This window comes from Bacillus infantis (genome assembly GCF_050107595.1).
Lineage (GTDB): Bacteria > Bacillota > Bacilli > Bacillales > Cytobacillaceae > Bacillus_AB > Bacillus_AB infantis_C.
The window spans coordinates 226,609-281,637 of record NZ_JBNILH010000006.1; the positions used below are offsets into that span (position 1 = coordinate 226,609).

The 55,029-nt window shown below is 46.6% G+C and carries 63 protein-coding genes (2 of these 63 cut by a window edge); 19 read left to right on the forward strand and 44 right to left on the reverse strand.

Annotated elements, in window-relative coordinates:
• Both ACQCVH_RS14575 and ACQCVH_RS14580 read left to right on the forward strand, forming a co-directional pair.
• Nucleotides 1-243: the 3' end of an MFS transporter gene (locus ACQCVH_RS14575; RefSeq protein ID WP_426836375.1), read on the forward strand. 957 nt of this gene lie to the left of the window's left edge; only the last 243 of its 1,200 coding nucleotides appear in the window; its start codon lies off the left edge, out of view; its stop codon occupies nt 241-243.
• Between the two features lie 191 nt (nt 244-434).
• A complete protein-coding gene (locus ACQCVH_RS14580) occupies nt 435-1,643 on the forward strand; it encodes an MFS transporter (RefSeq protein WP_426836376.1) in 1,209 nt (402 codons plus the stop codon).
• Between the two features lie 48 nt (nt 1,644-1,691).
• On the opposite strand, the gene ACQCVH_RS14585 is transcribed toward ACQCVH_RS14580, so the two are convergent.
• The 4 genes from ACQCVH_RS14585 to guaC all read right to left on the reverse strand — a co-directional run bounded on the left by ACQCVH_RS14585 (nt 1,692) and on the right by guaC (nt 5,415).
• A complete protein-coding gene (locus tag ACQCVH_RS14585) occupies nt 1,692-2,516 on the reverse strand; it encodes a hypothetical protein (protein ID WP_426836377.1) in 825 nt (274 codons plus the stop codon).
• A gap of 111 nt (nt 2,517-2,627) precedes the next feature.
• A complete protein-coding gene (locus tag ACQCVH_RS14590) occupies nt 2,628-3,785 on the reverse strand; it encodes a hypothetical protein (RefSeq protein WP_426836378.1) in 1,158 nt (385 codons plus the stop codon).
• Complete coding sequence (locus ACQCVH_RS14595) at nt 3,769-4,302, reverse strand: sigma-70 family RNA polymerase sigma factor (RefSeq protein ID WP_426836379.1); 534 nt, start codon at nt 4,300-4,302, stop codon at nt 3,769-3,771. Before ACQCVH_RS14595 ends, ACQCVH_RS14590 begins: the two co-directional genes overlap by 17 nt.
• Nucleotides 4,303-4,431: 129 nt before the next feature.
• The gene (guaC, locus tag ACQCVH_RS14600; protein ID WP_426836380.1) at nt 4,432-5,415 is read right to left on the reverse strand and encodes a GMP reductase; all 984 of its coding nucleotides are present in this window, start codon (nt 5,413-5,415) and stop codon (nt 4,432-4,434) included.
• A gap of 322 nt (nt 5,416-5,737) precedes the next feature.
• Here guaC and ACQCVH_RS14605 point away from each other — a divergent pair, with 322 nt between their 5' ends.
• Together ACQCVH_RS14605 and ACQCVH_RS14610 are read left to right on the forward strand one after the other, a co-directional pair.
• A complete protein-coding gene (locus ACQCVH_RS14605) occupies nt 5,738-6,232 on the forward strand; it encodes a PH domain-containing protein (RefSeq protein WP_426836381.1) in 495 nt (164 codons plus the stop codon).
• Nucleotides 6,229-7,758 (forward strand): PH domain-containing protein, encoded by a 1,530-nt coding sequence (locus ACQCVH_RS14610; RefSeq protein ID WP_426836382.1) that lies wholly within the window; start codon nt 6,229-6,231, stop codon nt 7,756-7,758. Before ACQCVH_RS14605 ends, ACQCVH_RS14610 begins: the two co-directional genes overlap by 4 nt.
• Before the next feature lie 42 nt (nt 7,759-7,800).
• Here ACQCVH_RS14610 and ACQCVH_RS14615 read toward each other — a convergent pair whose 3' ends face one another.
• The 4 genes from ACQCVH_RS14615 to ACQCVH_RS14630 form a co-directional block, all read right to left on the reverse strand.
• On the reverse strand, nt 7,801-8,850 hold the full coding sequence (locus ACQCVH_RS14615) for an NAD(P)/FAD-dependent oxidoreductase (RefSeq protein ID WP_426836383.1): 1,050 nt from the start codon (nt 8,848-8,850) through the stop codon (nt 7,801-7,803).
• A gap of 1,353 nt (nt 8,851-10,203) precedes the next feature.
• Nucleotides 10,204-10,434 (reverse strand): excisionase family DNA-binding protein, encoded by a 231-nt coding sequence (locus tag ACQCVH_RS14620; protein WP_426836384.1) that lies wholly within the window; start codon nt 10,432-10,434, stop codon nt 10,204-10,206.
• A gap of 66 nt (nt 10,435-10,500) precedes the next feature.
• Complete coding sequence (locus ACQCVH_RS14625) at nt 10,501-11,124, reverse strand: LysE family translocator (RefSeq protein WP_426836385.1); 624 nt, start codon at nt 11,122-11,124, stop codon at nt 10,501-10,503.
• Between the two features lie 120 nt (nt 11,125-11,244).
• Nucleotides 11,245-12,282 (reverse strand): YsnF/AvaK domain-containing protein, encoded by a 1,038-nt coding sequence (locus ACQCVH_RS14630; RefSeq protein WP_426836386.1) that lies wholly within the window; start codon nt 12,280-12,282, stop codon nt 11,245-11,247.
• A gap of 282 nt (nt 12,283-12,564) precedes the next feature.
• On the opposite strand from ACQCVH_RS14630, the gene ACQCVH_RS14635 reads away from it, so the two are divergent.
• The gene (locus tag ACQCVH_RS14635) at nt 12,565-13,239 is read left to right on the forward strand and encodes an NAD(P)H-dependent oxidoreductase (protein ID WP_426836387.1); all 675 of its coding nucleotides are present in this window, start codon (nt 12,565-12,567) and stop codon (nt 13,237-13,239) included.
• 81 nt (nt 13,240-13,320) lie between these two features.
• Here the strand turns inward: ACQCVH_RS14635 and ACQCVH_RS14640 are convergent, their stop codons facing one another.
• A complete protein-coding gene (locus ACQCVH_RS14640) occupies nt 13,321-14,865 on the reverse strand; it encodes a DHA2 family efflux MFS transporter permease subunit (RefSeq protein ID WP_224905562.1) in 1,545 nt (514 codons plus the stop codon).
• Between the two features lie 182 nt (nt 14,866-15,047).
• Here ACQCVH_RS14640 and ACQCVH_RS14645 point away from each other — a divergent pair, with 182 nt between their 5' ends.
• The gene (locus ACQCVH_RS14645) at nt 15,048-15,938 is read left to right on the forward strand and encodes a TetR/AcrR family transcriptional regulator (RefSeq protein ID WP_426836388.1); all 891 of its coding nucleotides are present in this window, start codon (nt 15,048-15,050) and stop codon (nt 15,936-15,938) included.
• Between the two features lie 40 nt (nt 15,939-15,978).
• Here the strand turns inward: ACQCVH_RS14645 and glsA are convergent, their stop codons facing one another.
• Together glsA and rlmD are read right to left on the reverse strand one after the other, a co-directional pair.
• Nucleotides 15,979-16,908 (reverse strand): glutaminase A, encoded by a 930-nt coding sequence (gene glsA / locus ACQCVH_RS14650; protein WP_426836389.1) that lies wholly within the window; start codon nt 16,906-16,908, stop codon nt 15,979-15,981.
• Nucleotides 16,909-16,992: 84 nt separating this feature from the next.
• Nucleotides 16,993-18,369 carry a 23S rRNA (uracil(1939)-C(5))-methyltransferase RlmD gene (gene rlmD / locus ACQCVH_RS14655; RefSeq protein ID WP_426836390.1) on the reverse strand — a complete coding sequence of 459 codons (1,377 nt, stop codon included), beginning with the start codon at nt 18,367-18,369 and terminating at the stop codon, nt 16,993-16,995.
• 628 nt (nt 18,370-18,997) lie between these two features.
• On the opposite strand from rlmD, the gene ACQCVH_RS14660 reads away from it, so the two are divergent.
• Entirely contained in the window at nt 18,998-19,327 is a 330-nt protein-coding gene (locus tag ACQCVH_RS14660) for a hypothetical protein (protein WP_426836391.1), read from the forward strand.
• 226 nt (nt 19,328-19,553) lie between these two features.
• Here ACQCVH_RS14660 and ACQCVH_RS14665 read toward each other — a convergent pair whose 3' ends face one another.
• From ACQCVH_RS14665 to ACQCVH_RS14680, 4 genes are all read right to left on the reverse strand, one after another.
• Nucleotides 19,554-20,483 carry a diacylglycerol kinase gene (locus ACQCVH_RS14665; RefSeq protein ID WP_426836392.1) on the reverse strand — a complete coding sequence of 310 codons (930 nt, stop codon included), beginning with the start codon at nt 20,481-20,483 and terminating at the stop codon, nt 19,554-19,556.
• A 262-nt stretch (nt 20,484-20,745) separates the two neighbouring features.
• On the reverse strand, nt 20,746-21,360 hold the full coding sequence (locus ACQCVH_RS14670) for a TetR/AcrR family transcriptional regulator (RefSeq protein WP_426836393.1): 615 nt from the start codon (nt 21,358-21,360) through the stop codon (nt 20,746-20,748).
• Nucleotides 21,361-21,918, reverse strand: a complete 558-nt coding sequence (locus ACQCVH_RS14675; RefSeq protein WP_426836394.1) for a GNAT family N-acetyltransferase — start codon at nt 21,916-21,918, stop codon at nt 21,361-21,363. It lies immediately after the preceding gene.
• A gap of 15 nt (nt 21,919-21,933) precedes the next feature.
• Nucleotides 21,934-22,182 (reverse strand): hypothetical protein, encoded by a 249-nt coding sequence (locus tag ACQCVH_RS14680; RefSeq protein ID WP_426836395.1) that lies wholly within the window; start codon nt 22,180-22,182, stop codon nt 21,934-21,936.
• Between the two features lie 257 nt (nt 22,183-22,439).
• On the opposite strand from ACQCVH_RS14680, the gene ACQCVH_RS14685 reads away from it, so the two are divergent.
• Nucleotides 22,440-23,024, forward strand: a complete 585-nt coding sequence (locus ACQCVH_RS14685) for a hypothetical protein (RefSeq protein WP_426836396.1) — start codon at nt 22,440-22,442, stop codon at nt 23,022-23,024.
• A 6-nt stretch (nt 23,025-23,030) separates the two neighbouring features.
• Here the strand turns inward: ACQCVH_RS14685 and ACQCVH_RS14690 are convergent, their stop codons facing one another.
• The gene (locus tag ACQCVH_RS14690; protein ID WP_426836397.1) at nt 23,031-23,549 is read right to left on the reverse strand and encodes a spore coat protein; all 519 of its coding nucleotides are present in this window, start codon (nt 23,547-23,549) and stop codon (nt 23,031-23,033) included.
• Nucleotides 23,550-23,646: 97 nt separating this feature from the next.
• Nucleotides 23,647-25,002 carry a TrkH family potassium uptake protein gene (locus ACQCVH_RS14695; RefSeq protein ID WP_426836398.1) on the reverse strand — a complete coding sequence of 452 codons (1,356 nt, stop codon included), beginning with the start codon at nt 25,000-25,002 and terminating at the stop codon, nt 23,647-23,649.
• Between the two features lie 158 nt (nt 25,003-25,160).
• On the opposite strand from ACQCVH_RS14695, the gene ACQCVH_RS14700 reads away from it, so the two are divergent.
• On the forward strand, nt 25,161-25,340 hold the full coding sequence (locus ACQCVH_RS14700) for a hypothetical protein (protein WP_426836399.1): 180 nt from the start codon (nt 25,161-25,163) through the stop codon (nt 25,338-25,340).
• Between the two features lie 38 nt (nt 25,341-25,378).
• Here the strand turns inward: ACQCVH_RS14700 and ACQCVH_RS14705 are convergent, their stop codons facing one another.
• The 6 genes from ACQCVH_RS14705 to ACQCVH_RS14730 form a co-directional block, all read right to left on the reverse strand.
• Nucleotides 25,379-26,356 (reverse strand): LiaI-LiaF-like domain-containing protein, encoded by a 978-nt coding sequence (locus ACQCVH_RS14705; RefSeq protein WP_426836474.1) that lies wholly within the window; start codon nt 26,354-26,356, stop codon nt 25,379-25,381.
• Between the two features lie 7 nt (nt 26,357-26,363).
• A complete protein-coding gene (locus ACQCVH_RS14710) occupies nt 26,364-27,464 on the reverse strand; it encodes a hypothetical protein (protein WP_426836400.1) in 1,101 nt (366 codons plus the stop codon).
• A complete protein-coding gene (locus tag ACQCVH_RS14715) occupies nt 27,464-27,934 on the reverse strand; it encodes a hypothetical protein (RefSeq protein WP_426836401.1) in 471 nt (156 codons plus the stop codon). The genes ACQCVH_RS14710 and ACQCVH_RS14715 overlap by 1 nt, the downstream gene beginning before the upstream one ends.
• Nucleotides 27,931-28,521 carry an RNA polymerase sigma factor gene (locus ACQCVH_RS14720; protein WP_426836402.1) on the reverse strand — a complete coding sequence of 197 codons (591 nt, stop codon included), beginning with the start codon at nt 28,519-28,521 and terminating at the stop codon, nt 27,931-27,933. The genes ACQCVH_RS14715 and ACQCVH_RS14720 overlap by 4 nt, the downstream gene beginning before the upstream one ends.
• A 106-nt stretch (nt 28,522-28,627) precedes the next feature.
• The gene (locus ACQCVH_RS14725) at nt 28,628-29,176 is read right to left on the reverse strand and encodes a cysteine hydrolase family protein (protein WP_426836403.1); all 549 of its coding nucleotides are present in this window, start codon (nt 29,174-29,176) and stop codon (nt 28,628-28,630) included.
• Nucleotides 29,176-29,661: a carboxymuconolactone decarboxylase family protein gene (locus ACQCVH_RS14730; protein ID WP_426836404.1), complete on the reverse strand. Its 486-nt coding sequence runs from the start codon at nt 29,659-29,661 to the stop codon at nt 29,176-29,178. Before ACQCVH_RS14730 ends, ACQCVH_RS14725 begins: the two co-directional genes overlap by 1 nt.
• Before the next feature lie 122 nt (nt 29,662-29,783).
• Here ACQCVH_RS14730 and ACQCVH_RS14735 point away from each other — a divergent pair, with 122 nt between their 5' ends.
• The gene (locus ACQCVH_RS14735) at nt 29,784-30,221 is read left to right on the forward strand and encodes an Lrp/AsnC family transcriptional regulator (protein WP_426836405.1); all 438 of its coding nucleotides are present in this window, start codon (nt 29,784-29,786) and stop codon (nt 30,219-30,221) included.
• 52 nt (nt 30,222-30,273) lie between these two features.
• Nucleotides 30,274-30,435, forward strand: a complete 162-nt coding sequence (locus tag ACQCVH_RS14740) for a hypothetical protein (RefSeq protein WP_426836406.1) — start codon at nt 30,274-30,276, stop codon at nt 30,433-30,435.
• Nucleotides 30,436-30,490: 55 nt separating this feature from the next.
• On the opposite strand, the gene ACQCVH_RS14745 is transcribed toward ACQCVH_RS14740, so the two are convergent.
• Nucleotides 30,491-30,655, reverse strand: coding sequence for a DUF3934 domain-containing protein (locus tag ACQCVH_RS14745; RefSeq protein ID WP_426836407.1), 165 nt, complete (start codon nt 30,653-30,655; stop codon nt 30,491-30,493).
• A gap of 114 nt (nt 30,656-30,769) precedes the next feature.
• Complete coding sequence (locus tag ACQCVH_RS14750; protein ID WP_426836408.1) at nt 30,770-31,315, reverse strand: putative periplasmic lipoprotein; 546 nt, start codon at nt 31,313-31,315, stop codon at nt 30,770-30,772.
• Between the two features lie 154 nt (nt 31,316-31,469).
• On the opposite strand from ACQCVH_RS14750, the gene ACQCVH_RS14755 reads away from it, so the two are divergent.
• On the forward strand, nt 31,470-32,603 hold the full coding sequence (locus ACQCVH_RS14755) for an NAD(P)/FAD-dependent oxidoreductase (protein WP_426836409.1): 1,134 nt from the start codon (nt 31,470-31,472) through the stop codon (nt 32,601-32,603).
• Nucleotides 32,604-32,652: 49 nt separating this feature from the next.
• On the opposite strand, the gene lepB is transcribed toward ACQCVH_RS14755, so the two are convergent.
• Together lepB and ACQCVH_RS14765 are read right to left on the reverse strand one after the other, a co-directional pair.
• Nucleotides 32,653-33,204, reverse strand: a complete 552-nt coding sequence (gene lepB, locus ACQCVH_RS14760) for a signal peptidase I (RefSeq protein ID WP_366161859.1) — start codon at nt 33,202-33,204, stop codon at nt 32,653-32,655.
• Nucleotides 33,205-33,323: 119 nt separating this feature from the next.
• Nucleotides 33,324-34,118 carry a class I SAM-dependent methyltransferase gene (locus ACQCVH_RS14765; RefSeq protein ID WP_426836410.1) on the reverse strand — a complete coding sequence of 265 codons (795 nt, stop codon included), beginning with the start codon at nt 34,116-34,118 and terminating at the stop codon, nt 33,324-33,326.
• A gap of 128 nt (nt 34,119-34,246) precedes the next feature.
• Here ACQCVH_RS14765 and plsY point away from each other — a divergent pair, with 128 nt between their 5' ends.
• The 3 genes from plsY (at nt 34,247) to ACQCVH_RS14780 (ending at nt 35,857) form a co-directional block, all read left to right on the forward strand.
• Complete coding sequence (plsY, locus tag ACQCVH_RS14770) at nt 34,247-34,873, forward strand: glycerol-3-phosphate 1-O-acyltransferase PlsY (protein ID WP_426836411.1); 627 nt, start codon at nt 34,247-34,249, stop codon at nt 34,871-34,873.
• Nucleotides 34,874-35,010: 137 nt separating this feature from the next.
• Nucleotides 35,011-35,403, forward strand: coding sequence for an NUDIX hydrolase (locus ACQCVH_RS14775; protein ID WP_426836412.1), 393 nt, complete (start codon nt 35,011-35,013; stop codon nt 35,401-35,403).
• A gap of 130 nt (nt 35,404-35,533) precedes the next feature.
• Complete coding sequence (locus ACQCVH_RS14780) at nt 35,534-35,857, forward strand: hypothetical protein (protein ID WP_426836413.1); 324 nt, start codon at nt 35,534-35,536, stop codon at nt 35,855-35,857.
• Between the two features lie 40 nt (nt 35,858-35,897).
• On the opposite strand, the gene ACQCVH_RS14785 is transcribed toward ACQCVH_RS14780, so the two are convergent.
• From ACQCVH_RS14785 to ACQCVH_RS14815, 7 genes are all read right to left on the reverse strand, one after another.
• The gene (locus ACQCVH_RS14785; RefSeq protein WP_426836414.1) at nt 35,898-36,968 is read right to left on the reverse strand and encodes an NAD(P)H-dependent flavin oxidoreductase; all 1,071 of its coding nucleotides are present in this window, start codon (nt 36,966-36,968) and stop codon (nt 35,898-35,900) included.
• 13 nt (nt 36,969-36,981) lie between these two features.
• The gene (locus ACQCVH_RS14790; RefSeq protein WP_426836415.1) at nt 36,982-37,533 is read right to left on the reverse strand and encodes a thioredoxin family protein; all 552 of its coding nucleotides are present in this window, start codon (nt 37,531-37,533) and stop codon (nt 36,982-36,984) included.
• 203 nt (nt 37,534-37,736) lie between these two features.
• Nucleotides 37,737-39,164 carry an Asp-tRNA(Asn)/Glu-tRNA(Gln) amidotransferase subunit GatB gene (gene gatB, locus ACQCVH_RS14795; protein WP_426836416.1) on the reverse strand — a complete coding sequence of 476 codons (1,428 nt, stop codon included), beginning with the start codon at nt 39,162-39,164 and terminating at the stop codon, nt 37,737-37,739.
• A gap of 13 nt (nt 39,165-39,177) precedes the next feature.
• Nucleotides 39,178-40,635: an Asp-tRNA(Asn)/Glu-tRNA(Gln) amidotransferase subunit GatA gene (gene gatA, locus ACQCVH_RS14800; protein WP_426836417.1), complete on the reverse strand. Its 1,458-nt coding sequence runs from the start codon at nt 40,633-40,635 to the stop codon at nt 39,178-39,180.
• Nucleotides 40,636-40,646: 11 nt separating this feature from the next.
• The gene (gene gatC / locus ACQCVH_RS14805; RefSeq protein ID WP_426836418.1) at nt 40,647-40,937 is read right to left on the reverse strand and encodes an Asp-tRNA(Asn)/Glu-tRNA(Gln) amidotransferase subunit GatC; all 291 of its coding nucleotides are present in this window, start codon (nt 40,935-40,937) and stop codon (nt 40,647-40,649) included.
• Nucleotides 40,938-41,110: 173 nt separating this feature from the next.
• On the reverse strand, nt 41,111-41,335 hold the full coding sequence (locus ACQCVH_RS14810; RefSeq protein WP_426836419.1) for a hypothetical protein: 225 nt from the start codon (nt 41,333-41,335) through the stop codon (nt 41,111-41,113).
• A 9-nt stretch (nt 41,336-41,344) separates the two neighbouring features.
• Nucleotides 41,345-42,358 carry an MFS transporter gene (locus tag ACQCVH_RS14815; protein ID WP_426836420.1) on the reverse strand — a complete coding sequence of 338 codons (1,014 nt, stop codon included), beginning with the start codon at nt 42,356-42,358 and terminating at the stop codon, nt 41,345-41,347.
• A gap of 259 nt (nt 42,359-42,617) precedes the next feature.
• Between ACQCVH_RS14815 and ACQCVH_RS14820 the strand changes: the two genes are divergently transcribed.
• Nucleotides 42,618-42,968, forward strand: coding sequence for a cupin domain-containing protein (locus ACQCVH_RS14820; RefSeq protein ID WP_426836421.1), 351 nt, complete (start codon nt 42,618-42,620; stop codon nt 42,966-42,968).
• 17 nt (nt 42,969-42,985) lie between these two features.
• Here ACQCVH_RS14820 and ACQCVH_RS14825 read toward each other — a convergent pair whose 3' ends face one another.
• Entirely contained in the window at nt 42,986-43,813 is an 828-nt protein-coding gene (locus ACQCVH_RS14825) for a VanW family protein (RefSeq protein ID WP_426836422.1), read from the reverse strand.
• Nucleotides 43,814-44,121: 308 nt separating this feature from the next.
• On the opposite strand from ACQCVH_RS14825, the gene ACQCVH_RS14830 reads away from it, so the two are divergent.
• Nucleotides 44,122-44,580 (forward strand): NUDIX domain-containing protein, encoded by a 459-nt coding sequence (locus ACQCVH_RS14830; RefSeq protein ID WP_426836423.1) that lies wholly within the window; start codon nt 44,122-44,124, stop codon nt 44,578-44,580.
• 469 nt (nt 44,581-45,049) lie between these two features.
• Here the strand turns inward: ACQCVH_RS14830 and ACQCVH_RS14835 are convergent, their stop codons facing one another.
• The 3 genes from ACQCVH_RS14835 to ACQCVH_RS14845 all read right to left on the reverse strand — a co-directional run bounded on the left by ACQCVH_RS14835 (nt 45,050) and on the right by ACQCVH_RS14845 (nt 47,613).
• On the reverse strand, nt 45,050-45,493 hold the full coding sequence (locus ACQCVH_RS14835; RefSeq protein WP_426836424.1) for a YueI family protein: 444 nt from the start codon (nt 45,491-45,493) through the stop codon (nt 45,050-45,052).
• Between the two features lie 132 nt (nt 45,494-45,625).
• On the reverse strand, nt 45,626-46,909 hold the full coding sequence (gene aceA / locus ACQCVH_RS14840; RefSeq protein WP_426836425.1) for an isocitrate lyase: 1,284 nt from the start codon (nt 46,907-46,909) through the stop codon (nt 45,626-45,628).
• 119 nt (nt 46,910-47,028) lie between these two features.
• Nucleotides 47,029-47,613, reverse strand: coding sequence for an SCO family protein (locus tag ACQCVH_RS14845; protein WP_426836426.1), 585 nt, complete (start codon nt 47,611-47,613; stop codon nt 47,029-47,031).
• Nucleotides 47,614-48,387: 774 nt separating this feature from the next.
• Between ACQCVH_RS14845 and ACQCVH_RS14850 the strand changes: the two genes are divergently transcribed.
• Nucleotides 48,388-48,597, forward strand: a complete 210-nt coding sequence (locus ACQCVH_RS14850; protein WP_426836427.1) for a hypothetical protein — start codon at nt 48,388-48,390, stop codon at nt 48,595-48,597.
• A 62-nt stretch (nt 48,598-48,659) separates the two neighbouring features.
• Nucleotides 48,660-48,875: a hypothetical protein gene (locus tag ACQCVH_RS14855; RefSeq protein ID WP_426836428.1), complete on the forward strand. Its 216-nt coding sequence runs from the start codon at nt 48,660-48,662 to the stop codon at nt 48,873-48,875.
• Between the two features lie 53 nt (nt 48,876-48,928).
• On the opposite strand, the gene ACQCVH_RS14860 is transcribed toward ACQCVH_RS14855, so the two are convergent.
• From ACQCVH_RS14860 to ACQCVH_RS14885, 6 genes are all read right to left on the reverse strand, one after another.
• Entirely contained in the window at nt 48,929-49,663 is a 735-nt protein-coding gene (locus ACQCVH_RS14860) for a hypothetical protein (RefSeq protein ID WP_426836429.1), read from the reverse strand.
• Nucleotides 49,664-49,699: 36 nt separating this feature from the next.
• Complete coding sequence (locus ACQCVH_RS14865) at nt 49,700-53,353, reverse strand: multicopper oxidase domain-containing protein (RefSeq protein WP_426836430.1); 3,654 nt, start codon at nt 53,351-53,353, stop codon at nt 49,700-49,702.
• Between the two features lie 9 nt (nt 53,354-53,362).
• Nucleotides 53,363-53,668, reverse strand: coding sequence for a hypothetical protein (locus tag ACQCVH_RS14870; RefSeq protein ID WP_426836431.1), 306 nt, complete (start codon nt 53,666-53,668; stop codon nt 53,363-53,365).
• Between the two features lie 13 nt (nt 53,669-53,681).
• Complete coding sequence (locus ACQCVH_RS14875) at nt 53,682-53,987, reverse strand: hypothetical protein (protein ID WP_426836432.1); 306 nt, start codon at nt 53,985-53,987, stop codon at nt 53,682-53,684.
• Between the two features lie 98 nt (nt 53,988-54,085).
• Nucleotides 54,086-54,841 (reverse strand): hypothetical protein, encoded by a 756-nt coding sequence (locus tag ACQCVH_RS14880; protein WP_426836433.1) that lies wholly within the window; start codon nt 54,839-54,841, stop codon nt 54,086-54,088.
• Nucleotides 54,842-54,880: 39 nt separating this feature from the next.
• On the reverse strand, nt 54,881-55,029 hold the final stretch of the coding sequence (locus tag ACQCVH_RS14885) for a hypothetical protein (protein WP_426836434.1). It continues 310 nt past the right edge of the window; the window shows 149 of its 459 coding nt (coding positions 311-459); its start codon lies off the right edge, out of view; the stop codon is at nt 54,881-54,883.

A 55,029-nucleotide genomic window follows, 5' to 3' on the forward strand; every position in this document is an offset into this window, starting at 1 on the left:
CAGGCGATCGCCGTCAAGCTGACGGCTCCGCACAGGCTGGGGCTTGCCACATCGACTTTCTTTATTTTCCTTGATGCCGGCCTTGGATTCGGCCCATACCTGCTTGGCCTCGTCATTCCCATAACAGGCTACAGCTCCCTGTATATCATGATGGGTGCACTGATCCTTTTGTCTGCTGTGCTGTATTATTTCCTGCATGGCAGGAAAGATCATGCTTTACGGTCAGCTGCTGATGCAGTGTAATTAAAAAAGGGGTATCCTTCAGATGCGAGGATACCCCTTTTTTATTTCTAGATGTTTGACAGGCCAGACTCACAAAAAAAACTTTCATTATTTTTGCTTAAAGCAAGAAGTTTTTGTAAACCCATTCATTAAATTTAAATTCTGTAGTATCTTTAGAGAAACGAAATAATTAGAAACGTGAGGCTGCAGATATGTGGAAAAATAAGAATGTGTGGATTTTACTGACAGGGGAGTTTGTTGCAGGACTCGGCCTGTGGCTTGGAATTATCGGCAACCTTGAATTTATGCAGGAAAAGGTAGCCTCGGATTTCCTGAAGTCTCTTATTCTGGCAGCAGGCCTGCTTGCCGGCCTCGCCGTCGGTCCGGCAGCCGGCAGAATTACGGACCAGGCAAGCAAGAAAACCGTCATGCTTGTTTCCGGCTTCGCCCGCTCTGTGAGTGTTGTCTTTATGCTTATCGCCATTCATACCGGCTCAGTCTGGTGGATGGTCGTCTTCCTCGTCTGCCTGCAGATTTCGGCTGCCTTCTATTTCCCCGCCCTCCAGGCAGCCATCCCGATGGTGGTCGGCGAGAAAGATCTTTTGCAGCTGAATGGAGTGTACATGAATGTATCAACCCTTTCACGGGTGCTCGGGACTGCCGTTGCAGGAGTATTACTGGTCATCATGTCTTTATCCATGCTCTATCTCTTGTCCCTCGCTGCCTATATGGGTTTATTCCTTCTCACATGCTTCCTGAGCTTTGAGGAGAAAAAGGAGCCGGAGAAGCAGGAAGATGCCAAACAGAAGCCTGCAGGATTTTCAGAGGTCTTCCCTGTCATCAAGGGACTTCCGATTGTGTTTATGACACTCGTACTTACGCTTGTCCCGCTATTATTTCTTGGCGGATTCAACCTGATGGTCATCAATATCAGCGAGCTTCAGGACAGCTCGGCCATTAAAGGGTGGATTTATACTGCAGAGGGAGTCGCCTTCATGCTCGGCGCCTTTGCGGTAAAAAAAATCAGCGGCAAAAGCTCGCCATACAGCATCCTGTTTTTCTTTTCCTTTATCATCGGCGTATCGCAGCTGATCCTTTATTTTGCTGATATACCTGTTCTGTCTGTCCTGGCATTCCTGATCTTCGGTTTTGCGGTCGGCTGCTTCTTCCCGACTGCAGCCACCATCTTTCAGACAAGAGTGCCAAAAGATTTCCATGGCCGCTTTTTCTCTTTCCGGAACATGCTCGACCGCCTGGTCTTCCAGATTGTCCTCCTGATGACCGGTTTCCTGCTTGACGCGGTCGGCCTGCAGTATATGAGCGTCATCTTTGGAGCCTTGTCCCTGGTCATGACATGCGCCTTTTACCTGAGGTTCAAGAGCCTGAAAAACGGGATGGGGCTGGCTGAGAAAGCCGGATAATAGAAGACGGCACCTGGATTGGTGCCGTTTTTTTGTTTCTTCTTATAATTATGCAATACTCCCGCCATGCATGGAAAACAGATAGAAATCTTCCTCGTCAGCCAAGGTCCATCCGTCGAAAAAAGAACTTGCATGGAATAAGTCCAGGAACAGGTCCCCGCACTGTACTATGAGAAACGGACACTGCTCCAGCAGCCTGACATCCTCAATTCTTTTGCCTGCCAATAGTTCTATCACAGACTTCCATTCTCTTGCATTCGAGCGTATATCTGTTTCTCCCAGCAGGATCCCCTCTGCCTTTCGTATCCTCCAGGGACACTCAATACTGAGATATCCCTTTTCAAATTCAATTATAAATTGACCATCCGTCTCAACTTTTGTAATTTCCTGCCCGATGAATTCCCCGAAAGATATTTTGCTGAGTTTAGTATGCCAGAGCCTCCTGGCGTTTGTAATGATCAGTCCATGGATTTTATCCATGGTATAGCCAGGGAGATTTTCACCGTACTCGTAATCATCAATGGCGTCACTGACCTCCTGCCAATCCATCTGTTCCCCGGATAAGCCGTTTTGCGCTGCACTGATATAAATCTCTTTAGCCATTTCAATAGCATTGTCTGCAGGCATCAATAACTTTGCATGCAGCTGCTTTATATAGTATTCAAGGCATTCTTCTTCAGAAGGAGCATCATACCCAACGCTTTTCATTGCTTCCGCAAACATGCTTTCCACCTCAAATAAATTGAATGGCGCCCTCATCCCGGCGAGCTTCTTGATCTCTCGTGTATCCAGCGCGAGACATTCGCTGGCCCACTCAACATAATCCTCCGCCTGCACCGTTTCATTGTATTTTTTATAGTACAATTCAAACAAATCGATTGAAACCGCCCCTCTCCTCTTTTATCTCCCGTTAAGTATAGCGCAAGCGACTAGAGATTTTCTCTGGCCAGCACAAACTGAAATAAGGATAAGAGTACCTTTCCTTCAATTTTTAATTTTTTCTGTATCCAGGAGATACATAGAGAAATTCTCGCCTTCCCCGTTTACCACAAGCTTCCCATCATCTGTGAACCTCGGTTTGACCAGCCGTTCTTCTACATGCTCAAAGGCAGGCAGGGCCACTGCACTGTCATCAATGAACCTGTACAGTTTGACCGTGTTCGAATCTTCTTTTTCCGGTATACTCAAAGCCAGGTAATCTTCGTATACAGCATAAGCATCGAAGGTAGGAGCCTTTACCTTGTGGAACTTTCCGTCATCCAGGCTGATATACGCCAAAACCGGAGCTTCCCCGTCATTTGACAGCTCTGCATAGATTTTGTCATCCGTCAGTGTAACATTTACAGCCCGATCATAAGGAACTGTGAATTCCCTTTCCTCTTCCCTTCCATTCAAGTCATAGAGGGTAAAAAGAATATTCTTTGCACCATCTTCCACAATGGTTTCTGGTATAACAATATGTCCGCCATTTAAGGATGTCTGGCTGTTTGTGCCTTCTCCTGTGAGCTCATGTAAATGAGATTCATCCATTGTAAGCAGATCCAGCAGTTTATATCCCCATGATTGGCCATCAGCAGACTGATACGTCAGGGTATTTTCTTCAACCTGAAAATCTCCTGCGGCAACACTGCCAGGTACCTCTTTAACTTCTTTCGTCTTAAGGTTCATTGTGTATACTTTGCTCCGGCTGTCCCACACAAGCCAATTGGCATCCACAGCAAATTCATACAATCCCGCCCCCTCTTCCGGCTTAACCAGCGTCTCTGTCGTTTTCTTCCCCTTATTAAAGGAATAGAACCCTTTTCCATCTGTGTAGACCAGTTCTTTCGTTTCCTCAATATATTGAGAGTTGATTAAAGAAGAATAGCTTGCGTCTGGAACCGTCACTTTTTCTAAAGAGGCGTTAAGCTGCTGACGGACTTCACTCTCTTTCAGCTCCTCCTGGACATAGGGGGCGGCGAGGATGCCCGACAGCCCGAGGATTGCGGCAGCACTGACAAGGGGCAAAATGAGCCTGCTTCGGCGGGGCCTGCGCTCAAGGCGTTTGGCTGCCTCTGTTAAAATTTTCTGCTTCTGCCTGCCTGACATGGTGATATGATTCGGGATGCTGTCCTCAAGCTCCTGTTTAATATTCTTTGGCATCTTCAATCTCCTCCTCTCCCATTGTCAGCCGTGCCATTTTCCTTCCCCTTGCCAGCCGGGTTTTCACCGTATTGGCCGGGCATTTCAAAATAGCCCCGATTTCCATTACAGAAAGCTCAGCATAATAATGAAGCCACAGAACCTCCTTATATTTGACCGGCAGCCTGTCAATCAGCCGGAAGGTCCAGTTCTCGCCCTCCCGCCTCAGAACCTCCTCTTCAGGGGTCCGGTTTGATGCAGGCACCGCATTTTTTCGGGTAAAAAAATCTATTTTTCGGAAAGACCAGCTTTTCAGATAGTTTTTGCATTCATTCACGGTCATTCTGTATAAATAAGTTTTAACGCTGGAACGGCCTTCAAATTGTTCCAGCTTCAGATAATAACGGATATATACCTCCTGGATGATATCCTCAGCTTTCGCTTCGTCTTTTACAAAGGCATAGGCGAGCCGGGTCAGGTAATGCCCATATTCATCCATGGCTTCTGTAAGCAATTGGTCTCTTTCTTGTTTCTCCAATTCCTTCCCCCCTTCTTCCTGGCAGTTAGACAATTCCAAAGAAGTTCTGGTTTCAAAAAAAGTCCTTCTTTTTGTTTAATTCTGTAAATACAGCAAAAAACCGCCTATCCAGGACAGGCGGCTTGCTGATTAATATACTTTGTCTCCATTAAAGATGGAGTTCTTGACAATCACATAGTCCACATTCTTGATGGCGGACAGCTTGTTTCCTCCCGCATAGGAGATGGAGGACTGAAGATCCTGCTCCATTTCGATCAGCGTATCTTCTAAAGCACCTTTGTATTCTACGTGCATCTTCTTGCCTTCCACATTCTTCTTTTCGCCTTTTTGGAACTCGGAAGCAGATCCGAAATATTCTTTGTACAGCTTCCCGTTGACTTCGACCGTTTCCCCAGGGGACTCTTCATGTCCCGCAAAAAGGGAACCTATCATGACCATGGATGCTCCGAAACGGACTGATTTGGCAATATCGCCATGTGTGCGAATGCCCCCATCTGCAATGATCGGCTTGCTTGCTGCCTTGGCGCACCATCTTAATGCCGCCAATTGCCAGCCGCCGGTTCCGAAGCCGGTTTTGATTTTCGTAATGCAGACCTTCCCGGGCCCGATTCCAACCTTCGTTGCATCAGCACCCGCATTCTCAAGCTCACGGACTGCTTCAGGCGTGCCGACATTGCCTGCGATGACAAAGCTTTCCGGCAGGAGCTGCTTGATATGCTGGATCATTTTGATCACGGCATTGGAATGGCCATGGGCGATGTCGATTGTAATATATTCAGGAACAAGGTTCTCCTCCGCCAATTGCTGGACGAAAGTGTATTCCTCTTCTTTAACCCCGACGCTGATTGATGCATATAAGCCGCGGGATTTCATATCTCTCACAAATGCCAGGCGCTTTTCAGGCTGAAAGCGGTGCATGATGTAAAAATAATTTTTTTCTGCTAATTGGATGGAGATGCTTTCATCAATAATGGTCTGCATGTTCGCAGGCACAACCGGCAGCTTAAAGGTGCGTCCTCCAAACTCAACCGTTGTATCACACTCAGTCCTGCTGTTCACAATTGATTTTGCCGGAATTAATTGAATATCCTCGTAATCAAATACATTATCCATGTGTAACACTCCTTATATGTGTATAAAATCAAGTCCTGCTTCCTCGGAAGCATCCAGAGTCACTATTATTATTATTATTCGGCGGGCATTTTCTGCCCCAGCCCATTAAAGAGTTTAATATACGAACGATAAAAAGTCAACTTAAAATAATGTTCGTATTTTACTAGGAAAATATCTCTTGAAAACAGATACATGCCACTTTTCATCTGAATCTGGAATAAGTATATTAAAGTTCCCTACCAAAAAATTAATTGAATCTTTTCCGGATCCTTCGACGTAAAACAACATATAACCTAATTTTATTGTCTCAGGAGTGGTATTTTTGGAGATGCGGATTGCACCGCCTCAGAACAGATTGTCAAAAGATGCGGTAAAAGTTTGGATTACGGCCGATATGATTGGTGATCTTATTGCCTTCGCTGTTCTTGGCGCACTATTGTATCTGGATCATTATTTTGCATGGAAAGAGTGGATCGGCTGGATTCTGATCGGGTTATTGGTGATTACAATACTCTCAATTCCCTGGTCTATCATCAGGCCGGTGCTTCTTTATAAAAATTGGCGGTATGGAGTAGATGAGGAATTCCTGAAGCTTAAATTCGGGGCGATCACCGAGAAGCACCAGCTGGTCCCGATGACAAAAATCCAATCGGTATCTGCCAGCCAGGGACCCTTGATGAGGAGATATGGCCTCTATTCCATCTCGATTGAAACGATGGGCTCGTCCCACAGTATTCCTGCTTTGCCTGAGGAAGTGGCTATGCAGCTGCGGGATACGATTGCCCGCTTTGCTAAAATAAAGGAAGTGGAACAATGATCGAGGAAAAACGCCATCACCCGCTCATCATGCTGATGAATCTCTATCAGCTGGTGAAGGGTTCCATTTTCATCGTTTTCTTTCTGTTTGTCATCAAATTTGGCTCTGATGCTGCGTATGTTAAATACGGAAGGCTGGTATTCTTCCTTTTTATGGCGGTTTCAGCTGTTTCAATTGTCCTGAAGTGGCTGACAAGCACTTATAAGCTTGATGGCAGTTCCTTTCACTTGAAAGAAGGGATTTTTACCAAATTGAATCAGACCATCCCTTTCTCAAAGGTACAAAATGTGAATTACCGCACCTCCCTTTTTCACCGGATATTCGGATTAACTTCGATCCGGTTTGAAACAGGAATGACAGGCGCAGATTCAGCAATTGAGTTCAAGGTGATCCGAAAAGAAGAAGCGGAAAAGCTGGAAAAACATGTTTCCCGTCCCCAGGAGGAAGGCATTTCACTGGCAGATTTGGCGGATGCTCCTCCAGCTGGCCAAGAGGCCGGAAGTGAGCAAACTGCACAATCTGTGCTTCCTGCCGGGAGGACCGTCCATTTTACCCCTGGAAAAAAGGACATCCTCAAAGCATCATTCACATCCTTCAGCTTTCTTGTCCTGTTTTCCGCCATTTTTTCCATTTACTTTAAAATCGATGAAGTATTTGATCTGGATGAGCAGGCCCAGGGGATTTTTGCCGCATTGATGGGTTCAAGTTTTCTTCTTGCAGGCATCCTGATCCTTTTGCTGCTCGTTTCGACCGGTATCGGGGTGGCAAGGACTTATCTTAAATACGGGAAATATGAAATTTCCTCAGACCAGGATCGGATCTATATCGTCCAGGGAGTGCTTGATGAATCCAGATTCTCCATTTTAAAAGAGAGGGTACAGGCTATTGAGGTGAAACAGCCGCCTATCAAGAGGCTGCTGGGACTTGCAGAAGTAAAGCTGACAAGTGCCGGCGGTGTAAGCCTCGGTGAGGATTCGCCTGAAATCAGCACTTTGTATCCGTTCCTCCCTGTTAAAAGGGCCTATGAAATGATTTCTGAAATCCTGCCGCAATACGAGGTCACCAGGGAAATGAAGCGGCTGCCAGGGAAGTCTTTCTGGATCCGCCTGTTAAAGCCAAGCTGGGTGTGGATTCTGGCAACTGGAGGGCTGGCATGGTTCAAACCTGAGATCCTTGATATGGAGAGAGGCTGGCTGTTCCTTTCTGCAGGTCTTCTGATCACTATTGGCCTGTTGAGGGTTCTGGATTACTGGAATACAAGATACACTTTGAACAGCCAGTTCATCCAGATGAAATCCGGAAGTCTATCCACTTCACTGTTCATTTCAAAACGGGAAAAAGTAATTGAGGTCAGCGTAACAAGCAATCTTTTTCAAAAGTGGCTCGGCCTTGCTTCAATTGAAACCGTCAACAGAGCCAAGCCTGTCCTCCATTCCAGCCTTGATGATGTGCCGAAAGAGATGGCTGCGGACTTCTATGAATGGTATTTGGGAAGAGGGACGGAAATCAGGTATCAAAACTACTAAAAAAGGCAGGCGTCCTGATCAGGGAGCCTGCCTTCATCTATATTATTTAATCATCTGCTGGACAATCCTGCGGTTGCGCTGCTTGAATACATCATTATGGGACGAGACCATCGCGGCCCTGCCGGCGTCCGGCTGAATGTATTGCTTTGCTTTGTTCACCGCATTGGCAGCATCCTGGAATGCACCTGCAATCAAATTAAGCTTGCCTTCATGCTGAAGGATATCTCCTGCTGCATAGAGCCCCTCAATGGAAGATTCGCTGCAGCTGTTTCCGGAAATATAGAAATCCTGGGCAATATCTATCTTCAATCCGCTGTTCTTCAATAATGAAGCATCCTGCTCATAGCCATGGTTGATGATGACTTCGTCCACATCCAGATACGAAACTTCTCCTGTTTCACAATTGGTCAGCTCGACCTTTTCAATCTCCTCATGGCTTTCACCAGCAATCAGTTTTGTGATCGACGTGCAGCCAAGGCAGATCGCTGAGCTCCCGAGAAGCTGGGACACCTGTGCCTCATGTCCGGACAGATTCTCCTTCCGGAAAGCGATATACACCTTGCGTGCGACCGGCTCCAGCTCATTTGCCCAATCAATCGCAGAATTGCCTCCGCCTGAGATGATGACCGTTTTATCCTTGAAATGCTGCAGTGATTTCACCGTATAATTCAGATTGGAAACCTCAAACCGTTCAGCGCCCTCTATGTTCAGCTTCTGGGGATTCAGAATTCCGCTGCCCACGGCGACAATAATTGTCCTTGAATAGTGCAGCCTGCCCGAAGACCCGGAAAGGACAAAAATCCCATCCTCCCCGCGGGAGATCGATTCTACCTTCTCATTAAGCACAACCTCCGGATCAAAGGTCAGCCCCTGCTCCACCAGCTGTGTAATCAGCTTTGCACCGGGAGTTGGCGTCAGGCCGCCGACGTCCCAAATCATCTTTTCCGGATAAACATGTATTTTTCCGCCAAGCTGCGGCTGAAATTCAATCAGTTTTGTTTTCATTTCCCTGAGGCCGCTGTAAAAAGCTGAATAAAGACCTGCTGGCCCCCCGCCGATAATGGTGACATCAAAAATCTCCTGCTGATTCATTCCGCTCACTCCTCATAACCAATAGAATTGATTATCATTCTCATTTAAATATACTCCTTTTTACCCTTCAGCACAACAATAAACTTATCCGAAATGTCTCAGTTTCTCTTTTTTCTGTCTCAGCAGGCTGATGCATAATCGGTAGGACGGGATAAAGGTTGTTTAAATCGGCGACCATTCTGCTTTTTAAAGAAGGCTGTTAAAGTTCAATGTTGATATTAAAAATAAAATTGGAACTTCCTGATTTGTGGAAGTTCCATTTTGTAATAATTGTTTGGTAAACGAACGCAGCCTATAGTTAAGTACATTTTTTAATATAGGAATGCTGTCCCTTTATAGGACAAGAAAAGCTGCCTGGTTTGGCAGCTGAATCTTTTTTCAGCAGAAACCACACAGGCCTATTTGAAAAAACGCTATACAAAGCCAGGCATCAATCAGCCGGAAACAAAACGCTAAGAAAACTGCTATTCTTTTATGACGATTTGCTGAAAAGTGAAGCAGTGCATGTATTTGGCAATTAAAAAATGCTATAAACGGCAGTATGTTTTATGGATGTAAAAAGAGCCGAAAATACGCAAGTTGTGCATAAAAAACTTGTATATCTTAGGCTCTAAATTTCACAAAATCCTTAAATGTATAATTTTTACATCGGATATAAATAATTATTTACTAGCATTTCTTTTATGTACAATACCATTTATTAATAATACTATAATCAATATTATAGACATATTAAATGTCATTTTGGAAATTTCCGTATTTACTAAAAGGGCTATAAAGTTATTTAATATGATAACAGCACAGATAATAAACGATAGATTAGCAATGATATTGTTGTTCATATTTTTACAGTCTCCATAACTTCTTATTTGGATTATTATACCACAATAAAGATGGTGGTGGTTAGAATTGTTAAAATTTCCCGAAACGGAGATTAAGAACATCCCATAAAAAATTGCTATAAATAAATATGCTCCTATTGTGGAACAAGCTAAAAATAGCAAACCTTTCCGGACCTGAACGAGGGAATCAGTGACAGGTTGAAACATAAGCGGAGAAATTCGTCCTAATTTCGAAAAAACGCTAAAATCAGCTCAAATAGACGGAGAAATTCCGTCTATCGACTCAAAAAACAGGAAAATGGGCAACTTCGCTTCGCTTAACCGGAAATTCTCCGCTTATTTTAAGGTTTGCTTGTCACTCAAATGAGTTTTTTTCCTGAGTATAGGAAATAGGTCTCGTCCAATACATGATACCTTCAAAATTAGATATTTCCATTTATTCAATCTATCAACAACAGACTTTAGCAGAGCCTAAAAAAAGAAAAGCACCCGGCAGCCCAGGCGCTTTGTGTTAGTCTTCATCCTTTATATCCCGGTCTTCCGGATTCGGTTCATTCAGCACTTCCTCGACCAGCCTTTTATACTTCTCCATCTGCTCCAGATGGGTCTTGAATTGCTCTTTATAGATAAGATACTGCTCTCCGTCGAATAAGGTGCGGATTTTCTTTTGCTGCACAAGCTTTTCGACAGCAGCAGCTGGCATTAACAGATATTCTGCCGTTTCTTCAATGGTTAAATACATGGACTCAGCCCTTCTGTTCTTATGATCTTATTTACAGAATAGCATGTTTTGATGGAAATGAGGAGACTACCGCGCCTTCTCCAGAGCAAGCTTGACCCCGAACCCGATGAGAATGGTACCGGTCAGTCCCTCGATTGCCTTCTGAGTCTTCGGTTTCTTCATAAAAGAACTGATCTGCTGGATTAAAAGTACATATAAGAAAAACCAGACGGCAGTCAAAACAGTATAGACCGCTCCCATAAAGAGGAATGGGAAAAATGGAGTTGTCCCCTCTTCAACAAACTGCGGCAGAAAGGTCAGGAAAAATACAGCGACCTTCGGATTCAGCAGATTCGTCAAAAAGCCCTGCCTGAAGAACGTTTTCCCTTTTATCACCTGCTCGCTGTTCTTATCAAGTTCCTGTGCGCCATTCCTGATTGATAGCAGGCTTTTGACTCCAAGATAGACCAAATAAACAGCACCGGCATATTTCAATACAGAAAAAAGCATAGCCGACTTGACAATAAGGGCGGAAAGTCCGGCAACCGCCGCAAGTGTGTGGATGGCCAGCGCAGAGCAGGTGCCTGCCACCGTCTTGAGCCCGCCCACCCTGCCTGCAGAGAGTGTATTTCTTGTAGCAACCGCTGTATCAGGACCTGGCAGGATGATCAGAAAAACGCACATCAAAGCAAATAAATAGAAGTTCACCATACGCTTTCCCGCTTTCTTTTTATATACCAATTTAAACCACAGATCCGTAAATGTAAATATACTTCTGCACAGAAAAACAGCCAGCAGATTGCTGGCTGTTTCGTCGATATAATTATTAGATTAGAAGCGGCCGCGGTCGTCCATACGGTCTGCCAGACTATCGTCCTGATCCCTGCCCAGATAGGCTGTACTGGAGTCACGATCATCCTCATCAAGATCATCCGCGCCATCCACATGGGCTTCTTCACGCTTGACTGTATCACGCACAGTCTCGGTATCCTCAACCTTCCGCTTGCCGACAACAAGCTCCTCAGTCACGACAGGCTTCTTCGTAACTTCCAAACGTTCTTCAGTAATTGGAATTCTTATATCGTCATTGTCATCGACAATTGGTCCAGTGTCTCCGTCAACTGCCTGTCCGTCAACTTTGCGCCGTTCCACATATACTTCATCATGGCTGACATTCACATCAACTGAACGCTCTTCTTCTACAACATCTTTTTCAACATGGACCTCACCGGTCTGGACGCGCTCTTTGTCAACCTGCAGTCGCTCCTCACGCAGGCGCAGGCGCTGTTCGTCCGTCAAATCTTCATCAGCATAGCCGTTCACTTTATCCGCCTTAACACCCTCCACATAGCCGTCCGGCTCGTCGGTCAGGCTGCCTGTACGCATTCCTGCAGTGTTTGCCATGCCGGCTGTACCTGCTGTACTATTCGGCCCGGTTACTGCGCCATACCCTGTTGCATCAAGGCTCGGGGCAGCGGGACTGGCAGGGTTAGCTTCATTTGCAAGCGTACGGTCTCCATAGAATTGGTCATAGTCCTTATCAACGTACAGCAGGATTTTCCCTGCCTGAATATCACTGTAATAGCGGTCAGCTTCTGCATCCGTCAATCCCATATTCTGCATTCCTCCGCGGACCTCGTCCTCGCCTGTCAGGAATGACATGAACTTGTCCAGCCATGAACCGCTGTCTGCATCCGTTCCTTCCACTTCTGCACCGGTGCGCCCTCTTACCATAGAGATATCATCGGCATCCTTCGCAACGGCATAAATATCCGATTCTCCGTAGCCCTGGAGCTTCATGTCGTCAATCTTCTTGATTGCTTCTTCCTGTGTATCAAATACTCCAATGAACTTTTTGTTGTCATTCATTATGATTACCTCCTGTAGTTTTTTAATTTTAGCTATGGTTTTCAATTACCCGATGGACTCTGCTGGAAACATACAAATATGTTCTGACTGATCCAGCTTTTCCAAGAAGCTCTATTATTCAGGTGTAGTTATTATCTACCCGCACCGCCTGCCCATTAATTTATGGAAATAGAGGAATATCAAACAGATTTTTCCATTACTGTTTCCCGCCGAGCCGATTTCATGAATTAAAAAATGGATTATGGTAATTTTAATGAGAGTAAAATAGAAGGAGTTGACGAGATGCGCAATAAAGAAGAATTAAAGCAGGAGATTCTGGACGCTTACCATTTCCGCCACGCAACAAAGGAATTTGATCCAGATAAAAAAATCCCGGAGGATGACTTCCGCTTCATCATGGAAACCGGCCGCCTCTCTCCAAGCTCATTCGGATTTGAGCCTTGGCGATTTGCTGTCATTGAAAGCCCGGTGCTTCGGGAAAAAATTAAAAATGCTTCCTGGGGTGCCTACAGCAAGCTTCCTGATGCGAGCCATTTCGTCGTCATTCTGGCACGGACCAAAATGGATACGAAGTATGATTCCGATTATTTAAAAGACCAATTCACCAATGTTCTGAATATGCCTTCTGATATACTAGAAAAATACCTTGGCCGGGTTGAGGAATTCCAGAAAGATGATTTCAAGCTTCTTGAAGGAGACCGTCCGCTGTATGACTGGGCTTCCAAGCAGACCTACATCGCCCTTGCTAATATGATGACCGCTGCTGCCCAGATTGGCATCGATTCCTGCCCGATCGAAGGCTTTAATATTGAAAAAATGAATGAACTGCTCCAGGAGGAAGGCATCCTCGAAGACGGCCACTTCGGCATTTCCGTCATGGTTGCATTCGGCTACCGTACAAAAGATCCACGTCCGAAAGCAAGAAGGGCCTTTGATGATGTGGTAAAGACATATTAAAGGAAAAAGGAAGAGATTCTGCTCTTCCTTTTTTTGATATAAAAAGGAGAATGCCCCCCTCGGACATTCTCCTTTTCTTTATTAATTTTCAGCCAGCTTCGGTGCAGCTTTTTCCTGTGAAGATTTTGCTTCAGCTGGTTCTTCAGCCGGTCTGGCACGCTTGATGAAGAAGGCAAGCACAAGGGCTACACCAGCAATGAAGGTTGCCACAAGGAAAGCATCATTGATGCCTTCAAGCATAGCCTGCATGCCGATCTGCTGCTCCATCTGGGCCAGCGCAGCTTCTGTCGGCTGGACGCCGGCATTTGAACCTGCTGACTGCTGCAATGCATCAGCAGCAATCTCTTCAGCATGGGTTTTCGTCCGGGTTGACATGATTGTCACAAGCAATGCCGTACCAATTGCACCAGATACCTGGTTCAAAGTGTTATTCATCGCTGTACCGTGCGGATAGTACTGGGCTGGCAGCTGGTTAAGGCCGTTAGTTGATACCGGCATCATAACCATGGACATCCCAAGCATGCGGACAGAGTAAAGAATGATCAGATTTGTATAAGTTGTATCAAGAGTAAGCTTTGAGAACAAGTAAGTCGTTACTACAGTGATCGTAAGTCCAATGATCGCCAGCACGCGGCCTCCGAATTTATCGAACAGACGGCCGGTAATTGGCGACATGAATGCCATGATGATGGCTCCAGGCAGAAGCAGAAGCCCTGCATCCATAGGCGAGATCCCGCGAAGCGTCTGCACATAGATAGGCAGAAGGATCATCCCTGAGAACAGCGCCATATTGACAACCATTGTAATGGCTGATGATAGTGCAAACATCGGATATTTATATACTGCAAAGTTCAGCATCGGGCGCTCCTGCTTTGTCTGGCGCAAGATGAAAATAATCAGCGAGATTACACCCACCGTGATCGTTACATACACATGCGGGCTGTCCCAGCCTTTGTCCCCCGCTGAGCTGAATCCGTAAAGGATTCCCCCGAAACCGATGCTGGACAGGATAAGAGACAGCATATCCAGGCGGATATTCACTTTTTCCTTCTTATCTTTCAGCAGGAAGAATCCGACAAGCAGAACTACAGCCGCAATCGGAGTAATGAAGTGGAACAGCATTCTCCAATCATAGTGCTCAATGATCCATCCTGACAGTGTAGGGCCGATTGCAGGGGCAAACATCAAGATCAGTCCGAATACACCCATCGCCGTTCCCCTTTTTTCAACCGGGAAGCTGATCAGCATAACATTCATCAAAAGCGGCATGAGAATAGCCGAACCTGATGCCTGAAGCATCCTTCCAGCCAGCAATACCGGAAAAATATGTGCAGTTCCGGCCAGCACAGTACCGGCTGTAAATAAAAGCATGGCTGCAAGGAACAGCCTGCGTACAGAATATTTTTGAATAAGGAAAGCAGTTGTCGGGATTAGAATTCCGTTTACGAGCATGAAGCCGGTAGTCAGCCATTGAACGGTCGATGCACCGATTTCAAGCTCCTTCATGATAGAAGGCAGCGCGATATTCAAGAGCGTATTATTCAAGAAAGCAATAAAGGCCCCAATCATCAGAACCGCTATCATACCGTACGGCGGCCTGCCTGTATTATTTATTTTTTGTTCCATTTTTTCCTCCTATACTTTAAGTCCAATATATTGGACTCCTGTTTCACAAAACATATCATATACCATCGGTACAAAGATTGCAATCCCAAAGTTTCGTTGAAATAACTGGATTTGTTTTGGCATAATAAATGGTGTACTATAAAATTTATACAGGCAGTATACTACTTAAAAAAGGTGATTATATGAATGACAGGAAACAGCATGTGATCAAAATGGCACACCAGCTGTTTATCGATAAAGGCTTCCAGGCCACCAGCATTCAGGATATCCTGGAGTACAGCGGAATCTCTAAAGGTACCTTCTATAATTATTTTCCATCCAAGAATGAACTCCTGATTGAGATGGTCAGAAGCATCTATTCCAAGCTGGAAAAAGAACGCAATGAACTGCTCATCGGCCAGGATCCTGCCGACATAGATATATTCATCCAGCAGATCGAGCTTCAGCTGGTGACGAACCGCGCGAATAAGCTGATTGCCCTTTTCGAAGAAGTCTACATCTTAAATGATGAAGATCTGAAGGAATTCATTAAGCGCGGTCAGCTTCGCATGCTGCGCTGGCTGTACCAGCGGTTCATTGATCTGTTCGGTGAAAACAAGAAATACTATCTTCTTGACTGCTCGATCATTTTTCTCGGAATCCTCAACCAGAACCTGAAATATCACACAATTGCGAATGAAGTGAATGCCAGCATCCACCAGGTTGTGCAGTACAGTGTGAAGAGAATTGTAAAAATGGTTGAAGAGGTATCCAGTACAGAAGACCAGCTGTTCCAGCCTGAGCTTCTGGATAAATGGGCACCAGACTGCAGACACCCAAATCCCGGCTTCCAGAAGGATCTCCATCACACAGTCCTCACGCTGAAAAAAGCAATCAACAAAGAGGAGCCTAAATATGTGGAGCTTCTTGACTTTATACAGGAAGAGCTTTTAAGATCCAAGAATCCGAGAAGGTTTTTGATCGAGAGCACAATGCTTTCTGTTAAAACAAGCGGTCTATTCAATGCGCAAGATATTGATAAACTCGATAACCTGATCTCATCCTTTTTTGACCAGATCATGGAACCGGCATAAGCCATAAACCCGCTGATTGACAGCGGGTTTTATGATTGGATTAAAACATGCTCAGGCTGTAATTTTTAGACAGCAGCTCTAGAAGCCTGATGCCTGCAATGCTGTTTCCCCTCTCATCAAGGGCCGGCCCGAAAATCCCGATGCCAAAACGGCCTGGGACCGCACCCATGATCCCTCCTGACACACCGCTTTTCGCCGGAATCCCGATTTTGATTGCAAATTCGCCTGAAGCGTTATACATGCCGCAGGTTACCATAAAGGTCTTGCATATCCGCGCGATATCCCTTGGCATGATTTCCACGCCTGTCCGCGGATCTTTTCCATCCAGCGCAAAAACAAGGCCAATCCTCGCCAGATTCAGGCAATTCATCTCAATTGCGCACTGCCTCGTATATAAGTCGAGCAGATCTTCCACTTCTTCCTGTATGACATCATGCTGCTTCAGGAAATAGCAAAGCGCCCTGTTCAGATCGGCAGTCCTCAATTCCGATTCTGCCACTTCCCGGCAGTAGCCGATCGTTTCATCATCTGCGAGCCGCCGCACAAAACCAAGCAGCCTTTCAAAACGCTCATCAGTTGAACTCCCTTCCACCATATGTGTAACTACAAGCGCACCCGCATTAATCATTGGATTCAGCGGCTTGGCAGGCGCCATTGTCTCAAGCTTGGCAATCGAATTAAACGGATCGCCCGTCGGTTCCATCCCGACACGGTCGAATACATAGGCAAGGCCTCTTTCCATTAAAACATAGGCCAGGCTGATTACTTTAGACACACTTTGAAGCGTAATCTTTTCCTCAACATCACCTGCAGAGACACATTCGCCGCCAGGATATTGGATCGCAATGGATAAATCTCCCGGATCGGCCTTCCCAAGCGCCGGGATATAATCGGCCACCCTTCCGTGCACCGTCTCCTTCCGCGCTTCCTCAATCAATTTTTTTAATTCATCACTAGAACGGCATGCCATTTATCATCACCCGTTTTAGTATGGGCCATAACTTATGGAAGTATGAGAAAAGGCAGCCTGTTGGGGCTGCCTCGGTTGTATGGGTTATTGATTTTTTAAGGTGATTTTTGCTACTGCTTCACAATGCATCGTCTGCGGGAACATATCGACCGGCTGGACTTCCTCCGTCTTATACCCGCCGTCTTCAAGGATCCGCAAATCGCGGGCAAGTGTGGCCGGGTTGCAGGAAACATAGACTACTTTTTTCGGCTTCATGCTCAAAATCGTCTGCAGCAAGGCTTCATCACAGCCTTTGCGCGGCGGGTCGACAACCAGGACATCCGCCTGGTTTCCTTCTTTATACCAATCAGGAATGACCTTTTCCGCTTCCCCTACCGCAAATCCCGCGTTAGTTATCCCGTTAAGTGCCGCATTGCGTTTGGCATCCTCAATTGCCTCAGGCACGATTTCCACGCCGAAGACCTTTTTTGCCTTTTTGGCGAGAAAAAGAGAGATGGTGCCGATGCCGCAATAAGCATCTATGACGCTTTCTTCTCCTGAGAGGTCTGCATACTCAAGCGCCTTCTCATACAGCACCTTCGTCTGCTCCGGATTGACCTGGTAAAAAGAGCGGGCAGAGATGGCGAACTTGATATCGCCAATATAATCGTAAATCACTTCTTCGCCCCAGATCACACGGGTGACGTCTCCAAAGATCACATTCGTTTTCTTCGGGTTCACATTATGGACGATCGATTTGATCCCTTTTATGCTCGCTGCAATTTCCTCGGTGATCTTTTTCCGGTTCGGAAGCTCATTCGTCCTTGTAATCAGCACGACCATCACTTCTCCGGTTACAAGTCCATGCCGCGCCATGATGTGGCGGAGCTCGCCTTTATGGCGCCCTTCATCATAAGCCCTGACCCCATACTTCGCGCAGATTTCTTTGACTTTCTGGACAACTTCATCATTCTTTTCCTGCTGGATCAGGCACTCTTTCATATCAATGATCTGATGGGAGCGCTGCTGATAAAAGCCTCCGATCAGGCCGCCTTCATGCTCGCCGATCGGCACCTGTGCTTTATTCCGGTACCTCCACGGCTCACTCATACCAAGAACTGGATGGACCTTCACATCCTCAAGCTTTCCGATCCTTGTGAGCACATCCCGAACCTGCTTTTCCTTTGCCAGCATCTGGCCCTGATAGCTGAGATGCTGGAGCTGGCAGCCTCCGCACTCCTTATAGATCGGGCACGGTGCATTCACACGGTGCGGGCTCTCTTCATAAATCTCCATCAGGCGGCCAAACCCGTACCCTTTATTCACCTTCGTCACCTTCACCTGGGCCTTCTCGCCAGGCAGGCCGTTCGGCACAAACAGCGGATAGCCGTCCACCTTTGCGACTCCTGCCCCATCATGCGTCAAATCTTCAAACACTACATCTATATAATCATTCTTATGAACTGGAACAGTACCCTTCATCACGTTCGTCCTTTGCTGTGTTAATTTCCGTGGCTCTATTGACTAGCAAGATTGTACCATAAAGGCTGGGGGAAAGCGAAGGTGGGGAGATTTTGGGAGAGTGGGGTTAGCAGTGAGCTGGGCCGGGTTTGAGGGTTTGGCGAAATGGAGTTGCTAATATATTGAAGGAGTTGCTAATAAAATCGGAAAGTTGCTAGTATATGGGAAAAGTTGCTAATAAAACAGGAAACTTGCTAATAAACTTGAAAAGTTGCTAATAACCGGAATGTGCGGCCTGCATGCAGAGTCTCCTGGTCTGAGAACAGTCGCAAATATATCTTAAAAGTCGCAATTATATCTTAAAAGTCGCAATTATATCCAAAAAGTCGCAAATAAAATTCAAATCCCGCAAATATATCCTAAATCCCGCAAATAACCGCCTCCCAACTCACATTCTCCTCCAGTAAAAACCAAATGCAAGCACATAAAAAACACACAAAATTTCCCCATCCTTGATTTAACAGCAAAGAAAACCTTTTCATCCCCAAACTGCGTCAAAACTGGGGATTTTGTCAAAACTTTTTTGTTTTAAAACATGAACAAAGGCGATATGATGATAATATTCTATTTGGCGAAGGGGTGTGAGAAGATGAGAAAGGCGAGAGCTGTTTCAGCACTGCTTTTAATGACAATCCTGTCATTTTTATTTGTTCATTATCAGCCAATCCATCAGGATCACCAGCCCGTCCATGAAAGCAAGGCGGCCCTTCTCGGGGAATCCGGGGAATCATTCCAGCTTACTGCGGATGAAAAGCATGAACCTGCCGCAATAAACAGCAGTTCCGCTGTTATCTTGCTGGCAGCTATCATGATATTCCTGGCTGTACGCCGTCTTGCTTTCGCACTTCATCATTTTTTCCTGAAGAGCGTCTTTTATCAGTCCAATTATGTGGACCGTTCTCCTGTATTGTTCGGCTAAAGCTAACAAACAATAAGGAGGATAACTCATATGTGGATTCGATTCTTAATGATCGGCGCTTTTTCATTAACGGCGTCTACTCTGTTTCTTTATCAGGGAATGGAGATTTACCACGCAATTACTGATTTGATTAAGCATAAAGCATAAATAAATGAGACAAGGCGCGGGAGCTTTCCCGCGCCTTTTATAAAAAACAGGGAAGAGACACCCAGTCTCTTCCCTGTTTTTATTCCTCCACTGTTTCGTAAGGCCGGTCTTCCTTGCGGATTTTATCGATCGGCACGAACACTTCAAGATGGCGGTAAAGGTTGACGAATTCAGCAGGAAGCAATCCGCCGAATTCTCCGTCCAGGTTCAGCTGGACTTTTTCTTTTGAGGTTACTTTTATCCGGTTGGCCTGTGTATAGATGACATGGGGATCATGGATGTGCTCTCCTCTTACTGCCAATGAGGCAATCCGGATGAAGTCGGCGAGGTTCGTCTTTTTCAGAATCAGCAAAGAAAATAGCCCGTCATTGATCGACGCATCCGGGGCCAGCCTTTCAAAGCCTCCAACCGAGTTGGTGAGCCCGACCAAAAAGAGCATGGCTTCACCTTCATACAGCTTTCCATCGTATTCAATGCTGACTTCCGTAGATTTAATCGACGGGAGCATCTCAATGCCCTTTAGATAATAGGCGAGCTGCCCCAGCATTGTTTTCAGCTTGCTCGGCACTTCATACGTAAGCTCGGTCAGCCTTCCGCCCCCAGCTATATTAATAAAATATTTATCATTGAATCGGCCGATATCCACAGGAATCGTATCGCCCTGTATGATGATATCAACTGCAGCCTGTACATCGCGGGGAATATGGACCGCACGGGCAAAGTCATTGGTCGTGCCGCACGGAATGATGCCAAGCTTCGGCCGGTACTCCTGTTCAGCCATCCCATTGACCACTTCATTGATCGTCCCGTCTCCCCCTGCAGCAATGACCAGATCATATTTCCGTTCCACTGCTACGCGTGCCGCCTTAGTGGCATCACCCTCACAGGTTGTAGCATGGCACGAGGTTTCGTAGCCGGCTTCCTCCAGCCTCTGCAGCACCTCTGCCAGATTCTTCTTGAAGATTTCCCGTCCAGAGGTTGGATTATAAATGATTCTTGCTCTTTTCATACCCATCATCCTATTAATAAAATTGACGCTCAATTCAAAACTGTTCATTACTTTTTCCTTATTATAGGAAATAAGCTTCCTTCACAATTTTAACACCATACAGTTTGAAAAGCATAATTTTACCCTTAATTTTTTCATTTATGCACCTTGGCATTATACCCCTTTTGGCGATAATTATCCTTCCTCTGCACCGCCGCTGAAAAAATAAAAAACCTGCACGGCGGCAGATTTTCAGGAATTATCCGGTGAGGTGTTCTGATCTTTATCCATTCTTAATATATGACATCATAAACTGCTTAAACGTCAGAAAAACTTTCTCGGAAGGAAAATCTTCAAAGAGGATACGCTGGATATTCGTTCCGTCAACCACCACCCAGAACATATTGGCAATAAGGCGGGAATCTGTTTCAGCTGCAAACTCTCCCGACTCTTTGCCTTCTTCTACAATTTTGAGGATGAGGTTAATAAAGAATTGATTGCCGCGCTGTTTCAGCACTCTGCTGATCTCCTCATTCCGCGAAGAATGGAGTGTAAATTCATAGTGGACGACGATATAATCTTTCATGTCTTTATCAGGCCTTGAGCGGCTGTAGCGGTCAAATAGATAAGACAGCCTTGCCCCGGCGGAATCAAGTGCCTCGATTTCCTTTAACAGGCGGTCATTGGCTTCCTCCGTCTGCTCCATCATAAGGGTGATATATATATCATCCTTGCTTTTAAAATAGTTGTAGATGGCACCCTTGCTGATGCCTGACTCAGCAACAATGTCGTCGATTGATGCTGCCTGGAAGCCTTTCCTGGCAAAGCATCTCAGCGCACTGGCCAAAATTTCCTTCTTCTTATTCCGTTTATACTCTTCTGATACAATTGGAGGCACTCAATTTCCCTCCCTGCTTGTCCGCATAGGCCTGAACTCATGCCTGAGGATGCCCATGATCAGATTGTCGTAGTAGACTCCATTCCAAAGCAGTTCTCCCCTGAAAGCCCCTTCCTTTACAAATCCAAGTTTTTCATAAGCCCTGATGGCGCGGCTGTTATACTCATACACATTGAGATACACGCGATAAAGGCTGAGCACTTCAAAGGCATACTGAAGCAAGAGCGAAGTGGCTTCAGTTCCAAGCCCCTTCCCGTAATGCTCTTTTTTATAAAGGGCGATCCGGAGGCTGGCATTTTTGTTGATATAATCAATTTCCGTCAGTGCCAGATCCCCTATAACAGCTCCTGTCTCTTTGTCTGTTATCACAAGGTCAATCCGCGATTTATCTCCAGCGAAATTCTTATAGGCTTTTTCAAGGCTGTCTTCTGCAAAAAAGGTCTGTGTCCCCGTAAGCTTCCTGAACTCAGGATCCAGGAGGGCATGATAAATGTGGGTGCTGTCTCCTTCTCTAAAAGGCCGCAGACTGACCCGCATTCCTGTGAAATAGTTTTCCATCACGCAAATTCCTTTCTATCCGCAGCTTTTTGCACGCTTCTCCATCAGCATGGCAAACAGTTCTCCATGCTCTTTGGTAATTTCAGCATCTGCACCTATCAGCCCTTCTTTTACCAGTTCAGTTCTGATTCTATCAAAGAACAGCTCCTTAATGGCCCCTGACCGGCAAGGCTGGATATGCCCGGAAAGCTCCCAGATCCATTCTTCCATATGGATGCTTTTGCTCGTTTTCTTCATCTCTTTTGAGGTTGTTCTTCTGCTCATCGTTCCACCCGCTTTTCTTAAAAAACCGCATTTATCTCTAAAAATTTATGTACATTTAAAATAAACTACTTAGTTTATTTCATTATAAGCGGATATTTTTAAAAATTCAAACATTTTCTGGTGTTTATTTAGAAGCTTGCAGCAGGAACATCCAGCACACTTGGCTGCTTTTGATGATCCTCAGTTTCCTGGACGAAACTTAGCTCTCTTTTTAACGTATATACAGATATACATGAAGTTCGGATGGAGGTCTATTTATGAAGAAAAAGAAACTGAATTTCAAAAATAGGGTCATACATAAACCTCAGTCTGCCTCCGAATGGCTGACCGCCATTTCAGGGGCAGGATGTCTTCTGCTTTTAATAGGTTCGTTCATACTATGGGGTGCATCTGAATTAATGGAGGATTTCATATGGTCCCAGGTTCTCGGTTCAATAACCGCTGTATCAATGTGCCTGTGCTTCGGCCTTGCACTTCTGGCGGGCGTTTTGGCTGCAGACAGCTGGCCGTTCAAAATTTTCTTGTTTATTTTTACAGTGGTCTTCCTTTCGACCGGCGTCCATTTTGTAAATGAGGCCCATTTGCTCTACAAGGACAAGGATGCCTATGAAAATAAAGAATTCGAATTTGTGGAAGGCATTCCTGCCGGGGTGGAGTACGATGACCCTGAAACTGGAACTGAGTTTGTAATGGAGCTTATTTTTGACGATTTAATGGTGGACGTCTATGCCATGGATATCAGCCGAAGCTATTATGAAGAACGGCTGGAGGGAAGGAAGCTGAAGATCGCCTACCTTCCAAACAGCCATTATGCGGTAAAATGGTGGAATTTAGAAGAGTAGGGAGCCTTATTCTCCAAACAGCTCTTTGAATCGGCGAACTGCCTCTTCCTGCTCCCTTTTGTTTGAATCGGGGACGTATTCCCAGCCCTTTTCCTTAATCAGTTCACTGTATCTTTCCTGCAGCCCTGTCTGCTGGAGCGCCATCTGTATATGAATGCGGCGGACATTCGGAGTTTTCATATCAAGCGCCGAGCTGAAATTGGCGGCGGCCATTGACTTGGCCGTATTTCTCGCTTCAAGGGCCATTTCCTGATCGCTTATCCTGCCCGCCGTATGAGTGCATACCATCTCTAAAGGTTTCAGCTCCCGAAGATCGGCTGCAGTCACTTTTTCATTTCTTTCCGGATTTATCAGCCTGATCATCACATTTACATGGTTCTTCATAACCACTGCCTGTTCATACAGAATCTGTTTCAGCCTTTCATCCTCCGCCAGGCAAAAATACAGCTGCAGCTTTCCAAGAACACCTTTGTGCACCATTAAATGCTCTGACATCAGCCCAAGATCTATCGATTTAATGATCATCCTCATCCCTCCAATTACTTTATATATGTATATATTGAAGAGATATCCCATTCATGAACAAAAAAAGCAGCCTGCTTTTAAAGCAGGCCGCCGCATATTATCCAATAATGATTTTCTCCTTCGGATAATGATATTTTTCCTTGTTCGGGGTTCCCCTGATCAGGAACAGGAAGGACAGGATCCCGATCCGCCCAATGAACATCAGCAGAATGATAATGATTTTTCCAACAACAGTCAGATCAGCTGTGATCCCCATGGAGAGGCCGGTTGTCCCGAATGCGGAAGCCACCTCAAAGGCAACCTGCAAAAAGGTGAACTTCGGATCGGTGAAGGTGAGCAGGATGACTGCCAAGCTGCAGATCAGGATGGCTGTTGTGAACACAATGTATGATTTGATCACATCCTCCTGCATGATTTCCTTCCTGAACACTTTAATGTGCGTATTGCCTTTGGCATATGTGTAGATGCTCAACACCATGATGGCGAAGGTGGTTGTCCTGATTCCTCCGCCGACGCTGCTGGGAGAGGCGCCGATAAACATCAGGATAGAGATAAAGAACAAGGTCGGCTCTGAAAAGTCGCTGACATTCATGGTTGCGAGACCCCCATTCCGGGTTGATACCGACTGGAACAGTGCGTAGAAGAAGGATTCATGCCACGATTTATCAGCAAAAAAATGATTATATTCAAAAAGACAGATAAACGCGGTACCCAATACCACCAGCAGAAAAAAGGTCACGGTTGTGATTTTAGTAAAAAGGGTGAACTTATACGGAATGGTGCCGCGATGCCGGATAAATTCCCTGATCTCAATCAGGACAGGAAAACCAATGGCCCCAACAATCAGCAGGATGATATTAATGAGCTGCACGAAATAATCATTGGCAAACGGAATCAGGGACTGCCCTGTTATATCGAAACCCGCATTTGTCGTCGCACTGACAGAGGCAAAGAATCCCTGGAGGAAAGCCTCCTGCCAGGTCGGAAAGTATTGCAGAAAGTAGACGCCAAGGATGATTGCCCCGATCAGTTCGATTGTAATGAAGATGACCAGAATCCGCCTGATAAGAACTACCAGCCCGGCAAGATTGAATTGATTTTGGTCCGTCATGATCAGCTTTCTTTTCCGCAAGCCGATTTTCTTGCCGACAAGCAGCCAGAAAAAGGTGCCAAGCGTCATGATGCCAATCCCGCCAAACTGCAGGATGAAAGCAAAGATAAAAGTGCCTGGCACACTGAGGATCTCGCTGATATTCACAGTGGACAGGCCGGTTACGCTGATGGCACTGACTGACGTGAAAAGCGCATCTATAAAGGACAGTTCAACGCCTTCCTTCAAGGTGATCGGCAGCTCCAGCAGCACAGCCGAAAGAACAACAGCAAATAAATAGAACAGAACGATCAGCTGCGCGGAAGATAATCGCTCCAGAACTTTTTCAATAAATGTCTTCATATTTCACCAACGTTATGTAAGAGTATTAGTCTCTTTAGTATACCCAATTTTCACCCTGCTGTTAATTGCTGCCTTGTTAAGGTTCTCGTAAGGTTCTGTTCACGATACTGAAAGTTCAGTCACATATAATGGAGGAAAAGATGTTTGGAGGAAATATTATGCACCATTTATTGCTTGCCGCACTTATTATCCTGGCCGCCGGGTTCAGCTATATATTCCGCGACGGGCTGACAGACCGCTCTTTAATGGTTTCCAGCATCCTTGTCATCCTAAATATCGGCATGTACATGCGGGCGAGGGCTAAAAAAGAAGAAAAGGCATTGAAAAAGCTGGCATGATGAAAAAAAAAGATGCAGGGCCCAGTTGGCCTTGCATCTTATTCAGCAGCTGTATTCAAACTCACACTATAGCTGCTGGAAATGCTGATCCGGTGCTCTCCGCTGCCAGACTGGTAGGTTGCATCCTTGCCGCTGCTGCCGGAATCTGCATATCCCTCTTCACCTGAATGCTTTTCTTCTTTTGTTACCTTCCACTCCCCTTCGCTGCCCTGAAGGTCCTGTACATCAAAGGCATCCACCTTCAGGCTGCTCTCTTCCTGGATATAAAGGGAGACATGGGATACCTGTTCAACACTCCAGTCGCTCATCAGCTGCCTCGGCTTCATGGTCACTGTGTTGCCGCTTCCTGTCACTTCCAGCTTCACGCCCTTAGGAATAAGGAGTGTTGCATCCATGGAGGCAAAGCGTTCAAACGGCCCAGCTGTTTCATTCGGGAGCTCTTTGACCGTGATATAGAGCGAGTCGCCGTTCCGGTGGGAGCTGACATAGTCATCTGGCTTTGAAATCAGGTTCTCTTTTTTCCCGGTCATCGCCCTGTAGGTGCCAAACATGGAAATGTCTTTTCCGGAAGCACCTTCAATAGTGATCGGAGAATTCCCGGTCTGGACAATAATCCTCTTGATGCTTCCATCCAGCTTTTCGGTGAACTCAGGCAAATCCATAGTCCGCTCTTCCCTGTTCACCACATCATCCAATTTATCCAGTATGCCCGTTGAGCTGACTGCCGCGAATCCGATGCCTGCTGTCCCGAGAATGCCGACAAAGAGAATGCTGAGGAAATCATATTTCAGATATGGTTTTTCTTGTTTGGAAAAAAGCAGGAACAGCAGGATTTCCGCCCCCAGGATTACCAGGATGATCGGCCACCATGACATCATGGCATAGCCGAAGTCCATATCAAGCATCCGCGAAAGCAGCAGGAAAACACCTAAGAAAAGCAGTGCCGCCCCCATCGAGAATGTACCAACACGCCATGTCCTCATTCCTTCATTCCGCCCTTCATTTTTCTCATCCATACTCAACTTAATCAACCGCCTTTTCTTTTACAGATTTGCTGCCAAGAAGGAGGCGCAGCCCGCCGCCGATCAGCAGGATGCATACAATGCCTGTCTGGAAGTAGCGGTCAAACCAATAGCGGATATCTATATCGATCATGTCGTACAGCACTGGAGAAACGGCTGGAAGGACGATGCTTGTTGTCAGATAGTACAGCCCTACAAGAACCAGTCCGATTCCTACCCATTTCTGATGATTAATAAAGTACGAAATGATCGGAGTATCCTCCAAAGGGTCATTTCCGTACCTTGAAGACTTCTGCAGTCCGTCGAAGAAGCTGTAGAACCAGATGATTGGGATCAGGAACAGGAAGATCCCCAGCCTGAGCACATCCAGGATATAAATGGAGAACAGGAAGGCAGCCATCAGCTGAATGCCCCGCCGCTGCAAGCCCAGGTACAGGTGGCCCGCTCCGGGAAAGATGGACAGGAAGGTGGCAATAGATTTGCTTTTCTTGCCTTCATCCCGCTTCGACTCGAAATCCTCCATAATTGTACGGTCCACCAGCTCTTCCCCCCGATGCTTCCGGTTCAGCTGCTGTATGCTATCAAAGAAGCCGTATACCCAAATCACCGGCAGAATCGCCCAGAATACAAGGAACTCACTGCGGTGGGTCAGCACTGACACAAACAGCACCATCACACCAAGACCAAGAAAAGCGGTCAGGAGCGTCAACCCCCGGTTCATCAGGCCAAGCTGAAAGTGCCCAAGACCCGGTACAAAGGACAGGATAATGGTAAAAAAGCGTTCTGACTCCTGGCTGGCTGCCGGCTTAGCTGATCCAGCAGCCCCGGTTCCATCCATAAAAGCTGTGCTGCCCTGCTGGTAGAGCTTTGATGCAGTGATGGCCGTATCAATAAAGTTTACTAAATAAATCAGAAGTCCAAACAGTACAAAAACCAATGGCCCATCCCCGTAAACGTACATGCTTAATAAAGCAAACGTTAAGATCATCAGCCCGAACACAGCTGCTGTATAAAATAAACCTCTAAGGGTCTTTCCCAGATAAAGCAGGCCACCACCAGGGAAAAAAGCTAAAAGAAAAGCGATAATCGGATTTTTTTTCATTATTTATTTGCCTCCTTGTTCTTCTTCTCGATCGTATCCATCCAGGCAAAGGTTTTATCCACGAGCCCTTCTGTTACAGATGTTTTCTTTTCCTGAAAATCCGGATCCTGAACAGCTCCGGCATACTGGGTGATCGACTGGAAAACACCGGTTGTCATGAGCAGGATGGTCATAGCCGCTGCAAGGGAATAGTGGAACAGCGGCGACTGGTAGAATGGCCTGCGCTTCTTTTCTTCATGTATCCGCGGCTGGGCCGGCTCTTTTGCTTCTGCAGATATTTGCGCCATCACCAGATCAGTGAAGCCTGAGCCGGTCTCCATTTGCGGCAGCTCTGTTACAGCCACTGCCTCCAAATAGACCTCGAGGCAATCATCACAGCTGTACAGATGATCTTCATAAATTTCCCTGTCCGCCTCTGCCACTTCATCATTCGCATACCGCTTCCACTCTTCATACGTAAAGTGCTTCATGAGAAATCATCCTCCTTCCAGTGCTTCCTCATCCATAGACGCGCCCTGTAGAGCTTTGTCTCCACAGTCTTCACCTGGACGTTCTGTTCATCCGCTATTTGCTGATAGCTTTTTTCAGCTATATAAAAGTCATAGATTACATCACGATAATTATCCGGCAGCTGGTGAAGCTTTTCCCTCACCCGATTCCGCCTTTCCTTATTCATAACTTCGATCTCCACAGCCTCTTTCTGGGTGCCATGGAGCTCATATCCGGCATACTCAAGGGAATCCTCCCTGCGCCGGTCCCTCTTTCTTTTTACATCAATGGCATGATTGACTGCAATTCTGGTGATCCAGGTTTTAAAACCCTGGTCCTCATATTGGGGGAGAGAGGAATAGATTTTTATAAAAACTTCCTGAGCGGCATCTTCAGCTTCCTTCTGGTCCCTTAATACTGCAAAGATTGTCCGGAACAAATCATTGCGGTATTTTTCAACCAGGAGCCTGAAGGCATGCTCATTGCCGCTCTTTGTTTGCTGGATAAGAACTTGGTCGCTAATCTCTCTCTCCCCCTTTCTGGCAGCTTCCAACGTAATAGACGACACCAGGATAAAAGACCCCTACAGGTTTTAACAAAATAAATTTAAAACCCTTTTTCATTCTATCATTCCCCATCACGGATCCCACTGGAATCAAAAAAATCCCGGCTCTTCAGGCCGGGATTTTCTTTAGCACTTTTTCAGTTGTACACACTTCCGCAAACTCCCCCTGGAGAATGGCAAGCTCTGTTTGATGAATATGGCCGGGAGGAAAGTGAGTGCCGTCAGGTCCTTTCATTTCAAAGGCTGCACAGGCATCCCCCGGCAGCCAGACCGAAAAGCCAAGATTGGCTGCCATCCGGACTGTGGTTGAAACGCAATGGGGTGTGGTCAGCCCGGCAATGACAAGCTCTTTGCTTTTTAGATTATTAAGCAATGCTTCAAGGGGCGTGCCGATAAACGCACTGTTGACGCTTTTCTGGATAATGCTTTCCCCAGCCGCAGGCTTTACTTCTTCCTTGAACTGATGGCCGATGCTTCCTTTGAAAAACAGGGAATCCCTTCTATGGGAGGTATGCTGAATATGAAATACCGGGAGACCGCGTTTTCTCCAGTGCGCCAAAAGCCTTGCAGCCTCTTTTTCCGCATCAGGATTATTCCGCTCGCCCCAGGATGGATCATCGAAGGCCTTCTGAAAGTCAACCAACAGCAGGACAGTCATCAGGCACCCTCCTTCCTTAAAGAACAAAAATCGTATAAATCAAGGCTGACAATCATTTTATGATAGCCGTCAAAAAGATTGATGAGTGAAAGCAGCTTCATGATTTCCTTTTCATCATAGGAAATTTTCAGCCACTCCAAATCAGAGTCTTTTAACAGGCGCGGATTGGACCTGTAGGTTTCCAGAAAAACAAACAGCTTCCGGTCCCAGTCAGCGAAACCCGAGAAATCATTATGCTCCACAGCATAGGCAATGGCTTCATTATGTTCCATTCCACCGGTATACGAGAGGCTCATGCATGTGGCACAACCATTTTTATTGGCCAGATAAAGGCGCACCTTCTCCTTTACATCCGCGCTTATTCCTTGCTCATTCCACAGCTGCTCATACAGGGCATCATATAAGGCGGCCACTTCAGGCACATAAGCCAGCGCTTTTTGAAAATTGGTCTCCCCCTGTTTTTCAATTAATTTGATTCTTGGCATTTTCAACTCCTCCTTCTGCTTTTATAATAGAAGGAATTGAAATAATAATGAATTAAATATGAAACCAGTTTACATCGATGCTCTTTTCAAATGAAATATGTTTTTAACAAGGAGGCTTACAAATGATAATCGACGATATAGACAAGCGCATTTTACAGGAGCTGGAGAGAAACGGACGGCAGTCAATGAGGGAGCTGGCGAAGAAGGTAAACCTCTCAGCCCCTTCAGTCACAGAACGTGTCAGGCGTCTGGAAAGTGAGGAAATCATCAAAGGATATACCATAACCATTGACTATAAAAAGCTTGGGTATGGAATTGAATGTTTTGTAGAAGTCACTTTGCGGCAGGGAGATTACCAGCGGTTCAGGGAAAAAATCGCTATGGTACCTAACGCGGAATTCTGCTCCCGGATAGCCGGCCAGGCCTGCTATCTCGTCAAGCTGAGACTGAAAAAGCTTGAGGATATTGAAGAGTTCATCAATGAAATTACACCCTATGCAGGAACAGTCACCCATATCGCCCTGTCGGAGGTGCCTGTGAACAGCTTCTTCCTGGAATAGACGCATAATCCGTGGATAGCATCGAATCCTATAAACACAGGAGGTGCTTTTTATGGAAAAACAAAAGAAGGACAAAAAAGTTGGGGAAAAAATGAAGTCGATGAATGCGATGGACCAGGGGCTTAATATCATCTCCCAGGCATTCAACCGGGCAACAGGCGTTGATGAAGGGAATGACGGCATGGAGGAAGAGCAGGATAACAGGCCTCAATGAAAAAACAGCCTTACAATAAAATAGAGCCAGGTTCTCCTGGCTCTTATCCCCATCCTCAGGCATTCCCGCCGGAATCCCCGGATTTGCCTTGATTTTTCGTACCTTTGCTTTTATACGGCTTGGCACTCTTAGCTTTCTTGGCACCTGCCTGCCAGCGGTTCCAGCCTTTTTTTCCAGTTCCGCTGCCAATGCCGCTTTTTCCTTTTTTCGCTTTGGTCATCTATAATCAGCTCCCATGTAACTGTGAAGCGTTCTTCCTGGCCAACAAACGTTTGAACGCAGCAAGGCTTGCACATGAACATTAGCATACCATATCAGGAGCCTGCTAAGCGAACTACTTCAGCATCTCGTTCGCCATTTCAGTCAGCTCTTTTTTATGCTGACTTTCCGGGATAGCTTTGTTATTGTACATAATGGTGTACTGAACCTTCCCCTGCAAAAACAATAAGGTATTTCCCTGATACATGCCTTCTGCCCCTCCTTCAAGCTCTACTGGTTCGGAATTGGGCTGTTCAAAGGATTCGACCGGGTAATCCGCAGAAACCATCAGCAAGTAATTCTCTTCTTTGTTTTTTGGAAATGCTCTGAATTCTGCCATGATCTGTTTTCCGCTATGGTTCATATCCATAATGCTCGGAGGCTGGAATCCCTCTCCTTCAAAAGGCAGCTTTTTCGGCAGCTTCATTTCAAACGGGAGCGCATCGAGTCCCTCTTCAACAGTCTGGGCTTCATATGTAACAGGAATTTTTTTGGCCTGTTCTTTATCCACGTCGGCCATCTCCACTTTTTTCAGATTATCTGTATCTAGTTTTCCGCTCTGCATATTCTGGCAGCCTGCAAGAAGGCTTGCGGCAAGGCCGACCATGAGGAGTTTTTTCATCTATTGTCACTGCTTTCTTGTAAGAATGCTTTTATTATATCACATAAAAAATACATATTATGCCAGATTCTATAAAGAGGCTCTATGCATTTTTTACAATTAAGCCGACAGGACGGTATACTATAACTAAATTTCACTATAAAGGATGCAGGCTATGAAAAATTATATTGTGATAGGCGCAGGCATATTGGGCGCCTCAGCTGCCTACCACCTGGCCAAATCGGGCAGCCGGGTAATCTTGGCGGACCGGAATGAAAAAGGACAGGCTACTGCCGCTGCTGCAGGCATTGTCTGCCCATGGGTATCGCAGAGGCGCAATAAGGATTGGTACCGCCTGGCCAAAGCGGGGGCCCGTTATTATCCTGAGCTCGTGAAGGAGCTCGAGGAGCGCGGCGAGACAGATACAGGCTACAGCAGGGTTGGTGCCCTTATCCTGCACAAGGAAACCAATAAGCTTAAAAAAGCGGAAGAGCGGACATTGAAGCGGAGGGAAGAAGCACCGGAAATCGGTGAAGTCACACTTCTTACCCGGGAACAGACAGCCGAGGCCTTCCCTCCGGTTGATCAAGAATTTGAAGCTGTGCAGGTTAGCGGCGCCGCCCGGGTAGACGGACGGGCACTGAGGGATTCCCTGATCCGTGCGGCAGAAAAGGAAGGTACAGTCTTTCTTGAGAATGATGCTTCACTGATCTATGAAGGAAACCGGGTGACAGGCATCCTTGCCGGTGAAAAACGATGGGAGGCAGATGCTGTTATCGTTTGTGCCGGCGCATGGGCAGGAGAAATATTAGGTCCGCTTGGCATTGAGATGGATGTGAGCTATCAAAAGGCTCAGATTGCCCACCTGGAACTTCCGGGCAAGGCAACTGACAGCTGGCCGGTCCTTATGCCCCCGGGTGACCAGTATTTGCTTGCCTTCACAGGAGGAAGGATTGTCGCAGGTGCAACCCATGAAAATGATGTTTCCGGTTTTGATACGAGAATTACAGCCGGCGGCATGCAGGAGGTCCTTACAAAGGCGCTCACTACAGCTCCCGGCCTGGCGGATGCCAGCCTGATAGAGGCACGGGTCGGGTTCCGCCCCTTCACTCCCGGCTTCCTTCCGGTTATCGGGCCAGTACCTGGATGGGAAGGATTGTACACCGCCAACGGGCTTGGAGCCTCCGGCCTGACGATGGGGCCGTTTCTTGGACAGCAGCTTGCAAAGCTCGCATTGGGGCATGATACGGACATTGACCTCACTCCTTATCATGTTGAGGGAGCTTTAAAGAATCATAAAAGCGAATGACCGCAAAGCAAAGAAAGAGCCCGGCTTAAATTTAGCCGGACTCTTTCTTTTATGGTTTCTCAGGATTTCCTATCCGATTGAGCGGGAAGTAGCGGAATTTAGCTTCCCCTACAACAGACTCATCTGAAATGAAGCCAAAGCTTCTGCTGTCATTGCTGTTCAGACGATTGTCGCCCATCACAAAATACTGATGCTCCGGCACGACAAGGGGCCCAAAATTTTCAGTCAGATGTTCTATGCCGAACTCTGCCGCTTCTTTGCGGTTTTCAGCCAGATAAGGTTCGTCCACTTTTTTTCCATTCACAAAAAGCTGGTCGTCCTTCACAGAAATTTCATCCCCAGGCAGACCGATCACCCTTTTTATATAATCATCCTCAGAATCAGGCGAATGAAATACAACTACATCCAAGCGCTCAATCTTGCTGAGCTTGGTCACGATCACTTTATTCTGATCCTGGAAGGTCGGCATCATGGATTCGCCCTGAACTGTCACCGGTGCAAATATAAACTGGCGGCAAATAAACGCAATGACAAGCGCTAAGGCAATCGATTTTGCCCATGAAATCCATTCAGACTTTTTGCTGTTCCCTGCCATGGTCATTCTCCTCTCAAATCACTATATGAATCTATTATAAGCGAAAAGAGGGGCTTATGCACATTTCGGCTTGAAAAAGCGCTGCAAATGAGGCGCCATGCTGTATGTCTTGCAGTATCGCCCAATTACCGGAATCCCTCCTGCAATATGGCTATAGTGCAGAAATGCGCGACCCCGTGAGAGGCATTGGTCCCATAATGTGCCTCAAGCACTTCTCTCAATCCCCGCAGCAATTCATTACCTTCCTCTTTTGAGAGGTCCGCCAAATAGGATAAAGAAGCAACCCTCTCCAGCCATTCTTCATTCGTAAAATGGACATCGTATGGAAGCGCATACAAATCCTTCAGCCCGAAACCGGCCTCTTCCCACTCCCGGAACCACTCTACAGGAAATCCATTGATTCTTTGCCTTGAATCTGCCTTGCTTCCGGCTGGTGTAAGCTCTACTCCTTCTTTCTTCAAAAACTCAAAAGTGATTTCCACAAGCCCTTGGTCTGCCTTGAATCCTGTATCCGCCACAATCAGGTATCCCTTCGGCTTAAGAATCCGTCTGATTTCCCTAAGGGCTTCTTCTCTGTCAAACCAGTGCCAGGCACGGAGCACAGTCGCCATATCATACTCTGCCCCGTCAAGTCCTGTATTCTCTGCAGTCCCTTTTCTGTATGGGATATCCAGATACTTATCCCGGCTGATTCCAGCAGCTTTCTTAAGGAGCTTTTCAGAGGGATCGACTCCGACAGCCTCTGCTTTGCGGAACACCAGCCTCATTGTCAGAGCTCCTGTCCCGCAGCCCAGATCAGCCACTTTTTTGCCGGCAAAATTTATATTTCTTAGATGGAGGCTATCAAACAGACTATTTGGAACATCGTTCCTGGAACGTGCATATTCACTAGCCCTGTTTCCAAAATCAACAATACCCATTCTGCCACATCCTTTTTTCAAAATATTAGGAATTTAAATCGGGGTATGCTCATTATATGGTAGAATGAAAGCAAATACAATTTCTCTCACTTTATTTTTGCTGTGCTGCTGGCAGAAAAGGAGGACTTATGAATTTTGCTATTCTTGCAGCCGCCTATTTGATCGGCTCGGTTCCAACCGCCCTTCTGATTGGCAAGTGGCTGTTCCAAATCGACATACGCGAGCATGGAAGCAATAATCCTGGGGCGACCAACACAGTCCGTGTCCTCGGAAAGCGGGCGGGAATTGCTGTTCTTCTCATTGATGCCGGAAAGGGGGCGCTTGCAGCAGGTCTGCCCATCCTTCTTCATACTGATCTGGATCCGCTCTACACCGGCCTGATTGCGGTTGTTGGCCACTGTTTCCCTATTTTCGCAGGCTTCCGCGGAGGAAAAGCCATAGCAACAACCGCAGGAGTTCTGCTGGTTGCCAATGCCTGGATGTTCCTGGCAGCTTACATTGCATTTGTCGGAGTCATTTATGCAACAAAATATGTATTTTTCGGTTCTATTTCTGTCGGAATCTCCCTTATCATTTTCTCTTTATTTCAGCCCGGATGGGCCCATGAACTTATCTTTTTCTTTTTTACAATCTTTCTGATCATCCTGCACCGCTCCAATATCTCAAACTTCCTCCAAAATAAAGAGCCGAAAATCAATGACAAGAATTTAAAGAATGACAGAATTCCTGCGAAGAAAGGGCCGAAGCAGGCTTGAGAGCCGTGATGGCTCTCTTTTTTCTTCCGTCCTAAAACTTGGCTCTATGTATTTATAAGAAACTATTAATAGGAGAACCTTATGGACCATTATTCAAATATTCTAGTCGCCAGTACATCCACCTGAAAGATGGCCGCATGCTCATGATTAAGGAATCTAAAAACACTGCAGGGCCTGCCTGGAACTTCCCTTCCGGCCGGATAGAGACCGGGGAAGATATAATAGCAGCAGCCCGGCGGGAATCAAGAGAGGAAACGGGCCTGAATATAGAGATTCTGGAATCTGCTGGCTTCTTTCAATTCACCAGCAGGACAGGCCATCCTGTTCTCATGTTCCATTTCACCGCTGAAATTGCCGGCGGCTCTATCGAATTAGAAGAGGGAATCACAGAATACAGCTGGTTCACCGCCCGGGAAATTCTTGACATGGACGAGAGTATGCTGCGGGAGCCTGTTGTCATCAGGCAGATAGCAAACTCCATATTGCAACATAAATCCTACCCTCTTTCTTTTTTCCAAAACATCTCATAGTTTTTACTTTTTCTGGAACTTTTTTCTTTCTAATCCGTAAAACATTAAAATGGAGGCAAGCCAAGTCTGAAACACTTCTTACAGCAAACAGCTGCTTTCTCCACTAAGTGAAATGAAGGGAGATGTAATCATGAAACGTTTTGCCATCATCCTTGCTTGCTCCTTCACCATCCAGGCCCTGCTGCTTTTCTTCATCTGGCATTTCTTCTTTTCCAATTATGGCCTGATAGATTTCTCATTCTTATTTTCCGCTCTGTGGTTTGCTTTCGTCTTGTTTTTTTCCAGCACAGGCGATGCTTGGACCAGCAGTGTCATCGCCAGTTCATTCATGAACCATCGGGATACCGGCCACAGGGAAGCCAGGGGAATGTTCCACATTAGAGTCAATCCCCTGCTCGCATCCTCCCTGCTTATGTTCGCTGCTTCCCTCGGAATTTCTTTTTTGTTCTCGTAAGAAAATAAATAAAGCTTCCGCTGAAGTGCGGAAGCTTTATTTATCTTTTGAGAAGAATGTCAGTGCCTGCTATCAGATCTTCCATCAGTCTGGCTGCAGGCAATTCCTTGGAAAGAGAAACCGCCTGGCCCGCCCATAATGACATATAATCCTTATTGGCGTCTTTTGCTGCATTTCTGCGGATCGGTCCCGTCAGATCATTTTGAACAGGAAAAGGAAGAAGCCCGGCATCCATGTCTTTCATTTCCCTGATAAATTTATTCTCCATTCCCCTTGCAAGTTTTCCGGAAAAAGCTTTTGTAAGGACTGTTTCTTCTCCCTTGCCTTCCAGCACGGCTTCCTTGTAGGCTGGATGGGCACCGCTTTCACTGCAGGGAAGAAAGGCAGTTCCCAGCTGGACCCCCTGGGCGCCCAGCATAAAGGCGGCTGCGATGCCCCTTGCATCCATGATGCCCCCGGCTGCTATGACGGGAATTTTAACCCTGTCTGCAGCTTGCGGGATAAGGGCCATCGTTCCAATCAAGCCTCTCTCCTCACTATGAAATGTGCCCCTGTGGCCCCCTGCCTCACTGCCCTGGGCCACTACAAGATCTGCACCTGCCTCTTCCAGTTCTTCTGCTTCCAGAACATTTGTAGCAGTTCCGATGATCACAGTGCCATTCCTTTGAAGCTCGGAAACAGCTTCTCTCTCAGGAATGCCGAATGTAAAGCTGGCAATAGGAACCCTAAGCCGCAGAACTGTTTCCAGCTGTTCGCCAAAGAGCTTCCGGCGATCCTTTTCTTTATAAGCTGCAGCCGTGCTGATTCCCGGCTCCTTTTGCAGCGTCTCCAGCTTCCGGAGCATCCTTTGAAGCTTGTTCTCATCAACCAGAGGCTTTGCAGGCAGAAACAGATTGATTCCATATGGATCGGCAGTCAATTCCTTTACTTTTTTGATATCCCTTTCCATGTCTTCAGCAGACATATAGCCGGCTCCCATATTTCCCAGGCCGCCGCTGCCCGATACAGCCGCAATCAGCTCCGGGACCGTAATACCGCCCGCCATGGGGGCCAGGAGAATCGGATATCTGATGCCAAGTTTCGCTGCAGCCCTGCTTTTGTTCCATTCCATAAGCTCACCTGCTTCATTGAAGTTTAGCTATAATGCTTGCTGCCACATTATGCCAGACCTGTTCATCTTCCTGGTATGCCGCTTTCATCTTTTTGAACATGATGCCCTGTTTTTCTTTGAAATCTTCACTGTCTGCTGGCGGAAGCTGAGCCCGTTCCTTGTCGACAAAGCGCTGCACTGTTTCTGCCCGCGGTCCCCATACAGCCTGTTCCTGTCCGTCTCCATTGATGAAGATAAAAATAGGGATTGAACGGGCCGTTCCGTTGGTTAAATACTGATCCATCAGCTCAAGGTTTTCATCCCGCAGAATGAACCTTGTCTCCATATCTGTCTCTCTTGCTATATGCATAAGGATCGGAATGTTAAGCATCGCATCCCCGCACCAGTCCTCTGTAAGGACAATCACTTTCAACCCTTTATCCTTCACAGACACCAGCTTGGCCTTTTCCTCTTCTTTGAGAGAAAACTTGCTGTCTATGCTTTCCATCTCCTGCTTATTAACACTCATACCTTCCACATATTCAGAGAATGTCAGTCCCTTCGCAAACCAGTCCTTCAATTCCATATAAGCACTTCCTTTTCTTTCAATATCAATTATGGGCTTTCCCATCTATTATTTATTCTCGATGACTATAGTACATTCCTTTTTTTGCAGGACTTGCCGTATTTCATCCTTTCCTGGGAAATAAAGAGGAAGTTTGTCTAAACAGACCAGCAAATTTCCTCAAAATAAATAGAAGCCGCCGGATTTCCCCAGCGGCTTATTTTCTATCGCTTTGTTATTTCCTGCATCAGCAGCTTGTTGATCATCTGCGGATTCGCCTGTCCTTTGGAGGCCTTCATAATCTGCCCGACCAGGAACCCGGTTGCTTTTTGTTTGCCGGCTTTAAAGTCTTCAATCGATTGCGGATTCGCATCAAGTGCATCCGTCACATATTGGAGGAGCGCCCCTTCGTCAGAAATCTGGACGAGGCCTTTTTCCTTGACGATGGCTTCCGCAGTGCCGCCATTTTCGATGAGCTCCTTGAAGACCTTTTTCGCGATTTTGCTGGAGATTGTCCCGTTTTCGATCAGCTTGATCATTCCGGCCAGGTTTTCCGGTGTCAGCTTTACATCAGCCAGCTCTTTCTGCTCAGCATTCAGGTAAGCTGATACTTCACCCATCAGCCAGTTTGAGGCCTGCTTGGCGTCCGCACCCGCTTCCACCGCTGCCTCGAAGAAGTCTGCTGTCTCCTTTGTTACCGTCAGAACTGCAGCATCATAAGCAGGAAGGCTAAGCTCTTCTACATAACGCTTCTGCCTCGCGTCCGGCAGCTCTGGAATCTCGGCACGGATCCGGTCTTTCCACTCCTGGTCAATGAAAATATCCGTCAGATCAGGCTCAGGGAAATAGCGGTAGTCATCAGAGCCCTCTTTTACACGCATGAGGAGAGTCGTATTAGTAGACTCATCATAGCGGCGGGTTTCCTGCTGGATCTCCCCACCCGCAAGAAGCACCTCCTCCTGGCGCTTTGCTTCATACTCAATCCCTTTTCTGACAAAGTTAAAAGAGTTCAGGTTTTTCAGCTCAGTCTTGGTGCCGAATTCCTCCTGGCCCACTGGCCTGATGGAGATATTCGCATCGCATCTCAGCGACCCTTCTTCCATCTTGCAATCAGAAACACCTGTATACTGGATAATGCTTTTCAGTTTCTCGAGGTAAGCATAAGCTTCATTGGCTGTCCTGATATCCGGTTCTGAAACAATTTCGATCAGCGGGGTTCCCTGGCGGTTGTAGTCGCAGAGGGAATAGCCTTTTTCATGGTTCAGCTTGCCTGCATCCTCCTCCAGATGGATCCGGGTGATGCCGATTTTTTTCTTATATCCGTCCACTTCGATTTCAATCCAGCCATGTTCACCGATTGGCTTATCAAATTGCGAGATTTGATAGGCTTTCGGGTTATCCGGATAAAAATAGTTTTTACGGTCAAATTTGGTTACATCGGCAATCTGGCAATTCAGCGCCATACTGGCCTTCATTCCGTAATCGACCACTTTGCGGTTGAGCACCGGCAGCACGCCAGGATAGCCGAGTTCCACAACGCTTGTGTTTGTATTCGGTTCAGCCCCGAAATGGTTCGGGCTCGCGGAAAAAATCTTCGAATCTGTTTTTAATTCAACATGGACCTCAAGTCCGATAACCGTTTCATAGTTCATGTCTGTTCCCCCCTTACAGTCCCGGTTTTTGCTTATGAAAGTCAGTGGCCTGCTCAAAAGCATGGGCTGTTCTGTAGATCGTGCTCTCGTCAAAATATTTGCCGATGATCTGCAGTCCAAGCGGCATACCATTCGAATATCCGCACGGCACCGAAATGGCAGGCGTACCGGCCAGGTTAACAGGGATTGTTAGTATATCATTGGCATACATAGTCAGCGGATCATCTATATTCTCCCCGATATTGAATGCCGGTGTCGGTGCTGTAGGTCCGATGATGACATCGTAAGATTGAAATACCTCTTCAAAATCCTTTTTAATCAAAGTGCGGACCTTTTGCGCCTTTTTATAATAAGCATCATAATAGCCTGAGCTTAAGGCGAAGGTTCCGAGCATAATCCTTCTTTTCACCTCATCGCCGAAGCCCTGGGCGCGCGACTTTTTGTAAAGCTCCATCAGTGTTTCAGCATCCGGGGCGCGGTAGCCGTACCTGACGCCGTCAAAGCGGGCAAGGTTGGCGGACGCTTCTGAGGATGAAAGCAGATAATAGGCAGCCAAAGCATACTTGGAATGCGGAAGGGATACCTCCTCCCAGACAGCCCCAAGATTCTCCAGCACCTTAAGCGCATCGAGGACAGATTGGCGGACTTTTTCATCCACGCCTTCAGCAAGGTACTCTTTTGGCACGGCGATTCGCAGACCCTTCACATCTCCGGTCAGGGCGCTGGCATAATGATCGACCGGAACATCTGCTGAGGTGGAGTCATTCTGATCCAGACCCGAAATCGCCTGGAGAAGGTAAGCATTGTCTTCAACATTCCTGGTTACCGGGCCAATCTGATCAAGTGACGAAGCAAACGCAACAAGCCCGAATCGGGAAACACGCCCATAGGTTGGCTTTAACCCAACCACCCCGCAGTAAGAAGCAGGCTGTCTGATGGATCCCCCTGTATCTGACCCAAGGGCAAAAGGCACTTCTCCTGCTGCAACCGCTGCAGCTGAACCGCCTGAAGAGCCGCCTGGCACTTTCTCAAGATTCCATGGATTGCGGACATTTCCGAATCCTGAATTCTCATTTGAGGACCCCATTGCGAATTCATCCATATTCAGTTTTCCTATCGTGATGGTCCCGGCATTATGTAAATGATCCATTACCGTTGCATTATAGATCGGGTCGAAATTTTCCAGGATCCTGCTTGCACTGGTAGTTCTCAGACCCTTTGTGACAATATTATCTTTAATCCCGACCGGCATGCCAAAAAGGAGGCCCTTCGACTCTTCTGTGCCCAGCTTTTCGTCTAAGTACTTTGCCTGCTTCCGTGCTTCTTCCTCATTTAAGGTCAGGAATGCCCCCACCTGGCTGTCCACTTCACCAATCCGTTTAAAAGACTGCTCAATCAGATCAGATACGGAAATTTCTTTTTTATGTAAAAGTTCATGAAGCTCTGAAACCTTATGATCAAACAAACTCATTTGCTTTCCCCCTATTCCAGTATGGATGGCACCTTGATCTGTCCATCCTGGTGGTCCGGCGCGTTTTTCAGCACGTCCTCCTGCGGCAGCCCTTTTTTCGCGATATCTTCCCGGAATACATTCTTGATATCCAGTACATGGGAAGTCGGCTCAACATCCTCTGTATCCAGTTCATTAAGCTGCTCCGCAAAAGAAAGCATTTTTTCCAGCTCTTTTTGCATCCGCACCGTTTCCTCATCCGTCACTTCCAGACGTGCCAGGTGGGCTACATGCCTGACCTGATCTTCAGATATTCTAGACATCTCTGTCACCTCCAAATATTTTAGAATGCTATAAGTATAGATAGAATCATATCAGACTCCAGCGCTTTAAAGCAATTGCCGGAAGCAAAGGAAATCGTGTTTTCTCTTATTGTAATGACTGCAGGAGTGAAAAGCTAAGGCGCCTGGATATTCCAGACGCCTTTCCCATTTTTCTATATATTGAATCTGTCCGGTTTTCCCCTGTATCTTCCGGATGACTCGGACACTCTGCTGCTTGCATAACGGCCGGCGATCCATAGAAAAATCAGGACGGGCACTGTAAGCAGGCCTGTTGCAAACAATCCAGCCGAGATCGAAAAAGAGAACGCGATCCAGCCGACAAGCGGCCCTCCTGCAATCTGTCCGATTGCATCAAGCTGTCCGAACATGGAAAGCATGGTGGCCCTTCACTTTGACTCCAGCTTTTGATTAAGCCAGATGCTGTAAAGCGGACTGTTAAGGCCTCTCAGTGTAAAACTGGTCCAATAAGACGCAAGGGCAAGCCAAAACTCCCCGCTAAGCGCAAAAATCAGTGTGCTGGCCGCAAGAGCTCCGTTAACTGATAGCAGCAGGCGGACATATCTCTGCTCCCCATCGCCATTCAATCTCCTGCTGATCCACTCGACCAAGCCGATATTCAGAAGCAAGGCAACTCCGTTGATCACACCGAACCAGAGAACGGCAGAGCTTTCGGCAAGCTGGATATCCTCCAGGAAATGGGCAGCCCATAACCGGTCGAAGCCTTCGCTTGCGAGTCCCCACATAAGGGCAATGCCAGCCATGCCGGCAAAAACCGGATTGCCCTTTACTGTCCTGTATCCTTTTTGGACGGCGCCGGCAAGCTGGGACGTCTCTTCCCGCTCCAGCTTTTCAAACCGGTGTTCAGGCATCCGGACCCAGAGCCAGGCAGCCAATACAATGAAAGAACCGCCCGCAATCAGAATGGCAGCCTGAACAGAAAAGAGCATCGATATAATCATACTTGCCATGATACCGGCAATTTTCCCGATAGAGGCAATCTGCGATCCTTTTAGAAAAAGCTTATCCAGACCCTTTCCTTCCACTTCGTCGGCAATCCACGCTTCTTCGGCACCGCTGAGAAACGTGTAGCCAAGGCCCCAGACAGCATAAGCTGTTGCGATTCCCCAGAATGCAGGCACCGATCCCTCCAGAAGATGAGCCAGTCCGAGCAGGATCGTTCCTATGATGACGGATTTCTTCCTGCTGACATGATCGGCTATGACTCCTGTCGGCACCTCAAACAGCACAATGGACAATTCCATAATTGTCCCAATCAGTACGAGCTGGAGCGGATTAAGCCCCGCCTCCACAACAAAATAAATCGCATTTACGGTAAAAATGCTCTGAAATAAAAATGCCCGAATTCCCGTGAGCCTAAAATATACTTTTTTTGCCTCCATTGCCCTTCCTCCGCTTCTCTTTCTTAATGAAAACTAAGAAAGTCCGAAACGGAGATCTCGTGACAAGCTCCCCGTCCCAGACTAGGAAACAAGCACCTCAATTATCATAATGAATTCCTCCTTGTATGCTGGCATTTGCTGCCTGATAAAGCTATTATAAGGCCTGACTCTAATATGACACACCTGTTTTTTTATAATTCCTTCTATTCTCTTTTTTCAGTTATAATAAAGGCTGAATCCATTTAAGGAGAGATTTTTGGTGAAGCTATTTCAATTCGATTCTGCCGGAAAAGAGATATCAAGGTTCGGCAGCCTGAACAGCTATTACACCCTTTTATCAAGGGAGATACCGGTCACGGTCGGCTGCATGCAGTTGAAGGAGGACAGCGTCCTTGGCATGCATCCTGCTGTCGGTCCGCAGCTTTTCCTGATTGTCTCCGGTGAGGGCTGGGTGAGAAGTGCGGATGGAGAACGAATAGCAGTAGATCCAGGAACGGCTGTTTTTTGGGAAGATGGGGAAGAACATGAATCCGGCTCTGCTCTTGGCATGACCGCCGTTATTATTGAAGGCCCTGGGCTTCAGCCTTCTTCGCAGCTTCAGCCCCTTTAAAGAGAAGTCCCGCTCTGTCAAATAGAGCGGGATTTTCCTTCCAGCAATGGCTCATACATCATGATGGCATGGTTTTCTGTTATATATTCGTCATCATACAGCTTTCCCTGCCGGTTATAGGACCGGCGGAATATTTCATTATGGCGGACATAACCGCCCCAGTAAGCGGGCGTAATGGTATGGCTGCGTTCATACACTTCATACGTGTATAGAGGCTCTGAAACCGTCCGCCATTCCCCGCACAGATTTGTCTCCGTCAGATAAAGGACCAGCTGATAAGGCGCATTTGTATCATTGGTTATCTGCAGGTCCAGATAATTATACGCACAGGTGGCGCCGCTCCCAAACGGCTGGGTGCGGTTTGAGTCCGGGAATACATCAAAGCTGTGGCGGTGCCTTTCCGTAACGGTCAGCGGCGTATGCAGAGTCATCCAATAAATCAGATTGGAAAGCTGGCAGAGACCGCCCCCGGTTCCCATCTTAAAGCTGCCGTAATGAAGTATCATGCCGGGCTGGTACCCTCTCCTAGCAGTCGGCCTGCCGATAAGCTTCCAGTAGCTGAAAGTTTCCCCAGGATAAATGACGATAGAGTTCAGCCTATCAACAGCAATTTCCAGGTTTTTAATTTTATTATATTGATAGGCCATGTCTACGTCCTTCAGCTTTCTTAGAAGGGGGGTCTGGTGCCTGAACACCACATATGGCTGAGCAGCTGCTTCTTTTTTTCTGCTGTATGTACGGGCGTCTGCCAGCCAGCGGCCATACCTTTTCCATGTATAAAACCACGTGCCGGCTCTGATTCTTAAGTCTGACCGTACTTTCGGGCGCAAATCGGCAATATTCATTCTTCCGACACCTCGCTTAGGAAAATAAATAGGGGAAAATGGTTTGTTTCGTCAAAAGGAAATGCATCCTTGAGTCAATTTCATGGTATGGAGACATTCAGACTCTATTTTTTTGAGTCAGTAAAAGTTCAGGAGCCTCTGTTTATTGGAGTGGAAGGCACGAAGACTCCTGCGGGATTGCAGCGGCAATGCTGAGACCCCGCAGACGCGGAGCGGTGAGGAGGCTCAGCGTCGCCCCGCGGAAAGCGAAGTGCCTGGAACGGAAATGAACAGACCCCATATGAATACTATCCCAAGGAGGATATAAAATGATCAGAACAGCTTCAAAAGCAATTATTATCAAGGATGGGTGCCTGCTTGCCATCAAGATGCATGACAGCGGGGAGGATTTTTATGTCCTTCCCGGCGGCGGCCAGGAAAACAGCGAAAATCTGCATGCCAATCTGCAGCGCGAATGCCTCGAAGAAGTCGGCGTACCTGTCGAAATTGGCAGCCTGCTGTTTGTACGTGATTATATCGGCAGCAGCCATGGCTATGAAGGCCACGCAGGACTGCACCAAGTAGAATTCTTTTTTGCCTGCAGCATTCAGGCTGAAGTCTCTCCGAAATCTGGAAGCATCCCGGATAAAAATCAGGTTGGGATTGAATGGCTTCCTCTAAAGGAATTGGCAGACCGCCCTTTATTTCCTGCCTCCATCAGGGAGCTGATCACTAGGCATGCAGATGGAGAAACAGGACTGCCTGTTTATATGGGTGATGTCAATTGACTGAAGCTTAAATCCTCTTCAGTCAATAAAAATAGATCATTTTATAGTATTATATCCTAATTAGAGTGACCAGGAAGCCTTAAAATAAGCGGAGTTTTTCCGGTTAGGCTGCTGACTATGGCACGGGTAGGTGTAAATAAGCGGAGGATTTCCGGTTAAGCGGAGCGAAGTTGCCCATTTTACTGTTTTCTGAGTCGATAGTCGGAATTTCTCCTTCTATTTGAGCCATTTTTAGAGTTTTTTCGAAATTAGGGGGATTTTCTCCGCTTATTTTCAATCTGTTACTGATTCCTCATTCAGGGGCGGGAAGGTCCGCTCTTTTTTGGCTGGACGGGGAAGAACCCGTCTTCTGAAAGATTAGCTTAGCACGACTTATAAGAATGGCAAGATACCAACAATCAATAATAAAAGAGTCTTATTTTAACAAAAAATGCTGAGGCGCATCACCCTCAGCATTCCCTATCCTTAGTCACTTTTGAAAAAGCTTCTGGAAAAATCCAGCCACCCCCTTTTTTTCCTTCTTTTCAGGCGATTCCTTTCGAGGCTTGTCACTGCTGATATAAATCTCTTCCTTATCTATCGCATGGTCATAAGCAAGGACAAGTCCAATTTCTGAATTATGCTCTTTGTTTGTGACAATGGTATATTCGACTCCATATTGTGACGCGAGCTTTATATACTTTGATAAGTAAGAGTAATTCATGTTCCCGTTTAAGTATAGATGGGCCGATGGGTTATCCTTCAGCGCAGCTTCCGCCTCCCGGATCGTCCCCTCTCTTCTGACCTGGGGCTGGGTGAGTGCAACCACAATCCGCTCCCTGATCGTTCCGAGGAATTTTCTCCGTTCATCCGGTTTTGTCTGCTTCTGCCCATACATTCCCTGCTTCACGTAATCATCCACATTTTGGGGCATCCCCGCACCTCCTCTAGTATCAGGCTACTATTATGTATGTTAATTTGTCTAAGAATGTGATGCTCCTCTTTTTACTATTCCTTTTCCCGGATAAAAAAAACCCTCCTTTGTCCAAGGAGGGAGAATCGAACGCTATTTGGACACCGTAAACTGTTCTTCCTCAGTCGAACCCTTCAGTGCAGTGGTGGAGGATGTGCCACCTGAGACAACCATGGAAACCTGGTCAAAATAGCCTGTGCCGACCTCCCGCTGATGGCGGGTGGCCGTATAGCCGAATTCCTCGCTGGCGAATTCCCTTTGCTGGAGCTCGGAATAGGCGGCCATCCCCCTGTCTTTATAACCCCTTGCCAGTTCAAACATGCTGTGGTTCAAGGCATGGAATCCTGCCAGCGTAACAAATTGGAATTTATAGCCCATCCCGCCAAGCTCTTTCTGGAATTTTGCAATAGTTTCATCATCCAGCTTTTTCTTCCAGTTAAATGAAGGCGAGCAGTTGTAGGCAAGCAATTTTCCCGGGAACCTTTCATGGATGGCCTCCGCAAACCTTCTCGCCTCCTCCAGATCCGGTTCGGATGTTTCACACCAGATCAAATCTGCATAAGGGGCATAGGCAAGCCCGCGGGCGATGGCCTGATCAAGCCCTGCCCTGGTCCGGAAAAAGCCTTCCGGCGTCCTCTCCCCCATGATGAACGGGTGATCATATGGATCGACATCACTGGTGATCAAATCAGCCGCATTGGCATCTGTCCGTGCTACCAGCACAGTCGGGACATCCATTACATCTGCCGCCAGCCTGGCAGCGATCAGATTTTTCACGGCTGTCTGTGTCGGCAGAAGCACCTTTCCGCCAAGATGGCCGCATTTCTTTTCTGAGGAAAGCTGGTCTTCAAAATGGACACCCGCCGCTCCTGCCTCGATCATCCCTTTCATCAGCTCAAACACATTCAGCTGTCCCCCGAACCCGGCTTCTGCGTCTGCAACAATCGGGGCAAACCAGTCAATAGAATGGTCGCCTTCACTGTGTGTAATCTGATCAGCCCGCTGCAGCGCCTGATTGATCCGCTTGACCACCTGCGGAACACTGTTGGCAGGATAAAGGCTTTGGTCAGGGTACATATGGCCGGAAAGATTGGCATCTGCCGCAACCTGCCAGCCGCTCAAATAAATCGCCTTCAGCCCGGCTTTCACCTGCTGGACAGCCTGGTTTCCTGTCAAAGCCCCCAGCGCATTCACAAAATCTTCCTCATGAACCAGCTTCCACAGTTTGTCGGCACCTCTTCTTGCCAGCGTGTGTTCAATCCGGACAGATCCCCGCAGCCTTAAGACATCCTCCGCCGAATATGGCCGCTCGATCCCCTTCCACCTCTTATCCATATCCCAGTTTTCCTGCAATGCGGCAGCCGTTTCATTCACCATTTTCATTCCTCCTTAATGTTATAATACAGTTTGAAACTTATGTTTTGTATTATATAACAGAAAATTCAAAAAAGGAACAGCTTTTTGGTGAAATTTTTTATAATCCTGCAAAATTGCATTTAGCGTGCAAGGCTTTGAATATCCGCCAGAATTTCTTCAACAGAAATACTTTCCTTTAAGCCGGCCATATCATATTCTGCCCGGATAAAATGATTCTGGTCAACCAGATACATTTTAGTACTGTGGGCTACTACACCGCCATTGTCCATTTTGATATTCATATTGAAGTTTTCCGTCACTCTCTTAATATCTGGTTCCCTTCCGCTCAAGAACTTCCATCCTTTAAAGTCTGCATGAAAATGATTGGCATATTCCCTGACTTTCTCTTCAGTATCATTTACCGGATCAAATGAAATGGATACAATTTCAGCTTCACTGCCAAAAAGGTTTTCATCTTTAAGTCTATCCTGCACCTTCTTTAAATCTGTCATGGTTAAAGGACAGACATCCGGACAGCTTGTGTAGAAGAAATTCACGAGCTTTACCTTGTTGTTAGCTGAATCATATTCTGAGCTCTGAATTGCTTCAAGGCTAAATGCTTCTACTTTTTTGATTTTCGGCAGGCTTCCACTTTCAGGCCAAAAGACATATGTCAGACAAAAGCCGGCTAATACAGCCAGTGTGGCAATAATACGGGCAATCATTATAAATCCCACCTATCACTTTTAGTTAATAAAGCCTTATACATATATTTATTCACCCATGAGGATTATGTTTGGCCGCATATCCCGTAAACCTTGTTTATTAGCAGCTGGAAAAGGCCCTGCACTCCCAATTCTTCTGTTTGCAGCATATGTACAAGCAAATTTAAGCAGGATACATAAATTAATACTATCAATACAGAAATGAGGTGATTATTGTGAGCTGTTATCGTTCCAGGGCATTCAATTGCTGTCATCAGAGAAAAGGCTGTGTATCACTATGCGGATGCAAGAGTCCATGTGATATTTCCAGATTTTACGGCTGCGGAAGCAAAAATCAATGCTGTTTTGATAGATTTTTCTGCTCATGCCCGAGAACTATTTGCTTTTAGATAAAAATCAGAGCCTTTGACTTTCAAAGAATGAGGGATGGAACTTTGAATAACAATCCAGAAAAATTCTGCAGCATTTGCCAAGGTGGCAAGGGAGAACGCACTTACAGCTACCTTCCCCACTATCAGAAAAAAGCAGGCCCGCATTTACAGGATGGCCTTAATGAGAATTACGCTTCAGGTAAAAACCTATATGCCGCATATCCAGAGTATAGTTCGTATGGCATTAAAAGCTTGCCTTATATTGATAAGCTCCAAATGCAGAGGCTCTCTCTTTCGGAATATGAAAAAATCATTGAACGGCATATTATTTCAACTTTAGGAGGAAGTGAAATGAAAGACCCTCATCATCAGCCGCACTGCTCATGCTGCGGAAACCATAAGAATGATCATTATGATAGAAACCATTACCACCACTCGCATTTTCACCCAGACAAGCATCCTTGCTCTTGCCATGACAATTTTCATCAGGATAAACATGCTTGTTCATGCCATGACGATTTTCACCATTCTCAAATGGCTGACAGCTTTTTATGTGATGACAGATTCCAAATCAGACTCGGCGGCCTGCAGGGAAATCTCGCTTTCCGCCTGAGACAGCTGATTGACTGTAAAGTAAAGATGCAGCTCGAATGCGGGGGCAGCTGTGAAGAAATTTTGGCAAAAATATGCTTTGTCGGCTCAAACTTTGTTGAGGTAAAAGTTACTGAGGTATTAGAAGCTGAAGAAGAGGAAGAAGACTTGGATGAAGAAATTGATAACTGCTGTGAAGGCAAAAAGAAGAAGAAGCAAAATAAATTCCGCATAATCCCTATGGAAGACGTTAAATGGGTAGAGTTTAAAGAAAACAACTGCAACTGCGGCCACTGCTGACATAGTAAAAAAATAAGGCTGTCAAGAAACTCCTGACAGCCTGGGGATTGCAGCTAGCTGCAGTCCTTTTTTATTTTTATCCTTATATAGAGAATTTCTTCCAACGGAATGTTCCTAGTCCTTCCTTTAAAACAGAAGCTAAGATATTCCCGGTGAACAGCCTTAATAATCCCTTTTTCCTTTAGAGCTTCTGTTACAAGCCCGATCTTTTGCCCCTCGAACAGGAGCAGGTAGATTTCCAGAGTCAGGCCAAAGAACAGCTGGATCAGCTCAGGAGAGGAAGAAACAACTCTTCCAAAATCAAAGGCAATGGACCTTCTAAGGCATGGTTCTATTTCTAAAAGCCTTAGCCCTTTGTCAGGCTCGGCGAACCGGTTGACAGGCTTGATAGCGCAAATATTTTCATAGGGGATAATGAGTTGATTAGCTTCTGATCTGATGATGGCAAAGTCCCTGCCTGCCAGATGAATTCTTCCTTTAAGTGTCTGGGGAAGCTCCGCGATCTGAAATTCAGCAACTTGTCCGGCAAGACCATTTAACGCCTGCTCCAGCACCTGGTTTCTTTCCCTTCCGGCTTCTTCATCTTCGCCCCTTAGCCCGATATCCAGCAAGAATTGGTTTACAGCATCTATTTTCGCTTCAAGCAGTTCCAGCTCCTCCATTGGCTGGCAGCCAGTGGGCGAAGGCAGTCCTGGCTGCTGGATTCTTGGCGGACAGCATTCAAACGGGATATCAAAATCATTATGAGCACATCTGCCCGATACATTCGTTTCTCCTTCTAAACTCATACAATTCACCTCCTAAAGAATAAGGGGCCTAACCCCTTATTCTGTTTTGTCAACCTGGATCCTGGCCAGACACTTTTGCAATTCCTGATGGACCCTCATAATGCCCCAGAATCCTGGCTCAATTCCCCATCGGATGTTGCCTGATCGGAACATATAATCTCCCGGGTAGCCATAAAGGCTTCCTGCTCCATATAAGAGCCGAAGGTCATTCACTCTTCCCATCACATTCTCGCCTTGAACGGATTTAATGGATGAATTCATGTTTGACGTGTCAATATGCCAATAATGCCCATGAACATGGAAGGTCTGCGTCCTTCTTCTTTCAGAAGGATAGGCATAACGGAAGATTATCGGATCATTGGGATAGGCCTGGAATACGGGTGTCGCCGGGTCTCCATGCACCTTGGAGCTGAAAAGGTCTTCCAGCCTCTGTACTTCCCTCCATCTGTTGATCAGCCTCTCGCTTCTGTAATTGAATCCTCTTGACCCCTGATCATACGTGTCAAGCAAGTCTGGTTCCTGTTCCACCTCGGGGATGATGGCATCGGTTGGATCGATTATCAGCTGATCCTTCTTGTCAACGAGGCGGACTCCGTCATGCATGATGACAACAAATTCTCTCGTATCAGGAAGCAGAGGATTTCGAAGTACAGCCTGGCTGCCGGATTTTACCGGGAGCAATGTCATTGGATCCAAGTATCGGGTTCCTCTCGGCTCGGCAATGAACATACCGAATGCCCCTTGGGAACGATGGCTGCGGATGTCCGCCATATCCCAAAGTCCGCAGGCTCCGAATGCTTCTTCCACAAACCACTTGTACGTAAATGACTCGCCTGGACCGACTGTTTGATCATAATTGAATCCCACTGTTTCGCCAGAGGAAGTCCTCACATCATAATCCAAAAGCTGGGGATGCAAAGAAATCCTCAAAGAAGGCGGGTAAGGTGCCTGCTCTTTTACCTGCGGATAAGGATAAATGCCATCAGCAAAAGGAAATAACCCCGGAACTAAGCGGTTGGTAAGCGTTACTTCTACCAATTCTCCCGCATTCCCCCGCAGGACAAGCGGCTCGGGATTCAGCCGCCCGGCCAGGATATCTGGCACATCTTCCGCCAGAGCAAAAATGACTGCATACGGATCATGATCGCAATACCGGTTGTAGATGACCTGATGCTGGAAGGCAACTACATGATATCTTCTTACTGGTGCCCCAGCTGGTGCAGTGCTTATTGCTTCGGGAGGCTGGCATGGCGGCAGCCCGGTGCATACAGGAAGCGGGCTAGTCTTTTGGGGTGGATCAGGACGATCCGGCAGCGGAATCAAGTCTTCTTCCATTTCGCTGTAAGCCCTGATCAGTCCCCATAAGCCATTCCACAGATCTTCCTCTGTTTCAAAAGCCCAGAAATAATCGCCCGCTCTCGGGATATAGGTTTCAAGGGTAAAGGACTCAGATATTCCAATAGTCTTTTGATCTTCCATGGTAGAGTCGAGCGTCCTCCTTTCAGAGAGCCACTTTAAGCCATGAAGATTAAAGCTGTGTGATTCCTCATGCGCTCCCTGCAGCAGGCGGATTCTGATTGAATCTCCCTTATAAGCCTTGAATACAGCAGTATAAGGATCTCCTTTGACAAATGAACTAAAGGAATAGGCCGGATCGCAATCTTCCCCGAGCCTGAATTGAAGCGGCTCATTCCTTAGATTCACCCCGAACACTCCTGGGTCGTCCAAAGAACCCGGGAATGGAGGCGGGGCCAAAGGACAGCCGTTTTTATCAAAAAGCATGGCGAAATCCTGGGCAAAGATGGCATAATCACGATAATCGGGAATCAGCGGATTTGTGACTGTAACCTCCACGCCCCTGTCCGTTTCTTCCCCTGTTGTACTATCCAGGATTTTCGAAAATCGGGGATGCACAACCCCGGATCCGAATACTCCGTGGTTTTCCTGAACCGTTGCAAACAAGTGATCATGGAAGAACCAGGCCTTTAGCTCCGTTTCTGCATACCACTCATACCGGATGGTTTGTCCCGGCAGCACAGAGCTGTCATAATTCCAGCCTACATTAGCTGCATCCGAACACAAGACATCAAATTTAACGAAATGAATGTGCATGCCGCATTCATACGTTCTCGTCACTAATTGAAAGGCGCTTCCATCCAGTACATTCGGAATGCGGTTTGTGAAGTTCCCCCGGATACAGGCGCCTGCCGGAATATGAAACACGAGCGGCTCAGGCTTCTTTTTGCCTGAAAGGACATCATCAAGGTCTTTGTCCAGCACATAGAATCTTCCGACTGGATCGTTCCAGCCTTCCCTGTTATAGGTAAGAGGCATCTCTATCAGAGAAATATCAAACTCGTAAACGACCGGATTTCCTAAACAGGAATCTGCAAATACGGCCCCGGGCCTGGCGTTTGGCACCGCAGCATTCCTCTCAAGCTCCGTCAAACCCCTTCCGCCGACAATGCCTAAAGGCGGCCTTGGTGCTTTGCTGCCTACCTTGCCGGGAATAAAGTTAGGAAACCCGGGCCTTTCTGCTGTGGGGACTGGAGGCGGAGGCCTATCCGGCAATGGCTGCAGGGCATGAATCGGTTCACCATTCGGGTAGCACTGGCTTCCATCCTGCAGGGTGTCAAAAATTCGCTGCAGGCCCCACATCCCGACCTCAAAATGGGGATACAGATGACAATGTATAATGATATCGCCGATTGCCTGCTGCAGACTGCCTGCACCATATAGCGGCGCTACTGTATAATGCATTTGCGGAGAAATCGACTGGGAGTCAATTAGTTCGGAATCGACATTGCTGAGATCTTTGAACCACTGATGCACATGATAGTGAAAAACGTGTGTTTCCTTAACTCCTCCATGGATCACCCGGACTTTCACAGGATCCCCTTTATAGGCCCGTAAAATCGGTGTGCTTGGATCGCCGAACACCCATGAGTCGTGATGGACTTCCTCACCGTCACATTCAGGACAGACAATCCCTTCTTCAATGAGCCGTTTTCGGTTTCCCAGAGGCTCATATCGATAATTGAACGCATGTGTCGACTCCCGCTCCTGCCCTGTCATCGGATCGAGAGGCCGGTTTCCCGTCAGATCCAAAGTCGGCTGCTCATCTGCAAAAAACCATGCATATTCCCGGAAAGAAGGCAGAAATGGATGGTGGATATCTGCGTATACCCCGCTGCTGATATACTTGCCCGTAACGGGATCGGTCCACCACGATCCCCTGGACTCTACGATTAGACTGCCATAGAGGCCATGGATATTTGAGCCCTCCTCAGAACTGACCGGATTGCCCAGATCTGAGAAAAAATAAATTCCTTCATTGCTTGCCCTGATGCGATAAAGGATTTTTTCACCGTATTTTACGGTTGTGTCCGGGTTGAAACCTACATTTGCCCCGTCTGAAGTCAGGACATTGTAATCAGCTTCCTGAAAGTGAATACCGGCCGGTTCCGGCAATTGGTTTTCAAAAAGTACCTCTACTTCGTCTCCCTCGTTCGCCCTTATGGTCAGGGGCTGTACCAGATCTACCGGGGAAAAGGGGTTTTTCCTCACCAGCTGTTTGACCTTCTGTTCGTTTTCCTTCAGGATATACATTCTTCCATTGGGATCATAATCGCCAAAGTTATTTAGAACCATCCTGATTGGAATGGCCACTATATGAAACTTTCTTTTCATGTTTTCACCTCAATCCTTCAGCTCCGGTATTCTCGGTCCATCATCCCGTTCGATATAGAAGGTTTCAATGGAGTGAATATGAATATGCCAAATGCGGTCTTCTAATTGGGAGAAATGTGTAGTTTCCACATCGAGTTCCAGCATGTCGTCAATAACACCAATAATTCTCCCGATAAAAGTAAAGGGGAAGGACGGAGTGAGCAGAAAAACTTTTCTTCCAATTCCATTAACAAAATGCTGAATCAATGCCGCGTCATGGATCACATTAATATTTTCCATCTGCGGGTGATGAGAAGGGTTTTCATGATTTGTCATTAGGGATTCCTCCTTACGTTAAAGGGAAAATGGTATTGCAGTCGAAGTCTGGTGTATATTGAGCAATTTTTTCTATAGGAAAGCTCAGCGGGGTTGGAAACTTGTAGAAGGGAGCGTTAATGAGTTTAATAGTAACGGGAAAGATGGTGATATGCCCATTCTCTACTTCAGCAATCGGGCCGCAAAAGATAGGGCGGAAGGTCTGGCCGAGCAGGTTTAGCTGATCTGCCTGTGTTATCAGGAGTATATCAGTTCCTTTTAGCCTTCTAAGCTCCTGGAAAAATGGATCATCTGAAGAATGTCTGGATTTTAATGACAATTTTAGTCCTCCTTTCAAAATCAGCACAACAATTGAATCTCATCTATAATCTATTCAAACCAGGCGATGATTCCTGGGTAAATTGGCACATAATTAGTCTAGCGCCTTAATTTGATGAATTCCCCTATAAACTGCAGGAAGCGGAGCGTCTGAACAGATTGAATCTCACCTACAGGGATTTCTTGTATATGTTTGAATAGTTTTACCCTGAGATCAGATTTGTCAGCTCTGTCAATCCTTCCAAAATAAACCTTATCAGAGGTGACCACCTTGACCATTGTCATTTTCCAGGACAATAGATTTGTGTGCAGGGTTTCTTCAAAAAACTGCTGCACAAGCGCACCCCTTTTATGAACAGTCCCCCCGAAATTACGCAGCAGTTTTCTCCTCAAATCATTATCATAAATAAAATGCTGATGAGTGTTTGAGTAGTTGGGAACACCATAGGGAATGGTTGCAGAATGGATCACCCGGTAAGGAATCCAAATCCGTTTCCTTAAATCTGTCAACATCACAAAATCCCTGCCTATTGTACTTACTTTACCTTCAAGCTTTGACAGCTCAGGATTGAAAAATAAGATTTCCACCTGCTGGTTGCGCTTTGATTTAAAAAATTCTCTTAATATAAGGGATTTTTTCTGCTCTTTGGCTCCTTCTGAGATGGCAAGCAGGTTTTTGTGATCCATGTACTTCATGAACATCCTCAGCTCTGCGCTGGTCATGGCAGAGTGAGGCGATGTTAGCCCGCTTCCTGGTCCAGAGATATTATTCATCCAGTCCTCTGTTTTTTGTTCTTCTTCCCTCTTTTCCAGCAGCTCCTTCAGATACATATCCAATCTGCTTTTACGGCTCAATTTGCTCACCCTCCTTAAAACGATATAAACCTGCAGCCTTTAAATCCTCAAGGAATAACAGATAAGGCACATAGATAGGATGACAATGAATGTCCCAAAGCAGCTGAAGGCCGTTATGCTAATCTCTACACTGTTTCCTGCGGAAGGCAAATTGCATAGAGCCGGATCTTTTATGACAGCCCCAACCA

Coding starts and splice junctions, on each gene's coding strand:
- ACQCVH_RS14580 (WP_426836376.1), top strand. CDS start 435: ATGTGGAAAAATAAGAATGTGTGGATTTTACTGACAGGGGAGTTTGTT.
- ACQCVH_RS14590 (WP_426836378.1), bottom strand. CDS start 3,785: ATGCCAAAGAATATTAAACAGGAGCTTGAGGACAGCATCCCGAATCAT.
- guaC (WP_426836380.1), bottom strand. CDS start 5,415: ATGGATAATGTATTTGATTACGAGGATATTCAATTAATTCCGGCAAAA.
- ACQCVH_RS14610 (WP_426836382.1), top strand. CDS start 6,229: ATGATCGAGGAAAAACGCCATCACCCGCTCATCATGCTGATGAATCTC.
- ACQCVH_RS14615 (WP_426836383.1), bottom strand. CDS start 8,850: ATGAATCAGCAGGAGATTTTTGATGTCACCATTATCGGCGGGGGGCCA.
- ACQCVH_RS14620 (WP_426836384.1), bottom strand. CDS start 10,434: ATGTATTTAACCATTGAAGAAACGGCAGAATATCTGTTAATGCCAGCT.
- ACQCVH_RS14625 (WP_426836385.1), bottom strand. CDS start 11,124: ATGGTGAACTTCTATTTATTTGCTTTGATGTGCGTTTTTCTGATCATC.
- ACQCVH_RS14630 (WP_426836386.1), bottom strand. CDS start 12,282: ATGAATGACAACAAAAAGTTCATTGGAGTATTTGATACACAGGAAGAA.
- ACQCVH_RS14635 (WP_426836387.1), top strand. CDS start 12,565: ATGCGCAATAAAGAAGAATTAAAGCAGGAGATTCTGGACGCTTACCAT.
- ACQCVH_RS14640 (WP_224905562.1), bottom strand. CDS start 14,865: ATGGAACAAAAAATAAATAATACAGGCAGGCCGCCGTACGGTATGATA.
- ACQCVH_RS14645 (WP_426836388.1), top strand. CDS start 15,048: ATGAATGACAGGAAACAGCATGTGATCAAAATGGCACACCAGCTGTTT.
- glsA (WP_426836389.1), bottom strand. CDS start 16,908: ATGGCATGCCGTTCTAGTGATGAATTAAAAAAATTGATTGAGGAAGCG.
- rlmD (WP_426836390.1), bottom strand. CDS start 18,369: ATGAAGGGTACTGTTCCAGTTCATAAGAATGATTATATAGATGTAGTG.
- ACQCVH_RS14660 (WP_426836391.1), top strand. CDS start 18,998: ATGAGAAAGGCGAGAGCTGTTTCAGCACTGCTTTTAATGACAATCCTG.
- ACQCVH_RS14665 (WP_426836392.1), bottom strand. CDS start 20,483: ATGAAAAGAGCAAGAATCATTTATAATCCAACCTCTGGACGGGAAATC.
- ACQCVH_RS14675 (WP_426836394.1), bottom strand. CDS start 21,918: ATGGAAAACTATTTCACAGGAATGCGGGTCAGTCTGCGGCCTTTTAGA.
- ACQCVH_RS14680 (WP_426836395.1), bottom strand. CDS start 22,182: ATGAGCAGAAGAACAACCTCAAAAGAGATGAAGAAAACGAGCAAAAGC.
- ACQCVH_RS14685 (WP_426836396.1), top strand. CDS start 22,440: ATGAAGAAAAAGAAACTGAATTTCAAAAATAGGGTCATACATAAACCT.
- ACQCVH_RS14690 (WP_426836397.1), bottom strand. CDS start 23,549: ATGATCATTAAATCGATAGATCTTGGGCTGATGTCAGAGCATTTAATG.
- ACQCVH_RS14695 (WP_426836398.1), bottom strand. CDS start 25,002: ATGAAGACATTTATTGAAAAAGTTCTGGAGCGATTATCTTCCGCGCAG.
- ACQCVH_RS14700 (WP_426836399.1), top strand. CDS start 25,161: ATGCACCATTTATTGCTTGCCGCACTTATTATCCTGGCCGCCGGGTTC.
- ACQCVH_RS14705 (WP_426836474.1), bottom strand. CDS start 26,356: ATGGATGAGAAAAATGAAGGGCGGAATGAAGGAATGAGGACATGGCGT.
- ACQCVH_RS14710 (WP_426836400.1), bottom strand. CDS start 27,464: ATGAAAAAAAATCCGATTATCGCTTTTCTTTTAGCTTTTTTCCCTGGT.
- ACQCVH_RS14715 (WP_426836401.1), bottom strand. CDS start 27,934: ATGAAGCACTTTACGTATGAAGAGTGGAAGCGGTATGCGAATGATGAA.
- ACQCVH_RS14725 (WP_426836403.1), bottom strand. CDS start 29,176: ATGACTGTCCTGCTGTTGGTTGACTTTCAGAAGGCCTTCGATGATCCA.
- ACQCVH_RS14730 (WP_426836404.1), bottom strand. CDS start 29,661: ATGCCAAGAATCAAATTAATTGAAAAACAGGGGGAGACCAATTTTCAA.
- ACQCVH_RS14735 (WP_426836405.1), top strand. CDS start 29,784: ATGATAATCGACGATATAGACAAGCGCATTTTACAGGAGCTGGAGAGA.
- ACQCVH_RS14740 (WP_426836406.1), top strand. CDS start 30,274: ATGGAAAAACAAAAGAAGGACAAAAAAGTTGGGGAAAAAATGAAGTCG.
- ACQCVH_RS14745 (WP_426836407.1), bottom strand. CDS start 30,655: ATGACCAAAGCGAAAAAAGGAAAAAGCGGCATTGGCAGCGGAACTGGA.
- ACQCVH_RS14750 (WP_426836408.1), bottom strand. CDS start 31,315: ATGAAAAAACTCCTCATGGTCGGCCTTGCCGCAAGCCTTCTTGCAGGC.
- ACQCVH_RS14755 (WP_426836409.1), top strand. CDS start 31,470: ATGAAAAATTATATTGTGATAGGCGCAGGCATATTGGGCGCCTCAGCT.
- lepB (WP_366161859.1), bottom strand. CDS start 33,204: ATGACCATGGCAGGGAACAGCAAAAAGTCTGAATGGATTTCATGGGCA.
- ACQCVH_RS14765 (WP_426836410.1), bottom strand. CDS start 34,118: ATGGGTATTGTTGATTTTGGAAACAGGGCTAGTGAATATGCACGTTCC.
- plsY (WP_426836411.1), top strand. CDS start 34,247: ATGAATTTTGCTATTCTTGCAGCCGCCTATTTGATCGGCTCGGTTCCA.
- ACQCVH_RS14775 (WP_426836412.1), top strand. CDS start 35,011: ATGCTCATGATTAAGGAATCTAAAAACACTGCAGGGCCTGCCTGGAAC.
- ACQCVH_RS14780 (WP_426836413.1), top strand. CDS start 35,534: ATGAAACGTTTTGCCATCATCCTTGCTTGCTCCTTCACCATCCAGGCC.
- ACQCVH_RS14785 (WP_426836414.1), bottom strand. CDS start 36,968: ATGGAATGGAACAAAAGCAGGGCTGCAGCGAAACTTGGCATCAGATAT.
- ACQCVH_RS14790 (WP_426836415.1), bottom strand. CDS start 37,533: ATGGAATTGAAGGACTGGTTTGCGAAGGGACTGACATTCTCTGAATAT.
- gatB (WP_426836416.1), bottom strand. CDS start 39,164: ATGAACTATGAAACGGTTATCGGACTTGAGGTCCATGTTGAATTAAAA.
- gatA (WP_426836417.1), bottom strand. CDS start 40,635: ATGAGTTTGTTTGATCATAAGGTTTCAGAGCTTCATGAACTTTTACAT.
- gatC (WP_426836418.1), bottom strand. CDS start 40,937: ATGTCTAGAATATCTGAAGATCAGGTCAGGCATGTAGCCCACCTGGCA.
- ACQCVH_RS14810 (WP_426836419.1), bottom strand. CDS start 41,335: ATGCTTTCCATGTTCGGACAGCTTGATGCAATCGGACAGATTGCAGGA.
- ACQCVH_RS14815 (WP_426836420.1), bottom strand. CDS start 42,358: ATGGAGGCAAAAAAAGTATATTTTAGGCTCACGGGAATTCGGGCATTT.
- ACQCVH_RS14825 (WP_426836422.1), bottom strand. CDS start 43,813: ATGAATATTGCCGATTTGCGCCCGAAAGTACGGTCAGACTTAAGAATC.
- ACQCVH_RS14830 (WP_426836423.1), top strand. CDS start 44,122: ATGATCAGAACAGCTTCAAAAGCAATTATTATCAAGGATGGGTGCCTG.
- ACQCVH_RS14835 (WP_426836424.1), bottom strand. CDS start 45,493: ATGCCCCAAAATGTGGATGATTACGTGAAGCAGGGAATGTATGGGCAG.
- aceA (WP_426836425.1), bottom strand. CDS start 46,909: ATGGTGAATGAAACGGCTGCCGCATTGCAGGAAAACTGGGATATGGAT.
- ACQCVH_RS14845 (WP_426836426.1), bottom strand. CDS start 47,613: ATGATTGCCCGTATTATTGCCACACTGGCTGTATTAGCCGGCTTTTGT.
- ACQCVH_RS14850 (WP_426836427.1), top strand. CDS start 48,388: ATGATCATTATGATAGAAACCATTACCACCACTCGCATTTTCACCCAG.
- ACQCVH_RS14860 (WP_426836429.1), bottom strand. CDS start 49,663: ATGAGTTTAGAAGGAGAAACGAATGTATCGGGCAGATGTGCTCATAAT.
- ACQCVH_RS14865 (WP_426836430.1), bottom strand. CDS start 53,353: ATGAAAAGAAAGTTTCATATAGTGGCCATTCCAATCAGGATGGTTCTA.
- ACQCVH_RS14870 (WP_426836431.1), bottom strand. CDS start 53,668: ATGACAAATCATGAAAACCCTTCTCATCACCCGCAGATGGAAAATATT.